This window comes from Streptomyces sp. 11x1, from assembly GCF_032598905.1.
Lineage (GTDB): Bacteria > Actinomycetota > Actinomycetes > Streptomycetales > Streptomycetaceae > Streptomyces.
This window is the reverse complement of the sequence record NZ_CP122458.1, coordinates 8,264,629-8,321,241: the sequence shown is the minus strand read 5'-3', so window position 1 is coordinate 8,321,241 and position 56,613 is coordinate 8,264,629. Positions and strand designations below refer to the sequence as shown.

The 56,613-nt window shown below is 71.4% G+C and carries 54 protein-coding genes (1 of these 54 only partly in view); 27 read left to right on the top strand and 27 right to left on the bottom strand.

What is annotated here, in order from left to right; translation table 11 throughout:
- Positions 1-877: the 5' portion of a hypothetical protein gene (locus P8T65_RS36490; protein ID WP_316729477.1), read on the bottom strand. The gene continues 665 nt to the left of window position 1, outside the view; 877 of the gene's 1,542 nt are visible here — the first part of the coding sequence; it begins with the start codon at positions 875-877; its stop codon lies beyond the left edge, outside the window.
- Positions 878-1,277: 400 nt separating this feature from the next.
- Between P8T65_RS36490 and P8T65_RS36485 the strand changes: the two genes are divergently transcribed.
- On the top strand, positions 1,278-3,101 hold the full coding sequence (locus tag P8T65_RS36485; protein ID WP_316729476.1) for an endonuclease/exonuclease/phosphatase family protein: 1,824 nt from the start codon (positions 1,278-1,280) through the stop codon (positions 3,099-3,101).
- A 30-nt stretch (positions 3,102-3,131) separates the two neighbouring features.
- Here the strand turns inward: P8T65_RS36485 and P8T65_RS36480 are convergent, their stop codons facing one another.
- The 3 genes from P8T65_RS36480 to P8T65_RS36470 all read right to left on the bottom strand — a co-directional run bounded on the left by P8T65_RS36480 (position 3,132) and on the right by P8T65_RS36470 (position 5,381).
- Positions 3,132-3,875 carry an SRPBCC domain-containing protein gene (locus P8T65_RS36480; protein WP_316729474.1) on the bottom strand — a complete coding sequence of 248 codons (744 nt, stop codon included), beginning with the start codon at positions 3,873-3,875 and terminating at the stop codon, positions 3,132-3,134.
- 20 nt (positions 3,876-3,895) lie between these two features.
- The gene (locus P8T65_RS36475) at positions 3,896-4,549 is read right to left on the bottom strand and encodes a winged helix-turn-helix domain-containing protein (RefSeq protein WP_316729473.1); all 654 of its coding nucleotides are present in this window, start codon (positions 4,547-4,549) and stop codon (positions 3,896-3,898) included.
- A 115-nt stretch (positions 4,550-4,664) separates the two neighbouring features.
- Positions 4,665-5,381 (bottom strand): antibiotic biosynthesis monooxygenase, encoded by a 717-nt coding sequence (locus P8T65_RS36470; RefSeq protein ID WP_316729472.1) that lies wholly within the window; start codon positions 5,379-5,381, stop codon positions 4,665-4,667.
- A 113-nt stretch (positions 5,382-5,494) separates the two neighbouring features.
- On the opposite strand from P8T65_RS36470, the gene P8T65_RS36465 reads away from it, so the two are divergent.
- Positions 5,495-6,613 carry a YihY/virulence factor BrkB family protein gene (locus tag P8T65_RS36465; protein ID WP_316729470.1) on the top strand — a complete coding sequence of 373 codons (1,119 nt, stop codon included), beginning with the start codon at positions 5,495-5,497 and terminating at the stop codon, positions 6,611-6,613.
- A gap of 476 nt (positions 6,614-7,089) precedes the next feature.
- Here P8T65_RS36465 and P8T65_RS36460 read toward each other — a convergent pair whose 3' ends face one another.
- From P8T65_RS36460 to P8T65_RS36445, 4 genes are all read right to left on the bottom strand, one after another.
- Positions 7,090-8,352, bottom strand: a complete 1,263-nt coding sequence (locus tag P8T65_RS36460; RefSeq protein WP_316729468.1) for an IS701 family transposase — start codon at positions 8,350-8,352, stop codon at positions 7,090-7,092.
- 171 nt (positions 8,353-8,523) lie between these two features.
- Positions 8,524-9,783 (bottom strand): IS701 family transposase, encoded by a 1,260-nt coding sequence (locus P8T65_RS36455; protein ID WP_316729466.1) that lies wholly within the window; start codon positions 9,781-9,783, stop codon positions 8,524-8,526.
- 169 nt (positions 9,784-9,952) lie between these two features.
- A complete protein-coding gene (locus tag P8T65_RS36450; RefSeq protein WP_268269386.1) occupies positions 9,953-10,219 on the bottom strand; it encodes a DUF3618 domain-containing protein in 267 nt (88 codons plus the stop codon).
- A complete protein-coding gene (locus P8T65_RS36445) occupies positions 10,216-10,677 on the bottom strand; it encodes a phage holin family protein (protein ID WP_399101673.1) in 462 nt (153 codons plus the stop codon). Before P8T65_RS36445 ends, P8T65_RS36450 begins: the two co-directional genes overlap by 4 nt.
- 182 nt (positions 10,678-10,859) lie before the next feature.
- On the opposite strand from P8T65_RS36445, the gene dapA reads away from it, so the two are divergent.
- Positions 10,860-11,795: a 4-hydroxy-tetrahydrodipicolinate synthase gene (gene dapA / locus P8T65_RS36440; RefSeq protein ID WP_316729463.1), complete on the top strand. Its 936-nt coding sequence runs from the start codon at positions 10,860-10,862 to the stop codon at positions 11,793-11,795.
- Positions 11,796-11,812: 17 nt separating this feature from the next.
- Here dapA and P8T65_RS36435 read toward each other — a convergent pair whose 3' ends face one another.
- The 6 genes from P8T65_RS36435 to P8T65_RS36410 form a co-directional block, all read right to left on the bottom strand.
- On the bottom strand, positions 11,813-13,048 hold the full coding sequence (locus P8T65_RS36435) for a WD40 repeat domain-containing protein (protein WP_316729461.1): 1,236 nt from the start codon (positions 13,046-13,048) through the stop codon (positions 11,813-11,815).
- Positions 13,045-13,602, bottom strand: coding sequence for a SigE family RNA polymerase sigma factor (locus tag P8T65_RS36430; RefSeq protein WP_316731840.1), 558 nt, complete (start codon positions 13,600-13,602; stop codon positions 13,045-13,047). Before P8T65_RS36430 ends, P8T65_RS36435 begins: the two co-directional genes overlap by 4 nt.
- A 189-nt stretch (positions 13,603-13,791) precedes the next feature.
- Entirely contained in the window at positions 13,792-14,016 is a 225-nt protein-coding gene (locus P8T65_RS36425; protein WP_184895576.1) for a hypothetical protein, read from the bottom strand.
- A gap of 104 nt (positions 14,017-14,120) precedes the next feature.
- The gene (gene dapD, locus P8T65_RS36420) at positions 14,121-15,110 is read right to left on the bottom strand and encodes a 2,3,4,5-tetrahydropyridine-2,6-dicarboxylate N-succinyltransferase (protein ID WP_184895571.1); all 990 of its coding nucleotides are present in this window, start codon (positions 15,108-15,110) and stop codon (positions 14,121-14,123) included.
- A gap of 596 nt (positions 15,111-15,706) precedes the next feature.
- Positions 15,707-16,243 (bottom strand): TetR family transcriptional regulator, encoded by a 537-nt coding sequence (locus tag P8T65_RS36415; RefSeq protein WP_316729458.1) that lies wholly within the window; start codon positions 16,241-16,243, stop codon positions 15,707-15,709.
- A complete protein-coding gene (locus P8T65_RS36410) occupies positions 16,243-16,563 on the bottom strand; it encodes a multidrug efflux SMR transporter (protein WP_316729457.1) in 321 nt (106 codons plus the stop codon). Before P8T65_RS36410 ends, P8T65_RS36415 begins: the two co-directional genes overlap by 1 nt.
- A 294-nt stretch (positions 16,564-16,857) precedes the next feature.
- On the opposite strand from P8T65_RS36410, the gene P8T65_RS36405 reads away from it, so the two are divergent.
- Positions 16,858-17,778: an AbfB domain-containing protein gene (locus tag P8T65_RS36405; protein ID WP_316729456.1), complete on the top strand. Its 921-nt coding sequence runs from the start codon at positions 16,858-16,860 to the stop codon at positions 17,776-17,778.
- Positions 17,779-17,848: 70 nt separating this feature from the next.
- Here the strand turns inward: P8T65_RS36405 and P8T65_RS36400 are convergent, their stop codons facing one another.
- From P8T65_RS36400 to P8T65_RS36365, 8 genes are all read right to left on the bottom strand, one after another.
- A complete protein-coding gene (locus P8T65_RS36400) occupies positions 17,849-18,181 on the bottom strand; it encodes a metal-sulfur cluster assembly factor (RefSeq protein ID WP_020130530.1) in 333 nt (110 codons plus the stop codon).
- Positions 18,178-18,648 carry a Fe-S cluster assembly sulfur transfer protein SufU gene (gene sufU, locus P8T65_RS36395; protein ID WP_184895563.1) on the bottom strand — a complete coding sequence of 157 codons (471 nt, stop codon included), beginning with the start codon at positions 18,646-18,648 and terminating at the stop codon, positions 18,178-18,180. Before sufU ends, P8T65_RS36400 begins: the two co-directional genes overlap by 4 nt.
- A 16-nt stretch (positions 18,649-18,664) precedes the next feature.
- Positions 18,665-19,921 (bottom strand): cysteine desulfurase, encoded by a 1,257-nt coding sequence (locus tag P8T65_RS36390; protein WP_230214440.1) that lies wholly within the window; start codon positions 19,919-19,921, stop codon positions 18,665-18,667.
- On the bottom strand, positions 19,918-20,682 hold the full coding sequence (gene sufC / locus P8T65_RS36385) for a Fe-S cluster assembly ATPase SufC (RefSeq protein ID WP_033527156.1): 765 nt from the start codon (positions 20,680-20,682) through the stop codon (positions 19,918-19,920). Before sufC ends, P8T65_RS36390 begins: the two co-directional genes overlap by 4 nt.
- A 7-nt stretch (positions 20,683-20,689) precedes the next feature.
- A complete protein-coding gene (locus tag P8T65_RS36380; RefSeq protein WP_048585098.1) occupies positions 20,690-21,007 on the bottom strand; it encodes a non-heme iron oxygenase ferredoxin subunit in 318 nt (105 codons plus the stop codon).
- Complete coding sequence (sufD, locus tag P8T65_RS36375; protein WP_316729449.1) at positions 21,004-22,197, bottom strand: Fe-S cluster assembly protein SufD; 1,194 nt, start codon at positions 22,195-22,197, stop codon at positions 21,004-21,006. The genes P8T65_RS36380 and sufD overlap by 4 nt, the downstream gene beginning before the upstream one ends.
- 88 nt (positions 22,198-22,285) lie before the next feature.
- Positions 22,286-23,710: a Fe-S cluster assembly protein SufB gene (gene sufB / locus P8T65_RS36370; protein ID WP_184895554.1), complete on the bottom strand. Its 1,425-nt coding sequence runs from the start codon at positions 23,708-23,710 to the stop codon at positions 22,286-22,288.
- Positions 23,707-24,438, bottom strand: a complete 732-nt coding sequence (locus tag P8T65_RS36365; protein ID WP_230214443.1) for a metalloregulator ArsR/SmtB family transcription factor — start codon at positions 24,436-24,438, stop codon at positions 23,707-23,709. The genes sufB and P8T65_RS36365 overlap by 4 nt, the downstream gene beginning before the upstream one ends.
- Positions 24,439-24,621: 183 nt before the next feature.
- Between P8T65_RS36365 and P8T65_RS36360 the strand changes: the two genes are divergently transcribed.
- From P8T65_RS36360 to P8T65_RS36345, 4 genes are all read left to right on the top strand, one after another.
- Positions 24,622-25,455, top strand: coding sequence for an AAC(3) family N-acetyltransferase (locus P8T65_RS36360; protein WP_316729448.1), 834 nt, complete (start codon positions 24,622-24,624; stop codon positions 25,453-25,455).
- 10 nt (positions 25,456-25,465) lie between these two features.
- Positions 25,466-26,389 carry an ABC transporter ATP-binding protein gene (locus tag P8T65_RS36355; RefSeq protein ID WP_184895548.1) on the top strand — a complete coding sequence of 308 codons (924 nt, stop codon included), beginning with the start codon at positions 25,466-25,468 and terminating at the stop codon, positions 26,387-26,389.
- Complete coding sequence (locus P8T65_RS36350; RefSeq protein WP_316729447.1) at positions 26,386-27,165, top strand: ABC transporter permease; 780 nt, start codon at positions 26,386-26,388, stop codon at positions 27,163-27,165. The genes P8T65_RS36355 and P8T65_RS36350 overlap by 4 nt, the downstream gene beginning before the upstream one ends.
- A gap of 112 nt (positions 27,166-27,277) precedes the next feature.
- A complete protein-coding gene (locus P8T65_RS36345) occupies positions 27,278-28,279 on the top strand; it encodes a COX15/CtaA family protein (protein ID WP_316729446.1) in 1,002 nt (333 codons plus the stop codon).
- Between the two features lies 1 nt (position 28,280).
- On the opposite strand, the gene P8T65_RS36340 is transcribed toward P8T65_RS36345, so the two are convergent.
- The 4 genes from P8T65_RS36340 to P8T65_RS36325 all read right to left on the bottom strand — a co-directional run bounded on the left by P8T65_RS36340 (position 28,281) and on the right by P8T65_RS36325 (position 31,757).
- A complete protein-coding gene (locus P8T65_RS36340; protein WP_316729445.1) occupies positions 28,281-29,054 on the bottom strand; it encodes a nucleotidyltransferase domain-containing protein in 774 nt (257 codons plus the stop codon).
- 45 nt (positions 29,055-29,099) lie between these two features.
- Positions 29,100-30,206: an amidohydrolase family protein gene (locus P8T65_RS36335; protein ID WP_316729444.1), complete on the bottom strand. Its 1,107-nt coding sequence runs from the start codon at positions 30,204-30,206 to the stop codon at positions 29,100-29,102.
- Positions 30,207-30,263: 57 nt separating this feature from the next.
- Entirely contained in the window at positions 30,264-30,626 is a 363-nt protein-coding gene (locus tag P8T65_RS36330; RefSeq protein WP_316729442.1) for a hypothetical protein, read from the bottom strand.
- A gap of 174 nt (positions 30,627-30,800) precedes the next feature.
- Complete coding sequence (locus tag P8T65_RS36325; protein ID WP_316729440.1) at positions 30,801-31,757, bottom strand: heme o synthase; 957 nt, start codon at positions 31,755-31,757, stop codon at positions 30,801-30,803.
- Between the two features lie 373 nt (positions 31,758-32,130).
- Here P8T65_RS36325 and tkt point away from each other — a divergent pair, with 373 nt between their 5' ends.
- The 5 genes from tkt to pgl are packed head-to-tail and all read left to right on the top strand — an operon-like array spanning position 32,131 to position 39,069.
- The gene (gene tkt / locus P8T65_RS36320; protein ID WP_316729439.1) at positions 32,131-34,218 is read left to right on the top strand and encodes a transketolase; all 2,088 of its coding nucleotides are present in this window, start codon (positions 32,131-32,133) and stop codon (positions 34,216-34,218) included.
- A gap of 33 nt (positions 34,219-34,251) precedes the next feature.
- Positions 34,252-35,370, top strand: coding sequence for a transaldolase (gene tal / locus P8T65_RS36315; RefSeq protein ID WP_316729438.1), 1,119 nt, complete (start codon positions 34,252-34,254; stop codon positions 35,368-35,370).
- Between the two features lie 5 nt (positions 35,371-35,375).
- Entirely contained in the window at positions 35,376-36,914 is a 1,539-nt protein-coding gene (gene zwf / locus P8T65_RS36310; RefSeq protein WP_316729437.1) for a glucose-6-phosphate dehydrogenase, read from the top strand.
- On the top strand, positions 36,911-38,290 hold the full coding sequence (gene opcA / locus P8T65_RS36305; RefSeq protein ID WP_399101653.1) for a glucose-6-phosphate dehydrogenase assembly protein OpcA: 1,380 nt from the start codon (positions 36,911-36,913) through the stop codon (positions 38,288-38,290). The genes zwf and opcA overlap by 4 nt, the downstream gene beginning before the upstream one ends.
- Entirely contained in the window at positions 38,287-39,069 is a 783-nt protein-coding gene (pgl, locus tag P8T65_RS36300; RefSeq protein ID WP_316729436.1) for a 6-phosphogluconolactonase, read from the top strand. The genes opcA and pgl overlap by 4 nt, the downstream gene beginning before the upstream one ends.
- Before the next feature lie 149 nt (positions 39,070-39,218).
- On the opposite strand, the gene P8T65_RS36295 is transcribed toward pgl, so the two are convergent.
- Positions 39,219-40,601, bottom strand: a complete 1,383-nt coding sequence (locus tag P8T65_RS36295) for an MFS transporter (RefSeq protein WP_316729435.1) — start codon at positions 40,599-40,601, stop codon at positions 39,219-39,221.
- Between the two features lie 457 nt (positions 40,602-41,058).
- On the opposite strand from P8T65_RS36295, the gene P8T65_RS36290 reads away from it, so the two are divergent.
- The 14 genes from P8T65_RS36290 (at position 41,059) to fabG (ending at position 56,558) form a co-directional block, all read left to right on the top strand.
- On the top strand, positions 41,059-41,913 hold the full coding sequence (locus P8T65_RS36290) for a class I fructose-bisphosphate aldolase family protein (RefSeq protein WP_316731839.1): 855 nt from the start codon (positions 41,059-41,061) through the stop codon (positions 41,911-41,913).
- A complete protein-coding gene (locus P8T65_RS36285) occupies positions 41,910-43,100 on the top strand; it encodes a 3-dehydroquinate synthase II family protein (protein ID WP_316729433.1) in 1,191 nt (396 codons plus the stop codon). The genes P8T65_RS36290 and P8T65_RS36285 overlap by 4 nt, the downstream gene beginning before the upstream one ends.
- A 6-nt stretch (positions 43,101-43,106) precedes the next feature.
- Positions 43,107-44,525: a class I adenylate-forming enzyme family protein gene (locus P8T65_RS36280; protein ID WP_316729432.1), complete on the top strand. Its 1,419-nt coding sequence runs from the start codon at positions 43,107-43,109 to the stop codon at positions 44,523-44,525.
- A gap of 75 nt (positions 44,526-44,600) precedes the next feature.
- Entirely contained in the window at positions 44,601-44,885 is a 285-nt protein-coding gene (locus tag P8T65_RS36275) for an acyl carrier protein (RefSeq protein WP_316729430.1), read from the top strand.
- Positions 44,882-45,232, top strand: a complete 351-nt coding sequence (locus P8T65_RS36270) for an acyl carrier protein (RefSeq protein ID WP_316729429.1) — start codon at positions 44,882-44,884, stop codon at positions 45,230-45,232. Before P8T65_RS36275 ends, P8T65_RS36270 begins: the two co-directional genes overlap by 4 nt.
- Positions 45,222-46,583, top strand: coding sequence for a beta-ketoacyl-[acyl-carrier-protein] synthase family protein (locus P8T65_RS36265; RefSeq protein WP_316731838.1), 1,362 nt, complete (start codon positions 45,222-45,224; stop codon positions 46,581-46,583). The genes P8T65_RS36270 and P8T65_RS36265 overlap by 11 nt, the downstream gene beginning before the upstream one ends.
- Positions 46,580-47,428 carry a hypothetical protein gene (locus tag P8T65_RS36260; RefSeq protein ID WP_316729428.1) on the top strand — a complete coding sequence of 283 codons (849 nt, stop codon included), beginning with the start codon at positions 46,580-46,582 and terminating at the stop codon, positions 47,426-47,428. The genes P8T65_RS36265 and P8T65_RS36260 overlap by 4 nt, the downstream gene beginning before the upstream one ends.
- Positions 47,415-49,106, top strand: a complete 1,692-nt coding sequence (locus P8T65_RS36255; protein WP_316729426.1) for a class I adenylate-forming enzyme family protein — start codon at positions 47,415-47,417, stop codon at positions 49,104-49,106. Before P8T65_RS36260 ends, P8T65_RS36255 begins: the two co-directional genes overlap by 14 nt.
- Complete coding sequence (locus tag P8T65_RS36250; protein ID WP_316729424.1) at positions 49,103-49,681, top strand: hypothetical protein; 579 nt, start codon at positions 49,103-49,105, stop codon at positions 49,679-49,681. The genes P8T65_RS36255 and P8T65_RS36250 overlap by 4 nt, the downstream gene beginning before the upstream one ends.
- A gap of 3 nt (positions 49,682-49,684) precedes the next feature.
- Positions 49,685-50,611: an NAD(P)-dependent oxidoreductase gene (locus P8T65_RS36245; protein WP_316729423.1), complete on the top strand. Its 927-nt coding sequence runs from the start codon at positions 49,685-49,687 to the stop codon at positions 50,609-50,611.
- The gene (locus P8T65_RS36240; RefSeq protein WP_316729422.1) at positions 50,608-52,689 is read left to right on the top strand and encodes an FAD/NAD(P)-binding protein; all 2,082 of its coding nucleotides are present in this window, start codon (positions 50,608-50,610) and stop codon (positions 52,687-52,689) included. The genes P8T65_RS36245 and P8T65_RS36240 overlap by 4 nt, the downstream gene beginning before the upstream one ends.
- Positions 52,690-52,694: 5 nt before the next feature.
- Positions 52,695-54,164 carry an adenylosuccinate lyase family protein gene (locus tag P8T65_RS36235; protein ID WP_316731837.1) on the top strand — a complete coding sequence of 490 codons (1,470 nt, stop codon included), beginning with the start codon at positions 52,695-52,697 and terminating at the stop codon, positions 54,162-54,164.
- Positions 54,161-55,726: an MFS transporter gene (locus P8T65_RS36230; protein WP_316729421.1), complete on the top strand. Its 1,566-nt coding sequence runs from the start codon at positions 54,161-54,163 to the stop codon at positions 55,724-55,726. The genes P8T65_RS36235 and P8T65_RS36230 overlap by 4 nt, the downstream gene beginning before the upstream one ends.
- A gap of 115 nt (positions 55,727-55,841) precedes the next feature.
- Entirely contained in the window at positions 55,842-56,558 is a 717-nt protein-coding gene (gene fabG, locus P8T65_RS36225; RefSeq protein WP_230214509.1) for a 3-oxoacyl-ACP reductase FabG, read from the top strand.
- The last annotated feature ends 55 nt before the right edge of the window (positions 56,559-56,613 follow it).

The following is a 56,613-nucleotide window of genomic DNA, read 5'->3' as shown; positions in this document are numbered from 1 at the left end:
CGTACCGGGTGACATCGGTGTCGTCGACGGCAGGCGCGCCCGCCCCCTCGGCGGCGGCCACGGCCTCCTCCGCGTCCGTCATCAGCGCCTCGTCCACCGGCTGGTACTCCACCAGCCCGATCGGCTCCAGCACCCTGAACTGGTCGTCGAGCCGCATCATGGCGTCGGAGACCTGTTCCAGGACGTCGTTGGTGGGCTCGCCCATGTCGTCGGGGACGATCATCGAGGCGGCGAGGGCGGGCAGCGGTACCGGCCCTTCGGGGCCGCCCTCGCCGGCGGTGAGGAGGTAGAGGTTGCGGAGCACTCCGTCGAGGAAGTCCGCCTCGGCGCCGGGGTCCCAGTCCAGCCGGGAGAAGTCGATCTCGCCGCCGGAGTCCATGGCCTCGACGAGGCCGTCGAGGTCGGGCACGCTCGCGTCGGCGAGGGCGGTCTCCAGGGCCGTGAGCCAGATGCCGAGCACGTCCTGCGGTCCGCCCGAGGTGAGCAACGCGAGGTCCTCGCCGACGGTGACCGTCCCGGCCTCCTCGTCCACGATCTCGACGAGGCCGGTGTCCATGGCCACCCGCCACGCCTCGCTCGCCAGGGCCGCCGCGTCCTCACCGTCGACACCACCGGCGACGCTCCCGGCGTCCCCGGTGTCCCGGGCGCTCGCGGAGCTCCCCGCGCTCCCCGCCCCCTCACCCGTGAGCCCGAGCACCCCGGCGGCCTCCGGCAACTGCTCGTCGATGAGTTCGCCCCCGGCGCCCACCCGTGTGTCCGGGCCGGCCCAGCGGGCGAGCCGCGCGGCGCGCGCGAGCAGCGGCGTGGCGAGCGCCTCCCGCGCCAGTTCCGCTTCGGAGAGGAGCCGCACCGGCGGGAGTGGCGAGCTGTCTGACATCGGCGGGGATCTCCTCGGAACATCGGAACAAGTGACGAACAGCGGCCGAGCGGTTCGGGGCCGCCGAGAGACGGCGCCCGAGGGCGATACGCGTACGAGTACGCAGCCGCTCAGCCTAGACGGATTTGAACCCATGCCGCCCGGTTCATGTACCTGCCAGGAGTTGGGTGTGGCTGAAACCTTGACAACTGGCGTGACCAGGCAGGAGATTGACGCGCGTAGAAACTCACGGGTAGCTCTGCGAGGATCACAGGGCCACCCACTGGCGCGACCGCCCGGGTTCACCGAACCCCGTCGGCGTCCGTCGGGGTTCTACGCGCGTCGCACCGCCCCACCGGTCGCAGGCCACCCCCCGTCCACTCTCGTCCCGGCGCTCACGTACGTCCCCGGAGGGATCCCCTTGCCGAGCAAGAGAACCGCGCGCATCGGCGCGCTGGCCGTCGCCACCATCTGCTCCACGGTGTCCGCCGTGGTCCTGACCTCGCCCGCCGAGGCGGACTCCATACGCATCCACGACATCCAGGGCACGACCCGGACGTCCCCGCTCGCCGGTCAGCAGGTGACCGGGGTGGAGGGCATCGTCACGGGCGTCCGCACCTACGGTTCGCGCGGCTTCTGGATCCAGGACACCCAGGCGGACTCGAACCCGGCCACGAGTGAGGGCGTCTTCGTCTTCACCAGCTCCCGGCCGACCGTTTCCGTGGGCGACGCGGTGTCGGTCGCGGGCACGGTCTCCGAGTTCGTGCCGGGCGGCACTTCGTCCGGAAACCAGTCCGTGACGCAGATCACCCGCCCGACGATCACGGTGGTCTCCACGGGCAACGCCGTCCCCGCCCCGACCGTCGTCGACGCCAGGTCGGTGCCGAACCGGTACGCCCCGACGGGTGACACCGCCGCCGGCGGTTCGATCAACGGCCTCACCCTCACCCCCGGCACGTACGCCCTGGACCGCTACGAGTCCCTGGAGGGCATGAACGTCCAGGTCGCCGACGCCCGAGTGGTGGGCGCCACCGACCCGTTCACCGAGCTGTGGGTCACCGTCAAGCCCTGGGAGAACGACAACCGCCGCGGCGGCACGGTGTACGGCTCCTACACCTCGCAGAACACCGGCCGGCTCCAGATCCAGTCGCTGGGCGCGGTCGCCGACTTCCCGAAGGCGAACGTCGGCGACACCCTGAAGGGCGCCACGGCCGGCCCCCTGGACTACAACCAGTTCGGCGGCTACACGCTGGTGGCCAACCAGCTCGGCACCCTCAAGCAGGGCGGCCTGGAGCGCGAGACGACCCGTAAGCAGGGGCGTGGCGAGCTGGCGGTGGCGACGTACAACGTCGAGAACCTGGACCCCTCGGACACCTCCTTCGCGGACCACGCGGCGGCGATCGTGCACAACCTGCAGTCGCCCGACATCGTGACCCTGGAGGAGATCCAGGACAACAACGGCGCCACCAACGACGGTACGGTCGCCGCCGACCAGACGGTGAAGAAGCTGATCGACGCGATCTCGGCGGCCGGTGGCCCGACGTACGACTGGCGCTCCATCGACCCGGTGAACCTCGCGGACGGCGGCGCGCCCGGCGGCAACATCCGCCAGGTCTTCCTGTTCAACCCCGAGCGGGTCTCCTTCACCGACCGTGCCGGCGGCGACGCGACGACCGCCGTCGGGGTGACGAAGGCGTACGGCAAGGCACGGCTGACGGTCTCCCCCGGCCGTATCGACCCGGCGAACGCCGCCTGGACGGACAGCCGCAAGCCGCTGGTCGGCGAGTTCTCCTTCCGCGGCAAGTCCGTTTTCGTGATCGCGAACCACTTCGCGTCCAAGGGCGGCGACCAGTCGCTGCACTCGGAGTTCCAGCCGCCGAAGCGGAGTTCGGAGACCCAGCGTCACCTCCAGGCGACCGCCGTGAACACCTTCGTGAAGGAGATCCTGGCGAAGGAGAGGAACGCGGACGTCATCGCCCTCGGCGACATCAACGACTTCGAGTTCTCCGAGACCGCCGAGCTGCTGGAGGACGGCGGCGCCCTGTGGTCGGCGGTCAAGTCGCTGCCGAGGAGCGAGCGTTACTCGTACGTCTTCCAGGGCAACACGCAGGTCCTCGACCAGATCCTGATCAGTCCGTCGATCCGGCGCTCGTGCGACTTCACGTACGACAGCGTGCACACCAACGCGGAGTTCAACGACCAGATCAGCGACCACGACCCGCAGGTGCTGCGCTTCAGGCCGTAGCACCCGCGAGGCCGACGGGGTGTCGTGTTCTCAGGGCTGGCTGAACACTCCGTTCAGCCAGCCCTTCCACGCGCTCTCGTCGGCCTGTGCGTCGGCGCCCGGCGCGAAGTCGTGGACGCTCATGCCGACGCGGTGGCCCCAGTGGTTGCGGCCGAAGAAGCGGATGAGGGCGTCGTCGGTGCGCAGACCGATGAAGTACGGGTCGCGGTAGTCGACGACGGCCTCGAAACGCTGCCCGCCGGGCCCCTCGGCCTGGACGCGGGCGCCCTCGACGGTGTCGTCCGCGAGGCCGAGCGCCCGTCCCACGACGGTGAGCGCGTCCGCGCCACCGGACGCCTCGGGGCCGTCGAAGGTGGCGAACGCGGTGATCTTCCGGCCGGCGAAGCGCGTCAGGTACTGGCGCAGGGTGTGCAGGTAGAAGGCGGTGTGCTTGGCGGCGCCGTCGTACTGGTTGTCCCAGTCGTCGACGAAGACGCCGCTGTGCACGTACCGCACCCAGGCGCGCCGGCCGTCCTCGCGCGGCTCGATCGTGTAGTCGAGCTGGTTGAGGGTCTGCTCGGAGATCCCCTCCACGTCCTCGACGCGGTTGGTGTACCGGTGCGGCGGGTCCCACGCGGTCACCTCGGAGCCGAACGGCCCCTTGCCGCCGACGCGCGGCTCGGGTGCCTCCATCGGCCACAGCCACCCGCCGGTTCCGGCGGTGACGGCCTCCCACACCTCCTCGGGGGTGGCGTCGACCTCGAACTCACGGGCGATCTCGAATTCCTTGGGCATGACGTGCTCCTCAACGGGTCTCACCGGGCGGGCGGTTCGGGCTGGACGGGGAGTGCGAGCACCTCGGGCCGGCCGGTATCGTCGGCGGGCCGCGGCTTGACCGTCGGGTGGACGGCGACCACGATCCGGTGGCCCCGGCCGCCCTGGGCGTCGGGGGCGTCGTACTTGCTGATGAGCGCGCTCACCCCCGCCGTGAGCTCCTGGACGAAGGCGGCACGGTCGGCGGCCGAGGAGAAGGTGACCTCGCCGTCGAGGGCGTAGGTCGCGAGGCGCTTGCGGGCCCTGGCCGCGCCGGTGATCAGCGTGCCGACGTCCCGGACCAGCCGGGCGCCGAGCGCCAGGAGCCAGCGCGCGGAGAGCTGGTCCCGGAAACGGTCCGGATCCGGCTGTACGGCGGCGAGCGCGAGCGGCGAGATCACGTACGACGCGGCCGTGGCCCGCATCAGCCGCTCCGTGACGTTCCCCTTGCGGCGCTCCCCCGCCAGCTCGACCAGACCGTGCTTCTCCAGCGCCTTGAGGTGATAGTTCACCTTCTGCCTGGGCAGCCCTACCTTCCCGGCCAGCATGGCCGCCGACGCGGGACCGGCCGCCAGCTCGGCGAGCAGCCGGGCACGTATGGGGTCCAGCGAGACGGCCGCCGCCTCGGGGTCCTCGATCACGGTGACGTCCAACATGGCTCTACCGTCTCACCGAAAACTTTTTTTGTCCAGACGGTTCCAGTTTTCGGTGAGTGATGGCGCGCGATGGTCCCGGTCGCGCGGTCGCTTCCGGGACGGGGAGCCGTCGGGCTCAGCCGGGGACGAGGCCGAGGGCGTACTCGTACCGCTTGACCGAGCCGGTCTCCAGCAGGCCGGGCCAGGTCTGTACGCGCTGCCAGAGCGGTGAGGGCGAGCCGACGCCTTCGCCGGGCGCGGCCATGGCGTCGATGTGATGCTCGGCGGTCTCCCACTCGGCGTAGTTGAGGACGCGGGTGCCGTCGGTGCCGAGGTGGAAGTGGGCGGAGATACCGCCGGGATGCGCGTCCGGCTCGGCGGCGAGCGCCTCCTCCACGGCGTCCACCCAGGCACGCTGTCGCGCCGGGTCCGGACCGTCGAACGCGACGTCGACGATCACGACACACCCGGGCACGTGTGCGGTACGGTCCTGCCCACCCGTGAGACTGCGGTACCGCCGATAGCGGTGCAGCCCCACCCGCTCGATCCCGGGGACGGCGGTGTCGATGGCGTCGTTGCGCTCCTGCCGCCGCGTCTTGACGAAGGCCTCGTACGCCTGCTCGTCGGCCCACTGCGAATGGTGCAGCAGGCCGGAACCGTCCTCGGCGGTGTAGACGAAGTACCCCAACAGCCCCTCCGTCGGCCACGGCCGCCGCTCCCAGGTGTCGGCGATGGCCTCGACGGTCCGGCGTTGCCGCTCGGGGGTGCCCACCTCCCAGGTGCTGAAGAGGGACGCCCCGACGTCGGGGCGGTCGAGGACGGGGTGGAGGTCCGTACGACGGGTCGTGCTCATGCTGCTCTCCCATGATCGGTACTCGGTGTGCGCGCACCGACCACCCTTCAACCTCAACCAGGATTCAGGTCAAGTCCACGATTCGGGGCCGGGTTTCGGGAGACCCGCCGGTCATGGAGCAGAGGCGGCCGGAGGCCGAGCGGGTGGGAAAGGCGCCGGGGACCGGCGGGGAGGGCGTGGAGGGCGGTCCCACCGGACTGCCGGGGCGCTCGTGGTGGGCGGTGGTGCGGCGCACCGTCAAGGAGTTCCAGGACGACGAACTCGCCGACCGGGCCGCCGCGTTGACGTACTACGGCGTCCTGTCACTCTTCCCCGCGCTGCTGGTGCTGGTGTCGGTGCTGGGGGTCGTCGGACAGCGCGCGACGGACAGGATCCTGGACAACATCGGCGACCTCGCCCCGGGCCCCGCGCGGGACATCCTGCGGGACGCGGTCGTGCAACTGGGAGACAGCGGCGGTACGGGCGGGGTGCTGGCGATCGTCGGCCTGCTGGCGGCGGTGTGGTCGGCGTCGGGATACGTGGCGGCGTTCATCCGTACGTCCAACGCGGTGTACGACCTGCCGGAGGGCCGCCCGGTGTGGAAGCTCACGCCACTGCGGATCGTCCTGACCCTCGTGCTGATGCTGGTGCTGGCGGCGAGCGCGCTGATCGTCGTCTTCACGGGTCCGCTGGCCGAACGCGCCGGCACGACGATCGGGCTCGGCGACGCGGCCATCGCGCTTTGGGACATCGCCAAGTGGCCGGTCCTGCTGATCCTGGTGACGCTGATGATCGCGCTGCTGTACTGGGCCGCGCCCAACGTCCGTGGCCGGGGCTTCCGTTGGGTGAGCCCCGGCGGAGTCCTCGCGACGCTGATCTGGCTCGCCGCGTCTGCGGGCTTCGCCGTCTACGCGGCCAACTTCGGCTCGTACAACAAGACCTACGGCGCGCCGGCCGGAGCCGTCGTCTTCCTCATCTGGCTCTGGCTCACCAACCTGGCGATTCTCCTGGGCCTGGAATTCGACGCGGAGCTCTCCCGAGAGCGCGCCATCGCCGAGGGCCGCTCCCCCACGGAAGAGCCCTACGTGGAGCCACGCGACACCCGCACCTGGCCGCCTCGCCTGCGCGCCTTGCGGGAGGCCCGCGCCCGGACGACGGGCACGCTGGGCACGACGGGTTCGCCGAGCACCACGACGGGCACGACGGGTTCGCCGAGCTCATCGGGTTCGCCGGGCTGGTCGGCAGAGGAGTGAGCCAACAGCCAACGCCCGACGCCCGACGCCCGGCATGCCCACCACCACCGGGGGGAGCCGCGCAGGCGTCAGGCGCTCGCACCGTAGGCACATGCGGCGCAGGCGTCAGTCACCCCCCGCCGGAACAGCCGGCCGGGAGTCGGCCGCCCCTAGGCCCTGGCGTCACATTCCCGCCCGCCCCGCGACGCCATGCACGCGCTCTCGACGCACCGGGCACCGACCCGAGTACGTCCGGTACGCGGGTCAGTGCCCGGCACGCCGAGAGCACGCTCCCCCGGTCTCGGCTGCGCTCGACCGGGAGGTACCCCCACGACGCCGCCAGGCCGCCCTCCGGGCGACGACGGGAATGCGACGACAGGGCCTAGTAGTGCTTGGTCAGGTCGGTATCGGTTCTGGCATGTTGCGGTGACAGGTGGGGCAGGCGCCGGTCCAGACCGCGAGGAGTAGCTGCAGTTCGCGGGCGACCTGGTAGAGGCTCAGGCCGGCGCCGTCTCTTTTGGGGACCGGGTGATGTGCTGAAGGGTGCAAAAGGCGTGTGCGACGGAGACGAGGGTGACGTGGTGGTGCCAGCCTCGCCAGGTGCGGCCTTCGAAGTGGGCCAGGCCCAGGGTCTGCTTCATCTCGCGGTAGTCGTGCTCGATGCGCCAGCGTAGTTTCGCGGTGCGCACGAGGGTGGCCAGCGCCGTGTCGGCGGGAAGGTTGGACAGCCAGAACTGGACGGGTTCGGGCTGGTCGGCGGGCCATTCGGCCAGCAGCCAGCAGACGGGCAGTTCCGGGCCGTCGCAGGCTTTGCGGATCTCGCGTCCGGCGGGCCGCACGCGCAGGGCCACGAAGCGGGAGTACATGCGCTTGACGCCGCTGCGGCCGCTGCCCGGGCGGGAGCCTTCCCGCCACTGCACCGGCCGGGCTGTCTGCTTGCCGGCCTCGATGACCAGCTTCTTCACCGTCCTGGCCGCCTCGGGATAAACCGGCTGGGGCCGAGGGCCGCGACCGCCGTAGGGCGGGGTATGCGGCCGTGCCGTTTCCGGGTGGGCGGTGGTCGTGGTGGAGATGCCGACCGCGTAGCCGAGCCCGCGTTCTTCCAGGCCCAGCCGGAAGGCTGCGGTATCGCCGTAACCGCCGTCGGCGACGACGATCGGGACGTCGATGCCCCACGACCTGGTCTCGTCGATCATGTCCAGGGCCAGCTGCCACTTCTCGACGTGTCCGACGTCGGTGGGGATGCCGCACGTGGTGCGGCGGGCCACCTTGCCCGGATCGGCCTTGGACGAGGCGGGATCCCAGCTCTCGGGCAGGAACAGACGCCAGTCGACAGCAGCCGACGCGTCGTCGGAGGCCAGGTGCAGGGACACCCCGGCCTGACAGTTGGTGACCTTGCCCGCGGTGCCGGTGTACTGCCGGGCCACACACGCCGAGGCGTCCCCGTCCTTGAGGAAGCCTGTGTCATCCACGATCAGCGCGGTCGGCTTGACCACCTGCTGCATCCGCCAGGCCAGGCGGGCGCGGACATGCGCCGCGTCCCACGGGCTGGTGGTGATGAAGTTCGCCAGGGCCTGCCGGTTGCCGTCCTCGCCCAGGCGGGCGGCCATCGGTTCCACCGACTTGCGCCGCCCGTCCAGCAGCAGGCCCCGCAGATAGACCGTTCCCCACCGGCGTTGATCCGCCCGCGCGAACGGCTCGAACATCTCTGCCGCGAAGTCCTCCAGATCACACCGGACCGCGGCAAGCTCCCCACCCATCACAACAGGTCAACGGAACAAGCGATCAAACGGACACGCCACCGGCGAGTGAACCTGACCAAGCACTACTAGTAGGGCTCCGTTAGGTTGCTCTGGCTCTTGGGTTCTGGCTGGTGGTGGATGTTCTGGGCAGGGGGCGGTGGCAGGTGGTGCAGGTGCCGGTCCAGCAGTTCAGCAGGTCCTGGATGGCGTCGAGGATCTGGTAGAGGGTGAGTCCGCTGTATCGGCTTTTGGGGACAGGCGCTGTTCGGTGAGGAAGGCGTGGGCGGCGGTGACCAGGGTGACGTGGTGGTGCCAGCCGTTCCAGGAGCGGCCCTCGAAGTGGTCCAGGCCGAGGCCGTGCTTGAGTTCCCGGTAATCGTGCTCGATGCGCCAGCGGATCTTGGACAGGCGGACCAGTTCGGTGATCGGTGTGTCGGCGGGCAGGTTGGACAGCCAGTAGTCGGTGGGTGCTTCGGCGCCGGCGGGCCATTCGACCAGCAGCGTCACCTCGGGCAGGACACCGTCCCAGTGGCCGTGCTCGGCAGTGGCGGCGGCTTGGGCCAGACGGCGGGCCCTCACCCCGGCCGGCCGCACCCGCAGCGCCAGAAAGCGTGAGTGCATCGGCCCGCGGGAGCCTTCACGCCAGGTCACCTCGGTGAACGCCTGCCGTCCGTGCTCCTGAGCCAGCGCTGCCACCGAGGACGGCTTGTCCCGGTAGCGGGGCTGCGGCCTGCGACCGTTCCCGGACCACGCCGGGGCGGTGGGCCGCACGTCGTGCGGGTGGACCGTCACGACATAGCCGATGCCCCGCTCGCTCAGACCGTCGCGGAAGTCGGCGTTCTGCCCGTAGCCGGCGTCGGCGACCAGCACCGGCGGAACCAGCCCCCACCCGGCCAGCTCGTCGAGGATGTCCAGGGCCAGACGCCACTTCTCCCGGTGCCCGACCTCCGGCGGTATCCCGGTCTTCTGGCGCCGCACCGCATCGTCCGCCCACTCCTCGGGCACGAACATCCGCCACTGCAGCGGACAGGACGCCGTGTCGGAGACCGCGTGCACACTCACCGCGACCTGGCAGTTGGCCCGCTTGCCCAGCGCCCCGCAGTACTGGCGCGCGACCGCCACCGACATCTTCCCGTCCTTGGGGAACGACACGTCATCGACCGCCCACGCCTCCGGGCCGATTCTCGGCACCATCCGCTGGGCGATCCGCCGCCGCACCGGCACCGGATCCCACGTCGACTGGTTCACGAACTGCTGCAGGTTCTGCTCGTTGCCGTCCGGCAGCCGTTCCGCCATCGGCTGGATCGACTTCCGCCGTCCGTCCAGCATCAGTCCCCGCAGGTAGCAGTCGCCCTTCGCCCGCTGATCCTTACGCGGCACCGACGCGAACACGTCAGCCACGAACAACGCCAACGTCGCCCGAGCCCGGTTCACTTCATGTGCGTCCACACCTTCAGCGTTCCCCCAAACAGGACCGACAGACAGACGTAACGGAGCCCTACTAGGAGACCGCTGAAGATCTTGCTCTGGCCGCCCGACTCACCCTGAATCGCCGGTAAATGTCAATCGCCATCAAGTAGGGCAAGCCGGGCGCATTTTCAAGATCTTCAGGACGCTTCTAGTGATAGTGGCGCCAGGCCAGCACCCCTGCGGCGGCCACCGCGACGGTCGCGCCGCCCACCACCACCGCCTCCCGCGGCACCCGCTCCCACGCGGAGTGCACCCTCGCCTTCACATCGGCCTTGGCGGCCAGCTCCTCGACCGTGTCACCGAGCTGCGCCCGGGTCTGCTCGATCTGCCGCCGCAGTTCGTCGGGCCCCTTGGCGCCCACGGAACCATTGGTCGCGCCGCCGGAAGCACCGGCCGTACCGGATGCGTGCGTCATCGCCGGGCCCTCCCCTTGATCTCGTCCACGTCGGCCTTGACGCTGTCGAGCGCCAGCTCCGGCCGGGGAGGTGTGGCCCGCCGCAACTGCGCGCGCCCCATGGCGGCCAGTACACCGGCGATCACGAACAGCACGGCCATGACGATGAGCGCGGCGGCCCACACGTCCAGCACCAGCGACAGCGCCGCGACTCCCGCCGCAGCCAGCGTCATGAACCCCACGTAGGCGACGGCGCCGGCCGCGCCGAGGAGCCCACCGCCGCGCCCCGCGCGCCGTCCCTTCTCGGCCAGCTCCTCCTTCGCGAGGGCGACCTCCTGTCGTACGAGCTGGGAGAGCTGCTCGGTGGCCTGCCCCACCAGCTCGCCCACGGAGTGATGGTCGTGTTCCGCCAGCCCCGGACGCGCGGATCGCACAGAGCGCACGAATCGCGTGGGCCTGGTCTCGGTGGTCCCGGTCACGGTGTCGCCTCCTCACACATCGGGACGCCCCGAGTACCCCCACCGGCTCGCACTACCCCTGCGCTCACCAGCACATCCACCCGTGGCCAGGCAGCAGACGCCCCTCTCCGTAGCAAGGCTTCCGCATATCTCGTAGGAGAATTAAGTGGAGCTTCACAATGTGCCCGCCGAGACTTACCCCCATGGCTCCCTTGACTCTCACAGCTCCTGCGGCTCCTCCGACTCGCGTCCACCGCCCCACCCCCTTCGGCCGCGCCCTCTGCGCGATGGTGACCCCCTTCACGGCGTCCGGCGCGCTCGACCTGGACGGGGCCCAGCGGCTGGCCGACCGGCTGGTGCGGGAGGGGTGCGAGGGGCTGGTGCTGTCCGGTACGACGGGCGAGTCGCCGACGACGACGGACACGGAGAAGGCGGAGCTGATCCGCGCGGTACGCGCTGCGGTCGGCGAGCGGGCCGCGATCGTGGCCGGGGTGGGCACCGCCGACACCCGGCACACGGTGGAGTTGGCACTGGCGGCCGAGAAGGCGGGCGCGGACGGCCTGCTGGCGGTCACGCCGTACTACAGCAGGCCCCCGCAGGACGCCGTGGAGGCCCACTTCCGCGAGCTCGCCGAGGCCACGGGGCTGCCCGTGGCCCTGTACGACATTCCCGGCCGCACCGGTACCCGCATCGCCCCGGAGACCATGATCCGGCTCGCGGACCACCCCCGGATCGTGGCGGTGAAGGACTGCGCGTACGACCTCCTCGGCACCCAGAAGGTGCTGGCCGAGACGGGGCTCGCGTACTACACAGGCTGCGACGAGTACGTCCTCGCGCTCTACGCGATCGGCGGGTCCGGTTACGTGGGGACGGTAGCGAACGCGGTGCCGCGCCACTTCCGCTCGATCCTCGACGCGTTCGACGCCGGAGACACGGTCGAGGCGGCCCGCCTCCAGCGGCTGACCGTCCCGCTCACCGAGCTGATGATGGCCTCCGGCCTGCCCGGCTCCGTCACGGCCAAGGCGCTCCTCGGCCGACTCGGTCTCCCCTCCGGCCCGGTCCGCGCACCGCTGCGGCCCGCCGGTCAGGAGATGACCGACGGGCTGCTGGCGGCGTACGACCGGCTGGTGACCGCCTGAGACTCGACGCCGGTCGGTCAGCGGGTGGCGAAGACCGGGTTCCAGCGCCCGGGAGCCCCGTCGTTGCCCTTGCGGGCGCCGCTGAGCGGGATCGTCCTGTCGCTGCCGATGGTGACCAGGACCAGACCGTTGTGGAACTCGTTGCTGCCGTCGGCCGCGATGTCCCAGGCGATGAGCCGCTCGTTGTCGACCCAGGCGAGCAGCTGCTGACCGCGGACCTTGTGGAGCCGCTTGCCGGTGCGGGGGTCGAGGATCTCGGAGGCGGTGGTCTTGGCGCTGCCCGCGAAACCACCGGCGGCGAGCTTGCCGTTCGGGGAGAGCCGCGCCTCCACCGACCAGGTCAGGTACTTCTCGTCGGCCGGCTTGGCGACCTTGCCACCCTTCAGGTCGTAGTACTGGTCGTGCGGCTCCATGCTGAGCCCGGAGCGGACCAGCTTGCCGTCACCGCTGAAGGAGAAGTCCTGACGGGAGTTGACGAAGAACAGCTCCTCCTCCCTCTCCGGCGGGACCGCGCTCCACTCGCTGCGGCCGGAGTCGACATCGACGATGTAGAAGCCGGTCCGGTACGACTCGGAGTGCAACGGCATGTAGTCGTTCTTCTTGCCGTCGCCGTCGGCGTCGTTGGCCGCCTTGGTCAGCACGTCGGGGTTCTTGCTGTAGGTGGTGGCGACGATCCTGGTGCCGTCGGCCGAGAACTCCACGCTCGCCACGCCCCGGTCCACCGGGATCCAGCGCTCGACCTCGCCGGTGAGCAGGTCGAGCAGCCCGATCCGCTTGGTGGGCAGCTCCATCTCCAGGACGGCGGCGGTTCGCATGCCGGGGGCGACCGCGACCATGGACCAGCGGGAGTCCGCGACGTACTTGCCGGTCTTCTGGTCGAGGATCGAGTAGGAACGCTTCCGGACGGCGGTGTCCTTCTTCTTGTTGATCACGGTGTCCCCGGTCCAGTACGCGGCCAGCGCCACGTCCCCGGCCGCGATCAGGTCGCGCGGTGGCGACTGGTCGGGGTGGGCGATGATGTCGCTCTTGTTCATCTCGGTGGCGAGCCGTACCTGGTCCTTGCCGGAGTCCAGCAGGGGCACGGCCACCGCGACGGCGACCACGGCGGCGGTGGCCGCGGCGACGGTGGCGAGCCTGCGGGTCCGGCGGCGGCGCCGGACGGTCAGCACTCGCTCGGCGAAGTCCACTGCCAGGGGCGGCTGTTCGGCGGCCTGCTCGCGCAGCGAGTCGCGCACCAGTTCATCGACGTTCACGGACGCACCTCCACGGGCGAGAAGTCACGGGACGGCTGCTGCTCGGCCGCGGCGAATCCGAGCGCGGCCAGTTCGGGCGCGAGTTCGCGCAGTCGGGCGAGCGAGCGGTGAGTCGTGGACCGTACGGTCCCCACGGAGCACCCGAGGATCCGGGCCACCTCGCCCTCCGGCAGGTCCTCGAAGTAGCGGAGCACCAGTACGGTCCGCTGCCGGGCGGTCAGCCGGGCCAGCGCCCCGCGCATCACCAGCCGCAGCTCGACACCGGCCACGCCGTCGACACCGCCGCCGCTCTCGGGCGGCTCGGCGACGGTCAGTTCGCGCCGCCGCCATTTCAGCCGCCAGCGGCTGACCTGCTGCCGGTAGAGGATCTGCCGTACGTACGCCTCCGGCTCGTCGATCCGCTGCCAGCGCCCGGCCGCCTTGATCAGCGCGTTCTGCAACAGGTCCTCGGCGGCGTGCCGGTCCCCGCCGCTCAGCAGCACGGCCGTCTTCAGCAGCGCCGACGACCGCCCGGCCACGAACTCCCGGAAACTCTCCTGCCCCGCGGCATCCATCGTCACCTTCTCTTCCCCCGGCGGCCCCTGTGTCCGCCCTGTGCCCCTTGAGACGCGCCGCCCCGCCCACCGCTATGCCGGGCCGACGAAGAAAAGTACCGGGGAACGGCTCGGGGCCCGTACGCGCGTGAACGCGTACGGGCCCCTGGCCCTGTGACGGCAAGCCGTGCCGGCCGTACCGGCGTGCGATCAGCCCCAGCGGTACCCGTCGCCGAACAGCAGGGTGTGCTCCAGCACGTCCTCCATGGGGTCGTCGACCTGCCCGACGTTGACGAGTCCGATCCGGGGACCGTTGTGCGAGGCATGGTTGGTCTCGTCGGCGTGCGCGGCCCCGGCCGACACCCCGCACACCAGCACCGCGGCCAGCCCTGCCATGACCACTCGCGCCACGGTCCTCGCCCGGTCGTTCCTCATCCCTCGGCCCCTCATCTCATCGGTTCGGCGACTCATCGGACACTGCGTCCGACAGTTCATCTGCCTACACCGCACGAAGGTCACGCCGAGCAACCCTTACGGGGTCAGTTGTGGCTGTGCAGGATCTCGTTCAGGCCGCCCCAGACCGCGTTGTTGGGGCGGGCCTCGACCGTGCCGGTGACCGAGTTGCGGCGGAAGAGGATGTTCGAGGCGCCGGAGAGTTCGCGGGCCTTGACGACCTGGCCGTCGGGCATGGTGACGCGGGTGCCGGCGGTGACGTAGAGGCCGGCCTCGACGACGCACTCGTCGCCCAGCGCGATGCCGACGCCCGCCTCGGCGCCGACCAGGCAGCGCTCGCCGATGGAGATGATGACGTTGCCGCCGCCGGAGAGCGTGCCCATCGTGGAGGCACCGCCGCCGATGTCCGAGCCGTCCCCGACGACGACACCGGCGGAGATCCGGCCCTCGACCATCGACGTGCCGAGGGTGCCGGCGTTGAAGTTGACGAAGCCCTCGTGCATGACCGTGGTGCCCTCGGCGAGGTGCGCGCCGAGCCGGACGCGGTCGGCGTCGGCGATCCGGACTCCCTTGGGGGCCACGTAGTCCGTCATCCGCGGGAACTTGTCCACCGACGTGACCTGGAGGTGCAGGCCCTCGGCACGGGCGTTGAGGCGTACCTTCTCCAGCTCGTCCACGGCGACCGGGCCGAGCGAGGTCCAGGCGACGTTGGCGAGGAGGCCGAAGATGCCGTCCAGGCTCTGACCGTGCGGCTTGACCAGGCGGTGGGAGAGCAGGTGGAGGCGCAGGTACGCGTCGTGCGTGTCGATCGGCTTCTCGTCGAGCGAGGAGATGACCGTGCGGACCGCGACGACCTCGACACCGCGGCGCGTGTCCTGCCCGATCGCGGCGGTCGCGCCGCCGCCCAGCAGCTCCGCGGCGCGCTCGGCGGTCAGCCGCTCGGTGCCGGAGGGGCCCGGCTCGGCGGCGAGCTCGGGCGCGGGGAACCAGGTGTCGAGGACGGTGCCGTCGGCGGCGATCGTGGCGAGGCCGGCGGCCACGGCGCCGGTGGTACGAGGAGCAGTCGTGTCGGTCATGAGGGCAACCTAACCGCCCGGGGCACATCCGGGCCAACCCGCGCCGGGGGCGTCTCAGGGGCCGGGCACTTTACGGACATACGGGGTCGGTCGGCCTGCCCACCCCCGTGGAGCGGCCCGCCCACCCCCGTGGGACGGGCTGCCCGGCCCCGGGCGGCGAACGTCAGCCGCGCTCGCCCGCCTCGTCCACGACGGCCGTGGCGACGAGCAGTCTCCGCCGCCCACCTTGCCGCCCTCGATGTGCTGCGCACCGAGAACGTGCTGCGTACCGAGAACGCCGTACGTCTCCGGGTCGTTCAACCAGCGCCGGCCGACGGCCGTGCCCTGGCTCAGTGCTGGCGCGGCGCCCCGCGAGGCCGGCCAGCCCCAGGGGCGGCTGGACGTCGGCGTCGAGGAGGGAGGCGATCTCGGCGGCACCCGCCTCGCCTCACGTCCGCCTCGCCTCACGTCCGCCTCGCCTCGCGCCCACCCGCCGTGCCGCCCACCCGTGGCGGAGGTCCGTTCACCAGGTTCTCCCCCCGCTCGTCACAGCCGCTCTCCTTCGCCGGCTTTCGTGTCACCTCCTGTTCGCCGATGGGCCGGAAGAGGTTCGCGGTTCAGGGAATCACCCGTGCCAGCGCCTCCCGCGCGTACTCCTCGTCGTACGGCGCCCCGGTCAGCAGGACCTGGAGGCAGATGCCGTCGACGAGGGCGACGAGGGTCCGCGCGGTGACCGGGTCGGTGCGCTCGGCGAGGCACTCGGCGAAGCCCCGGCCCCACTCGTCGGCGACGGGCCGGAGGGCGGGGCGGCGCAGGGCGGCGAGGTAGAGCTCGTACTCCACCTCCAGGCCCGTACGGTCGCCGGCGAACCATTCGCCGCCCAGCGCGGCCAGTTCGGCGGCGAGATCGGTGCCGGGGTCCCGCAGGGCCTCACGGGCGACGACGGCCTTCGCGTACCGCTCGTTGGCCTGTCGCAGCGCGGCGACCATGAGGTCGTCGAGGGTCTTGAAGTGGTACGTCGTCGAACCGAGCGGGACGTCCGCCTCGGCGGCCACGGTGCGGTGGCTCAGCCCGGCGATGCCCTTCTCCCCCACGACGCGGATCGCCGCGTCGATGATCCGCTGCCGCCGCTCGGGGTCGTAGCGCCGGGCCATCAGTGGGCGCCTCCCAGGTTCAGCACCACGACCCCCGCGATGATCAGCACGATCCCGGCGACCTTGGCGAAGCTCAACGCCTCCCCGAAGAGCACCAGTCCGAGGGCGGCGACCGTCGCGGTGCCCACGCCGGACCAGATCGCGTAGGCGGTGCCGATCGACATCGACTTCAGCGCCTGGGCGAGCAGGACGAAGGAGATGAGGTACCCCACCCCGGTCACCAGGGAGGGCCACAGCTTGCTGAAGCCCTCGCTGTACTTCATGGCGGTGGTGGCGGCCACTTCGGCGGCTATGGCCGCGGCGAGCAACAGATATCCCATGTGTACGATCGTACACATGATGCGTACGCCTGTACACATCGCGCGGCACAGGCGCGCTTATGGGTGGAATTGACCGCCACGGAAGCCCAAGAGGCCCTGGATTCGGGGCCGTTCCGTTATGGAAGCGCTCTCGGAAAGGGCTCCCCGCACACCCCTTGGTCCACTACTGTTTCAACGGTCAATCTCCCGATTGTGTGACGACCGCCAGGGTTTGCACACACGGGTGACACGTACCACCCTCCCTGATCCGCATGACGATTCGCGTCCGCCTTGGCGACGCCGAAGGAACCGCGCATGCCGCCAAGAAAGCCCGGCACTGATCCGGACCAGACCACGCCCAGCCTTCCGGTGCTCAGATCCGCGAAGGTCTGGGAGACGGGTGTCACCCCGAACGACACCCGAATACCGGGCACGCGCCGCCTCTGGCTGGCCGGCGCCCTGGCCCTCGCCGTCGTGTCGTCGTGTGTCACCGCGATCACCCTCCAGGGCAGCGGACCTGACGACTCGTCGGAGAAGAACGGACGCACCACCGCCGCCGACGACCGGGTGCTCCCCGCCCTCTCGCTGCCGCCCACGTCTCCCCCCGCGACCTCGGCACCGGACGGCAAGAGCGGTCTGTCGGAGCCGCAGGGCTCCGAGGCCGACGCGAAGAACGGCGAGGGCAAGGACAAGGGCGCCGACGGCTCCAAGGGCTCCGACGCGTCCGACGACAAGCAGCAGGGCGGCGCGAAGCCGACCACCGAGCCGTCGAAGGCGCCCGCGCCCACGAAGAAGCCGCCGTCCAGGTCGACCACGCGCAAGTCCGTACGGTCCGTCAACTACCCGGACCGCTACTGGCATCTGCGCGACGGTGTGATCCAGCTGGACCAGGTGAGCTCCCGCAGTGGCAGCGAGACCAAGGAGGACTCCTCCTTCAAGGTCGTCTCCGGCCTCGCGAACTCCTCCTGCTACTCGTTCCGCATGGCCGACGGCCGCTATGTGCGCCACCAGAACTTCGTGCTCCGCGCGTCCGGCAACGACGGCTCCCGCCTCTTCCAGCAGGACGCCACCTTCTGCCCCCGCTCGGGCTACTCGGGTTCGATCCTGCTGGAGTCGGTGAACTACCCCGGCTACTTCGTCCGCCACCGCAGCTTCCAGCTCCGCCTGGAACGCGCCGAAAACAGCGGCTACTTCTACGCGGACGCCACGTTCAGCCTGGTGAAGGGCTTCTCCTGACCGGAGGACACCACCGCGGACATGGGTGTGGCCCCCGGCGATTCGCCGGGGGCCACACCCATGTCATGTCTCAGACGTTGAACCCGAGCGCCCGAAGCTGCTCACGGCCGTCGTCGGTGATCTTGTCGGGGCCCCACGGGGGCATCCAGACCCAGTTGATGCGCAGCTCGTTGACAAGGCCGTCCGTGGCGGACTTGGCCTGGTCCTCGATGACGTCCGTCAGCGGACAGGCCGCCGAGGTCAGGGTCATGTCGATCGTCGCGATGTTCGCGTCGTCGATGTGGATGCCGTAGATCAGGCCGAGGTTGACGACGTCGATGCCGAGTTCGGGGTCGACGACGTCGTACAGGGCCTCGCGGACCTCCTCCTCGGAGGCCGGCTTCATCTCCAGGGTCTCGCTCATGCCGTCTTCCTTTCGACGTCGGCGTCGGCGCCCAGCGCCTGGGCCGTCGCGTCCTTCCACGCCATCCAGCTGAGGAGGGCGCACTTGACCCGGGCGGGGTACTTGGAGACACCGGCGAACGCGACCGCGTCCTCCAGCACCTCCTCCATCGCGTCGTCCGGCTCGATCTTCCCCTTGGACTGCATCAGCTCCAGGAAGGTCTCCTGGATCTTCCGCGCGTCGTCAAGGTCCTTGCCGACGAGGAGGTCGTTCAGCACGGAGGCCGAGGCCTGGCTGATCGAACAGCCCTGGCCCTCGTACGACACGTCCTCGATGGTCGTGCCGTCGTACTTCACTCGCAGGGTGATCTCGTCGCCGCACGTCGGGTTCACGTGGTGTACCTCGGCGTCACCGTCCCGCAAGCCCCGCCCGTGGGGGTGCTTGTAGTGGTCCAGGATGACTTCCTGGTACATCGAGTCCAGCTTCATGCGATCGCTCGTCCCCTCAGCCGAAGAAGTTCCGTACGTGCTCCAGACCGTCGACCAGGGCGTCGATCTCGGCCGGCGTGGAGTACAGATAGAACGACGCTCGGGTGGTCGCGGGAATTCCGTACCGCAGGCAGACCGGGCGGGCGCAGTGATGGCCGACCCGGACCGCGATGCCCTGCTCGTCGAGCACCTGGCCCACGTCGTGCGGGTGGATGTCGCCGAGGGTGAAGGAGATCGCCGCGCCCCGGTCCTCGGCCGTGGCGGGGCCGATGATCCTGAGGTCCGGAACCTCCGTCAGCCGCTTCACCGCGTACTCGGTGATCGCGTGCTCATGGGCGAGGATCTTGTCCATGCCGATGGAGTTCAGATAGTCGATCGCCGCACCGAGGCCGACCGCCTGCGCGATCGGCGGGGTGCCCGCCTCGAACTTGTGCGGGGCGGGGGCGTACGTCGACGAGTGCATCGACACCGTCTCGATCATCTCGCCGCCGCCGAGGAACGGGGGCAGGTCCTCCAGGAGCTCCTGGCGGCCCCAGAGCACGCCGATGCCCGTCGGACCGCACATCTTGTGGCCGGTGAAGGCCACGAAGTCGGCCTGGAGCGCCTGCACGTCCAGCGGCATGTGCGGCGCGGCCTGCGAGGCGTCGATGCAGACCAGGGCACCGACCTCCTGCGCCCGGCGCACTATCGCCTCGACGGGGTTCACGGTGCCGAGGATGTTGGACACCAGCACGAAGGAGACGATCTTCGTCTTCTCGGTGATGATCTCGTCGATGTTGGAGAGGTCGAGCCGGCCGTCGTCGGTCAGCCCGAACCACTTCAGCTTCGCGCCCGTGCGCTGCGAGAGCAGCTGCCACGGCACGATGTTGGAGTGGTGCTCCATCTCCGTGATGACGATCTCGGTCTCGGAGTCCACGCGGTAGGGCTCGTCGGCCCAGCCCAGCATGTTCGCCACGAGGTTCAGCGACTCGGAGGCGTTCTTGGTGAAGATCACCTCGTCGCGGCTGGGCGCGTTGATGAAGGACGCGACCTTGTCCCGCGCGCCCTCGTACAGCGCCGTGGCCTCCTCGGCGAGCACATGCACACCGCGGTGGACGTTGGCGTTGTAGCGCTCGTAGTACTCGCTCAGGGCGTCCAGCACCTGGCGCGGCTTCTGCGAGGTCGCCGCATTGTCCAGGTACACGAGCTTCCGGCCGTCGTGGACCTGACGGTCCAGGATGGGGAAGTCCTTGCGGATCGCCTCGGTGTCGAGGAGGCCCGGCAGCTGTGTCACGCGGATGCGCCACCCTTCGTGTATGCCTCGTAGCCCTCGTTCTCCAGCTTGTCGGCGAGCTCGGGGCCGCCCGACTCCACGATCTTGCCGCCTGCGAAGACATGCACGTGGTCGGGCTTGATGTAGCGCAGGATGCGCGTGTAGTGCGTGATCAGCAGGGTGCCGACCTCGCCGGTCTCGCGGACGCGGTTGACGCCCTCGGAGACGACCCGGAGCGCGTCGACGTCCAGACCGGAGTCCGTCTCGTCGAGGATCGCGACCTTCGGCCGGAGCAGCTCCAGCTGGAGGATCTCGTGGCGCTTCTTCTCACCGCCGGAGAAGCCCTCGTTGACGTTGCGCTCGGCGAAGGCGGGGTCCATGTTGAGGCGCTGCATGGCCTCCTTGACCTCCTTCACCCAGGTGCGCAGCTTGGGGGCCTCGCCGCGGATGGCGGTGGCGGAGGTCCGCAGGAAGTTCGACACGGACACGCCCGGGACCTCGACCGGGTACTGCATCGCCAGGAACAGGCCCGCGCGGGCGCGCTCGTCGACGGACATCTCCAGGACGTCCTCGCCGTCGAGCAGCACGGTGCCGCCGGTGATCGTGTACTTGGGGTGACCCGCGAGGGAGTAGGCGAGGGTCGACTTGCCGGAGCCGTTGGGGCCCATGATGGCGTGCGTCTCGCCCTGCTTCACGGTGAGGTCGACGCCCTTGAGGATCTCCTTCGTGGCGTTGTCGGCCTCGACGGTGACGTGCAGGTCTCGGATTTCAAGCGTTGCCATGGGTGCCTCAGGACTCCTGGGTGAGGGAGACGAGCACGTCGTCCCCTTCGATCTTTACGGGGTATACGGGGACAGGGCGCGTCGCGGGAAGGCCGGACGGCTTGCCGGTGCGGAGGTCGAAGCTGGAGCCGTGCAGCCAGCACTCGATCTGGCAGTCCTCCACCTCGCCCTCGGAGAGCGAGACGTTCGCGTGGGAGCAGATGTCATGGATGGCGAACACCTCCCCCTCGGTCTGTACGACCGAGACCGGCGTGCCGTCGAGTTCCACCCGCTTCGGGGTGTCCTCCTCCAGCTCGCTCAGTCCGCAAGCGCGTACGAAGGTCATCGGCCTGATCCAGACACGGTCTCCAGCTCCTCGTCGATCTTCGCAAGGAGGCGTTCCTGGATGTCGTCGACACCGATCTGCTGGACCAGTTCGGCGAAGAAGCCGCGGACGACGAGACGGCGGGCCTCGTCGGCCGGGATGCCTCGGGCCATCAGGTAGAAGAGCTGCTCGTCGTCGAAGCGGCCGGTCGCCGAGGCGTGGCCGGCGCCGACGATCTCGCCGGTCTCGATCTCCAGGTTGGGCACGGAGTCGACCCGGGCGCCGTCCGTGAGGACCAGGTTCCGGTTCATCTCGTAGGTGTCGGTGCCCTCGGCCTTGGCCTCGATCAGCACGTCGCCGATCCAGACCGCGTGGGCGCCGTCGCCCTGGAGCGCGCCCTTGTAGACCACGTTCGACTTGCAGTGCGGGGTGTTGTGGTCGACCAGGAGGCGGTGCTCCTGGTGCTGCCCCTTGTCGGTGAAGTAGAGCCCGAACAGCTCGGCCTCGCCGCCGGTGCCCGCGTAGGCGACCCGGGGGTGGAGACGGACGACGTCGCCGCCGAAGGTCACCACGACGGACTTGAAGCTCGCGTCCCGGCCGATGAGGGCGTTGTGCTGGGCGACGTGCACGGCCTTGTCGTCCCAGTCCTGCACCGAGACGACGGTCAGCTTGGCGCCGTCGCCCAGGACGTAGTCGACGTTGGCGGCGAGCACCGCGTCACCGGTGTGGTCGATGACGACGACGGCCTCGGCGAAGGCACCCAGCTCGATCACCTGGTGGGCGAAGGCGGTGCCGCCCTCGCCGTGCACGGCGATCCGGATCGGCTCGGCGAGGACCGTCTCCTTGGGGACGGTGATGACGCCGGCCTTCTCGAACGCCGAGTAGGCCTGGGCGGCGACGCGGTCCGCCGGGGTGCCGGCCCTGCCGAGGCGGGCGTCGTCGCGGCCGACGGCCTCGACGGTGACGCCCTCGGGGGCCTGGACGTCGACCTTCAGGCCGTCTCCGGTGGCGACGGCGGTGCCGTCGTGCAGCCCGCGCAGGCGCTCCAGCGGGGTGAACCGCCACTCCTCCTCGCGGCCGTGCGGCACGGGGAAGTCCGTCACGTCGAAGGACGGGGGCGCGCTCATGCGCGTGGCGACGGTCGACTCGGCGGCCACCGCGATCGAGCCGGCGGTGGTGGAGCCCACCGGAATGTTCTGAGCCTCAGCCATGGCTGTCGGTCTGCTCTCTTCCTACGTTTTCGATCTTCGGCCCGCCCCGGAGAGGCGGGCCGCCTGCTGCTGGACCGGAGGGCGGTGCTTAGCCGACCGCGCCTTCCATCTGCAGCTCGATCAGCCGGTTGAGCTCCAGCGCGTACTCCATCGGCAGCTCCTTCGCGATCGGCTCGACGAAGCCGCGCACGATCATGGCCATCGCCTCGAACTCGCTGAGGCCACGGCTCATCAGATAGAAGAGCTGGTCCTCGGAGACCTTGGAGACGGTCGCCTCGTGGCCCATGGACACGTCGTCCTCACGGACGTCGACGTACGGGTACGTGTCCGAGCGGGAGATGGTGTCGACGAGCAGCGCGTCGCACAGCACGTTCGACTTGGATCCGGCGGCGCCCTCACCGATCTCGACGAGACCGCGGTAGGACGTACGGCCGCCGCCGCGCGCCACCGACTTCGAGACGATGTTGGAGGAGGTGTTCGGCGCCATGTGGACCATCTTGGAGCCGGCGTCCTGGTGCTGGCCCTCGCCCGCGAAGGCGATGGAGAGCGTCTCGCCCTTGGCGTGCTCGCCCATCAGGTAGACGGCCGGGTACTTCATGGTGACCTTGGAGCCGATGTTGCCGTCGATCCACTCCATGGTCGCGCCCTCGTACGCCACGGCGCGCTTGGTGACCAGGTTGTAGACGTTGTTCGACCAGTTCTGGATGGTCGTGTAGCGGCAGCGGGCGCCCTTCTTCACGATGATCTCGACGACCGCGGAGTGCAGGGAGTCCGACTTGTAGATCGGGGCCGTGCAACCCTCGACGTAGTGGACGTAGGCGTCCTCGTCGACGATGATCAGCGTCCGCTCGAACTGGCCCATGTTCTCCGTGTTGATACGGAAGTAGGCCTGGAGCGGGATCTCCACGTGCACGCCCTTCGGCACGTAGATGAAGGAGCCGCCGGACCACACCGCGGTGTTCAGCGACGCGAACTTGTTGTCGCCGACCGGGATGACGGTGCCGAAGTACTCCTTGAAGAGCTCGGGGTGCTCCTTCAGGGCGGTGTCGGTGTCGAGGAAGATGACGCCCTGCTCCTCCAGGTCCTCGCGGATCTGGTGGTAGACGACCTCGGACTCGTACTGGGCCGCGACACCGGCGACGAGGCGCTGCTTCTCCGCCTCGGGGATGCCGAGCTTGTCGTACGTGTTCTTGATGTCCTCGGGCAGGTCCTCCCAGGACTCCGCCTGCTTCTCCGTGGAGCGCACGAAGTACTTGATGTTGTCGAAGTCGATGCCCGACAGGTCCGAGCCCCAGTTCGGCATGGGCTTCTTCTCGAACAGGCGCAGGCCCTTGAGGCGGAGCTTGGTCATCCACTCCGGCTCGTTCTTCTTGGCGGAGATGTCCCGGACGACGTCCTCGTTGATGCCACGCTTGGCAGAGGCACCGGCCTCGTCGGAGTCCGCCCAGCCGTATTCGTACTTACCCAGGCCCTCGAGCTCGGGGTGGGCTGTCTCCTCGATGGGGAGAGTCATGCGGGGTTCCTCCCGGCCGTGCTTGCGGATGCGTTGGTGGCTGTCTTGGAAATTCTGGGGATGAACGTCGTGCAGACGCCGTCGCCGTGCGCGATGGTGGCCAGCCGCTGGACGTGTGTACCGAGCAATTCGGCGAAGAGCTCGGTCTCGGCCTCGCAGAGCTGCGGGAACTGCTCGGCCACATGGGCCACCGGGCAGTGGTGCTGGCAGAGCTGCTCACCCTGGTGGGGGTGGGGGGCACTGCGTGCCGTAGCAGCGTACCCGTCGGCGCTCAAGGCCTTGGCCAGGGCTTCGGTCTTCTCATCGGGGTCCGCGGCCTCGACGGCCCTGCGGTAGGCCCCGGCCTGGGCGGCGACCCGGGCGCGGGCGAAAGCGGCGACCGCCTGCTCCCCGCCCTCCTGGTCGGCGATCCAGCGGAGCGCGTCGGCGGCGAGCTTGTCGTACGACTGGTCGAAGGCGTCCCGTCCGCAGTCCGTCAGGGCGAACACCTTGGCCGGGCGCCCGCGCGTACGCGTGCCGTAGACACGCTGTTCGCGGGGCTGCACGACGTCGTCGGAGACCAGGGCGTCGAGGTGTCGGCGGACAGCCGCCTGGGTCAGCCCCAGACGCCCGGCGAGGTCGGCCACGGTGGACGGGCCGTGGGACAGGATGGACCGCGCGACCCGGTTGCGGGTGGACCGCTCACCGGTCGCGAGTTCCTCCTGCGGAGCCTCGCCGACGTTTTTCACAACGCCATTGTTGCGTAATTCCTCAGAGCTGGGCAAGCCGCGTCCGGACGGGCGGGCGGTGCCGTGCATCACTTAGGTACACCTAAGCTGACCTGTAGGTATACCTAAGCTGACCTGGGGAAACGATCACTGATCAATCGAACCGGTGGCGTCGCCGAAGCCGCTCGGGAAGACTGCCACACCATGTCGACAACCCCTCCCACCGGCCCTCTTGTCACCCGCGCCGGCTTGGCGGCGGACCTGCGCGCCGCCGGTGTCGAGGCCGGCGAGACCCTCCTCGTGCACTCCTCGCTCAGCTCGCTCGGGTGGGTCTGCGGAGGCCCCGTGACGGTGGTGCACGCGCTGCTCGACGCCCTCGGACCGAACGGCACCCTGGTCGTCCCCAGCCAGTCCGGCGACCTCTCGGACCCCGCGCTCTGGGCGTGTCCGCCCGTGCCCGAGGAGTGGTGGGAGACCATTCGGGCGACCATGCCCGGCTACGACCCGACGACCACCCCCACCCGCGGGGTCGGGGTGATCCCCGAGACCGTACGGACCTGGCCGGGCGCCCTGCGCAGCGCGCACCCGCAGACATCCTTCGCGGCGATCGGTCCGGGCGCGGCGGCGATCCTCGCGGACCACGCCCCCGACTGCCGCCTGGGCGAGCGCAGCCCCCTGGCCCAGCTGGAGGCGGCGGGCGCCCGGGTGCTGCTGCTCGGCGCGGGCTACGACTCCTGCACCTGCTTCCACCTGGCCGAGTACCGGATCCCCGCGCCCCTGGTCGAAGTCGGCCGGCCGGGACCTGACGGCTGGGAGGTCGTGACCGAGGTGTCCATCGACTCGGACCGCTTCGACGAGCTCGGGTACGACTTCGAACGCGACCGCGGCATCCGCCGGACCAGGGTGGGCGGGGCGGACGTACGTCTGTTCCCGGTGGTGGACGCCGTGGCGTACGCCGAGCGCTGGCTCCCCGTGCACCGTCCCCGGGAGGAGGAGATCTCCGGACCCGCCCGTCTCGGCACCCGGCCGCGTACCTAGACTCGGGCCCATGCGAAGTGACCCCGTGGTCCAGGTCCGGTCCCTGGTGAAGCGGTACGGCGACAAGACCGCGGTGGACGGCCTGGACCTGGTGGCCGGGGCGGGCGTGACCGCCGTGCTCGGCCCGAACGGCGCCGGCAAGACGACCACGATCGAGACCTGCGAGGGCTACCGCGAGCCGGACTCCGGCTCGGTGTCCGTCCTCGGCCTCGACCCGGTCCGCGAGGCCGCCGCGCTGCGCCCCCGGATAGGCGTGATGCTCCAGTCCGGCGGTGTCTACTCCGGCGCCCGCGCCGAGGAGATGCTCCGCCACGTGGCCCGGCTGCACGCCCACCCCCTCGACGTGGACGCTCTCGTCGAGCGCCTGGGCCTCGGCAGCTGCGGCCGTACGACGTACCGACGGCTCTCCGGCGGTCAGCAGCAGCGGCTCGCCCTCGCGATGGCCGTCGTCGGCCGGCCCGAGCTGGTCTTCCTCGACGAGCCGACCGCGGGCCTGGACCCGCAGGCCCGGCGGGCCACCTGGGAGCTGATCCGGGATCTGCGCGCGGACGGCGTCTCGGTCATCCTCACCACGCACTACATGGACGAGGCCGAGCAGCTCGCGGACGACGTCGCGATCATCGACGGCGGCCGGGTCATGGCCCAGGGCTCGCCCGAGGAGCTGTGCCGGGGCGGCGCCGAGAACACCCTGCGCTTCACCGGCCGGCCCGCCCTCGACGTGGGCTCCCTGCTGAAGGCGCTCCCGGCGGACTCCACCGCCGTCGAACTGACCCCCGGCGTGTACCGGGTGACCGGCAAGGTCGATCCGCAGCTCCTGGCGACCGTCACCTCCTGGTGCGCCCAGCACGGGGTGATGCCGGACCGGATCTCGGTGGAGCGGCACACCCTCGAAGACGTCTTCCTGGAGCTCACAGGCAAGGAGCTGCGTTCATGACCGCGCGTACGGGCACGGGCTCCTACACACCGAAGCCGGGTGCCGCCCCGCTCCCCCGCATGATCGCGGCGCAGGCGGCGCTGGAGACGAGGATGCTGCTGCGCAACGGCGAGCAGCTGCTCCTGACGGTCGTCATCCCGACGCTGCTGCTGGTGCTGTTCGGCTCGGTGGACATCGTCGACACCGGTGAGGGCGAGGCGATCGACTTCCTCGCGCCCGGCGTCCTCGCGCTCGCCGTGATGTCGACGGCGTTCACCGGGCAGGCCATCGCCACCGGCTTCGAGCGCCGCTACGGCGTGCTGAAGCGGCTGGCGGTCTCCCCGCTCCCCCGCTGGGGCCTGATGGCGGCGAAGACCCTGTCCGTGCTGGTCACGGAGGTCCTCCAGGTCGTCCTGGTCACGGTGATCGCCTTCGCGATGGGCTGGGACCCGCACGGCAACCCCTTCGCCGTGCTGCTCCTGCTGGTCCTCGGCACGGCCGCCTTCTCGGGCCTCGGTCTGCTGATGGCAGGCACGCTGAAGGCGGAGGCGACGCTGGCGGCGGCGAACCTCGTCTTCCTGCTCCTGCTGGTGGGCGGCGGCGTCGTGGTCCCGCTGGAGAAGTTCCCGGACGCGGCGCAGAGCGTGCTCGGGCTGCTGCCGATCGCGGCCCTGTCGAACGGGCTGCGGGACGTCCTCCAGCACGGCGCCGGGATGCCGTGGGGCGACCTCGGGATCCTCGCCGTGTGGGCGGTGCTCGGGCTGGGCGCGGCGGCCCGCTTCTTCCGCTGGGAATAGCGGCAGGTCACCTCGCGTGTGGAGTGTGAAGAGCGGCAGGTCACGCCTGCCGCACCTCAGGGCCACACCCCCTCGTGAATGCGTGCACAAGCGGCGGGCCTACGATGGGGGCGTGCCGAAAGTGACCCGCGACGACCTCGTCTCCGCTGCGCGCAACCCGCTCGCCTTCATCGCCGAACGCTGGACCCCGGACCCCAGAACGGTCCGGCGCGCGGCTCTCGCCGCCCTCGTCATGGCGGTGGTCATCGTGGTGACCGGCGGTGCCGTACGGCTCACCGGGTCGGGCCTCGGCTGCCCGACCTGGCCCAAGTGCACCGACGACTCGCTCACCGCGACCCGTGAGATGGGCGTCCACGGCTACATCGAGTTCGGCAACCGCATGCTGACGTACGTGCTGTGCGCGGCGGTCGGCTGGGCCATCGTCGCGGCGCGCTCCCAGAAGCCGTACCGGCGGAGTCTGACCCTGCTGGGCTGGGCGCAGTTCTGGGTCGTCATGGGCAACGCGGTGCTCGGCGGCATCGTCGTGCTGGTCGGCCTCAACCCCTACACGGTGGCCGCGCACTTCATGCTGTCGACCGCGCTGATCGGCGTCGCCGCCGTGATGTGGCACCGCACCGGCGAGGGCGACACGGCCCCGCGTCCGCTGGTCGGCCAGGCGGTGCGGCAGCTGGTGTGGATCCTGGTCGGTGTGACGCTGCTGCTGATCGCGGTGGGCACGGTCGTCACCGGCGCGGGCCCGCACGCGGGTGACTCCAGCGAGGTCGAGCGGATCCCGCTGAACTGGGAGAACGTCACCAAGCTGCACGCCGTGCTGGCCTGGATCGTGGTGACGCTGACCTTCGCCCTGTGGTTCGTCCTCAAGGCCGTGGACGCCCCCGCCGAACCGCTGCGCCGCACCCGCGACCTGTTCCTGATCCTCCTCGCGCAGGGCCTCCTCGGCTATGTGCAGTACTTCACCGACCTCCCCGAGGTTCTGGTCGGCGCCCACATGTTCGGCTCCTGCCTGGTGTGGATCGCGACCCTGCGGGTGCTGCTGTCGCTGCGGGAGCGGCCGGTGGACGAGGTCGACGTGCCCGCCGCGGCGGCCGAGGCGCCGGTCGCGGCGCGCGGCTGAGTCAGCCGTACGCCGCCACGAGGTCGTCGATCGCGGGTCCGAGGAACAGCCGGGTCAGCTCGGCCCGGTGGGGCACCTGCTCACCCGGTCCACCGTAGCGGCGCCGCCGGACGTCCTCGACCACCTCGGCGGGCGCGCCCAGCGTGGGCAGCAGGTCCAGGGCCTCCCGCTTGGAGATCAGCCGGCCCTCGCGCAGGGTGGCCGTGGCGCGGGCGAAGGTGAGCAGGCCGAGGTCGACCCAGACGTCCCGCTCCCACAGCGGGGCCCGGTCCACGGCCGGGCGCCAGAACTCCTTCTGGTCACGGACGACGAAGGCGTCCAGCTCGATGTCGGAGACGGGCGGCAGCAGGGCCTTGGGCGCCTCGCCGTGCAGGACGAGGCCGAAGGTGTGCAGTTCACGCCGGGCAACCGGGGTGACCGTCCGCCGGAACAGCCTCTCGTGCGCCCAGGTGAGGTGTCTGCGTGCGGCGTCGGCCGCCGTGGCGGGCGTCAGATAGGTGCAGTGCAGCAGGGCGGCGAGGCGGTCGTGGCGCAGCCGGGCGTGCAGCCGGCCGACCTGCCAGGCGGTGCGGGCGGTGACCGGGCCGTCCAGGACGGCGATCAGGTCGAGGTCGCTGCGGCCCTCCCGGTAGTCGCCGCCGCCGAGGGAGCCGTGGGCCCAGACGGCGAGCGGGGTGAGCGCGCGGAGTTCGTCGAGGAAGTGCCGGAGCAGGGCCGCCGTGTCGGTGTCGGTGGCCGGTCCGGGTAAGCCGGTGGTCGCGTCGCTGCGTGTCATGTGCCCAGTCTGTACAGCCGCCGCGGGCGCCGTACACCCGGCGGCTCACTCGAGCCCGTAGACCCGTCGCGCGTTGTCGGCGGCGATCAGTCCCGCCACGCGCTGGGCGTCCGTGAGCGCCCAGGCGCCCTCCGCGACCCACGTCCCCAGCACCCGTGCCAGCGCCTCGCGGAACAGTCGGGCCCCGACCACGTGCAGTTCGGGCAGCCCGTGGGCGCCGCTGGAGAAGAGGAGCTTGCCGAAGGGGGCGAGTTCCAGGACCTCGGCGAGCACGGCGGTGGCCCGTGCGCCGGTGCGGACCAGTTCGGCGCCCAGGTCGGCGTAGACGTGCGGGAAGACAGCGGCGAGGTGGGCGGCGTGGCGGTGGTACGGGTAGCCGTGCAGCAGAATCAGGTCGGTGCCGAGGCCCGCCGTGGCACGGGCGAAGTCGGTGAGCAGGACGGGGTCGGTGGCGTCGATCCGCAGGCCCGGTTCGCCGAGGCCCGCGTGGAGCTGGAGGGGGCGGCCCGAGGCGACGGCGATCCACAGCAGGTGGCGCAGGAGGACGGGGTCGGTGAGCGATCCGCCGACCGGCCGGTGGGCGAGCCAGCGTCCGACCGCGCCGCGCACCTCGCCGGGCCCGGGCGGCTCGGGCGCGAACGCCAGGCCGTGCCGCACGCCCGCGACCGACGCGAAGGCGACGGCGTTCGCGGCGGCCGCGTGCACGGACTCGGCGAGATTGGCCAGGAACGACTCGACGGTGCCGGAGGTGTCGGCGACCTGTTCGGCGAGGAGTTCGAGTCGGATGATCTCGTGTGCGTCCGCGTCCGCGGTGGAGGCCATCTCGCGGGGGCCGGTGAGGTCGCCCGGCAGGCCCGTGTCGACGAGGTAGGTGGTGACCCCGCTGCCGCGCAGGAGTCTGCGGCCGGCTTCCAGGACGCCCAGCTCGCGGCGGCGGGCGAGATAGCGGGCCGGTGGGCAGTGCGGTTCGAGGCCCAGCAGGGGTGGGCACCAACGGCGGACGGCGAAGCCCGTCTGGGTGTCGAAGAAGGTGGTGCCGGGGGCCGGTGGGCCCTCGCTGCGGGCGAGGTGGGCCTCGAAGGTGCCGAGGCCCAGCTCCGTGCGCAGTACGCCGTGGCAGTACTGGTCCACGAGGGACGGCGTGTAGATCATCGGGCTCCCCGAGGCTGGACCTGTGAACTCCCATAGGTCCTAACGGGTGAGCCGGGCTCAGGTGTTGCTGTTGCTGGGGCCGCCGACCTGGATTCCGGCCATGCGCGACCACTCGTACGGGCCGGTGCGCACCTTGGCGGCGAACTCGCCGTCGAAGTCCTCGTGGACGGTGACGCCGGCCTTCTGTACGGCCAGTTCGGCGATGGCGTGGGTGGGGGCGACGAGGTCGCCCCAGCCGCCGTCCTCGCCGACCAGGACGATCCGTGCGCCGAGCCGGCCGATGTGGGCGACCTGGGCCTCGGCGCCGCCGTGCGCTGCCGCGAAGGAGCCGATCTGCTTGGCCAACTTGGCCGCCTTGCGGTCGGCCTTCGCGGCGGCCTTGGCTGTCTTGGCCTCGTCTGCCTGCTTGGTGTCTGACATGGGCTGGATGCTACCGGCGGGTAGAGCGGGCGGCGACGGTGGGGCAAGTGGGGTTGGCCACTCGCCGTTCTGCGTCGCGGTGGGTGGGTGCGTGCGGGTCGTACGTGGTTGCTCGCGCCCACGCGGCGGAGCCGCACATCGATACAGCCCCGCGCCTTTTACGGGGCGCGCGCCTCAGCGTAGGAAGGGGTCCACCGCCACCGCGACGAACAGCAGCGACACGTACGTGATCGACCAGTGGAAGAGGCGCATTTCCTTCAGCTTGGCGCCGGTCGCGCCGTTCTTCGCGCGGGTCTGGAGGGCGTGCGCCTCCCAGAGCCACCAGCCGCCGGTGACCAGGGCGACCGCGGTGTAGAACCAGCCGGTGTAGCCGAGGGGGGTGAGGAGGAGCGAGACCGCGACCATCACCCAGCTGTAGAGGACGATCTGGCGGGCCACGACCTTGTTGGAGGCGATGACCGGGAGCATGGGCACGCCGACGCGGGCGTAGTCGTCCTTCACCTTCATGGAGAGGGGCCAGTAGTGCGGCGGGGTCCAGAAGAAGATGACGAGGAAGAGGATGACCGCGGCCCACGACATCGAGTTCGTCACAGCGGACCAGCCGATGAGGACCGGCATGCAGCCGGCGATGCCGCCCCAGACGATGTTCTGCGACGTACGCCGTTTGAGGATCATCGTGTAGACGACGACGTAGAAGAGGAGCGCCCCGAGCGACAGCCACGCGGACAGCCAGTTGACGAGGACGCCGAACCAGATCGTGGAGACGACCGCTAGGGTGATGCCGAAGACCAGGCCCTCACGCGGGGTGACGAGACCGGTGACCAGCGGACGCTGGGAGGTGCGCTCCATGAGGGCGTCGATGTCGCGGTCGATGTACATGTTGAGCGTGTTGGCGCCGCCCGCCGAGAGGTAGCCGCCGACGCAGGTGGCGAGCACCAGCCACAGGTCCGGGACGCCCTGCTCCGCCAGGAACATCACCGGAACGGTGGTGATCAGCAGCAGTTCGATGATCCGCGGCTTCGTCAGCGCCACGAACGCCTTGACTCGGGCCCCGATCGGCCGCTGACCCCGGCTGCTGCTCGTGTTGCTCGCGCCCAGCACTCCCGGTGGACGGGATTCGACGGCCGTCACGCACACCCCTGACAGAGACTCCCAGCAAGCCTTGGGATGTGAACTCCCCGTGACGGCTCGCGCGTACCACGCCACTGTAGACGTTGCCCAGAGCCAGCCTTTCAAGGGGGTGGGGTCGTGTTGGGAGGCGGCCTCCGGCGAGCCGAACACACTTCGGTTGAGCAGTCGGATGAGCGGCTCCGTATTCAGATGTCGAACAGCGGAACCCCCAGGTCTCACCATGCGGAACACGGGTCGGGAGGCGGACCGGACCCAGTCCCGTCAGTCTGGAATGACTCGAAAAAATGCGCGTTCCCACGGGGGTAGGCTCGACAACGGCCGGTGCCGTGAAGAACACCGGCACGAGACATGTGGAGAGGAGCCCTGACCCAGGGTGAGCACCAAGCCGACCACTACAGACCTCGCGTGGACCGAATTGGACCAGCGGGCCGTCGACACCGCCCGGATCCTGGCCGCCGACGCCGTCCAGAAGGTCGGCAACGGCCATCCGGGCACGGCGATGAGCCTCGCGCCCGCCGCGTACACCCTCTTCCAGAAGGTGATGCGCCACGACCCCGCCGACCCCGACTGGGTGGGCCGTGACCGGTTCGTCCTGTCCGCCGGCCACTCCTCCCTGACCCTCTACATCCAGCTGTACCTGGGCGGCTTCGGCCTGGAGCTGGCTGATCTGGAGGCCTTCCGCACCTGGGGCTCGAAGACCCCGGGCCACCCCGAGTACGGACACACCAAGGGCGTCGAGACGACGACCGGGCCGCTCGGCCAGGGTGTCGCCAACGCCGTGGGCATGGCGATGGCCGCCCGCTACGAGCGCGGTCTGTTCGACCCGGAGGCCGCCGTCGGCGAGTCGCCGTTCGACCACCATGTCTTCGTGATCGCCGGTGACGGCTGCCTCCAGGAGGGCATCTCCGCCGAGGCCTCCTCGCTCGCGGGTCACCAGAAGCTCGGCAACCTCGTGCTGCTGTGGGACGACAACCACATCTCCATCGAGGGCGACACCGAGACGGCCGTGTCCGAGGACACGGTCAAGCGGTACGAGGCGTACGGCTGGCACGTGCAGCGCGTCGAGCCGCAGGCCAACGGCGACCTCGACCCGGCCGCGCTGTACGCGGCGATCGAGGCCGCGAAGGCCGTCACCGACAAGCCGTCGTTCATCGCGATGCGTTCGATCATCGCGTGGCCCGCCCCGAACGCGCAGAACACCGAGGCCGCGCACGGCTCGGCGCTCGGCGCGGACGAGGTCGCCGCCACCAAGCGGGTCCTCGGCTTCGACCCGGAGAAGGACTTCGAGGTCGCCGACGAGGTCATCGCGCACACGCGTGCCCTGGGCGAGCGCGGCCGTGAGGCCCGTGCCGTCTGGGAGAAGCAGCTGCAGGAGTGGCGGGACGGCAACGCCGAGCGCGCCGCGGAGTTCGACCGGATCAGCGCGGGCGAGCTGCCCGAGGGCTGGGAGTCGCACCTGCCGGAGTTCGAGACCGGCAAGGGCGTCGCGACGCGTGCCGCGTCCGGCAAGGTCCTCCAGGCGCTCGGCGCGGTGATCCCCGAGCTGTGGGGCGGCTCCGCCGACCTCGCCGGGTCGAACAACACCACGATCGACAAGACGAGTTCGTTCCTGCCGGCGGACAACCCGCTGCCGGAGGCGCAGCCGTACGGCCGGACGATCCACTTCGGTATCCGTGAGCACGCCATGGCCGCGGAGATGAACGGCATCGCGCTGCACGGCAACACCCGTATCTTCGGCGGCACGTTCCTCGTGTTCTCCGACTACATGCGCAACGCGGTGCGGCTGTCGGCGCTGATGCACCTGCCGGTGACGTACGTGTGGACGCACGACTCCATCGGTCTGGGCGAGGACGGTCCGACGCACCAGCCGGTCGAGCACCTGGCCGCGCTGCGGGCGATCCCGGGCCTGAACGTGGTCCGCCCGGCCGACGCCAACGAGACCGCGATCGCCTGGCGCGAGATCCTCAAGCGGTACACCAAGGAGTTCGGCAAGGGCGCCCCGCACGGTCTGGCGCTGACCCGTCAGGGCGTGCCGACGTACGAGGCCAACGAGGGCGCCGCCAAGGGTGGTTACGTGCTCTTCGAGGCGTCGAACGGTGCGCCGGAGGTGCTGCTCGTCGCCACCGGTTCCGAGGTGCACGTGGCCGTCGAGGCCCGCGAGCGGCTGGAGGCCGACGGGGTGCCCACCCGCGTCGTGTCCATGCCGTCCGTGGAGTGGTTCGAGGAGCAGGACCAGGGGTACCGGGACAGCGTTCTGCCGCCGTCCGTCAAGGCGCGTGTCGCGGTCGAGGCCGGGATCGGGCTGACCTGGCACAAGTACGTCGGTGACGTCGGCCGCATCGTTTCGCTGGAGCACTTCGGCGCTTCGGCCGACGGCAAGGTCCTCTTCCGCGAGTTCGGCTTCACCGCCGAGAACGTGGCAGCGGTCGCGCAGGAATCCCTCGCCGCCGCTCAGCGCTGACGCTTACACACGACACGTAGGAGATGTAATTCCATGACAGACGCACTCAAGCGCCTCTCCGAGGAAGGCGTGGCGATCTGGCTGGACGACCTGTCGCGCAAGCGCATCACGTCCGGCAACCTCGCCGAGCTGATCGACCAGCAGCACGTCGTGGGCGTCACCACCAACCCGTCGATCTTCCAGAAGGCGATCAGCAGCGGTGACGGCTACGAGCAGCAGGTCTCCGACCTCGCCGCCCGTAGGGTCACCGTCGAAGAGGCCATCCGCATGATCACGACAGCGGACGTCCGTGACGCCGCCGACATCCTGCGCCCGGTCTTCGACGCGACCGGCGGCCAGGACGGCCGGGTCTCCATCGAGGTCGACCCGCGCCTGGCGCACAACACCAAGGCGACGGTCGCCGAGGCCAAGCAGCTGGCGTGGCTGGTGGACCGCCCGAACACCCTGATCAAGATCCCGGCGACGATGGGCGGCCTGCCGGCCATCACCGAGGTCATCGGCCTCGGCATCAGCGTCAACGTGACACTGATCTTCTCGCTGGAGCGCTACCGCCAGGTGATGGACGCCTACCTGGCCGGTCTGGAGAAGGCCAAGGAGCGCGGCCTGGACCTGTCGAAGATCCACTCGGTGGCGTCCTTCTTCGTGTCCCGGGTGGACACCGAGATCGACAAGCGCCTCGACGCGCTCGGCACCGACGAGGCCAAGGCCGCGCGCGGCAAGGCCGGTGTCGCCAACGCCCGGCTCGCCTACCAGGCGTACGAGGAGGTCTTCTCGGACGGCCGCTGGGCCGCCCTGGAGAGCGCGGGTGCCAACAAGCAGCGTCCGCTGTGGGCCTCGACCGGCGTCAAGGACCCGGCGTACAAGAGCACGCTGTACGTCGACGAGCTGGTCGCGCCCAACACGGTGAACACCATGCCGGAGGCCACGCTGGAGGCCACCGCGGCGAGCGGTGAGATCCGCGGCAACGCGATCGCGGGCACCTACGAGCAGTCGCGTGCCGAGCTGGACGCGGTCGAGAAGCTCGGGATCTCGTACGACGAGGTCGTGCAGCTGCTGGAGGACGAGGGCGTCGAGAAGTTCGAGGCTTCCTGGAACGACCTGCTCAAGTCGACCGAGGCGGAGCTGCAGCGCCTCGCACCCTCGGAGGGCTGAACACCTTGGCACCTCTTTCCGTCACCGGAGCGAATCCGCTTCGTGACGCCGCGGACCGACGGCTCCCGCGTATCGCGGGGCCGTCGGGCCTGGTCATCTTCGGCGTCACAGGCGATTTGTCACGTAAAAAGCTGATGCCTGCCGTGTACGACCTCGCCAACCGCGGACTGCTGCCGCCGGGCTTCTCGCTCGTCGGCTTCGCGCGCCGGGAATGGGCCAACGAGGACTTCGCGCAGGAGGTGCACGACGCGGTCAAGGAGCACGCGCGGACGCCCTTCCGCGAGGAGGTCTGGCAGCAGCTCATCCAGGGCATGAGGTTCGTCCAGGGCACCTTCGACGACGACGAGTCCTTCGAGCGGCTGCGCGACACCATCGAGGAGCTGGACAAGGCCCAGGGCACCGGGGGCAACTTCGCCTTCTACCTCTCCGTGCCGCCGTCCGCGTTCCCGGTCGTCATCCAGCAGCTGAAGAAGCACGGGCTGGCGGACCAGTCGGGCGGGTCCTGGCGGCGCGCGGTCATCGAGAAGCCGTTCGGCCACGACCTGGCGTCCGCCGAGGACCTCAACGCGACCGTGGAGGAGGTCTTCGCCCCGGACCAGGTCTTCCGCATCGACCACTACCTGGGCAAGGAGACCGTCCAGAACATCCTGGCGCTGCGCTTCGCCAACACGATGTTCGAGCCGATCTGGAACCGGTCCTTCGTCGACCACGTACAGATCACGATGGCCGAGGACATCGGCATCGGCGGCCGGGCGGGCTACTACGACGGTATCGGCGCGGCCCGTGACGTCATCCAGAACCACCTGCTGCAGCTGATGGCGCTGACCGCGATGGAGGAGCCCGCCTCCTTCGACGCGGACGCGCTCGCCGCCGAGAAGACCAAGGTGCTCGGCGCGGTGCGGCTACCGAAGGACCTGGGCCGGGACACCGTGTTCGCGCAGTACGCGGCCGGCTGGCAGGGCGGCGAGAAGGTCATCGGCTACCTCGAAGAGGACGGCATCGACCGCAAGTCGAAGACCGACACCTACGCGGCGATCAAGGTCGAGGTCGACAACCGCCGCTGGGCGGGCGTCCCCTTCTACCTGCGGACCGGCAAGCGGCTGGGCCGTCGGGTCACCGAGATCGCGGTGGTCTTCCAGCGCGCCCCGCACTCCCCCTTCGACTCCACCGCCACCGAGGAGCTGGGCCAGAACGCGATCGTCATCCGCGTCCAGCCGGACGAGGGTGTCACGGTCCGCTTCGGTTCGAAGGTGCCGGGCACCTCGATGGAGATCCGGGACGTGTCGATGGACTTCGCCTACGGCGAGTCCTTCACGGAGTCCTCGCCCGAGGCGTACGAGCGTCTGATCCTCGACGTCCTCCTGGGCGACTCGAACCTCTTCCCGCGCACCGAGGAGGTCGAGCTGTCCTGGAAGATCCTCGACCCGATCGAGGAGTACTGGGACAAGCACGGCAGGCCCGCGCAGTACCAGGCGGGCACCTGGGGTCCCGTCGAGGCGGACGAGATGCTCGAGCGAGACGGACGGAGCTGGCGCCGGCCATGAAGACAGACCTCACGGACACCACGGCCAGCAAGATCAACAAGGCGCTGGTGAAAGCCCGCCGGGCGATAGGCACCCCGGCGGTCGGCATGGTGCTGACGCTGGTCATCGTGACGGACGAGGAGAACGCGTACGACGCGCTCAAGTCCGCCAACGACGCCTCCCGCGAGCACCCTTCGCGCACGATCGTGGTGATCAAGCGCGTCTCCCGCTCGCCGCGCGACCGTACGAAGTCCCGCCTCGACGCCGAGGTACGGGTGGGCGCGGACGCGGGCACCGGTGACACGGTCGTGCTGCGGCTGTACGGCGAGGTCGCGGACCACGCCCAGTCGGTCGTGCTCCCGCTGCTGCTGCCGGACGCGCCGGTGGTCGTCTGGTGGCCGGTGAACGCGCCGCTCGACCCGGCCCGCGATCCGCTGGGCGCGCTCGGACAGCGCCGGGTCACCGACAGCTACGCCGCAGAGAAGCCGATCGACGAGCTGCGGGCCCGCGCGGAGAACTACGAGCCCGGCGACACGGACCTGGCCTGGACCCGGATCACCCCTTGGCGCTCCATGCTGGCCGCCGCGCTCGACCAGGTGGACTGCGAGGTCATCTCCGCGGAGGTGCAGGGCGAGCAGTACAACCCGAGCGTGGAACTGCTGGCCATGTGGCTGGCGGACCGGCTCCATGTGCACGTACGGCGTGGGGTGTCGGCCGGGCCCGGCCTGAACGAGGTGCGGATGCTGACCAGCACCGGCCCCATCCGGCTCTACCGGCCGAACGGCGGGCTGGCGCTGCTCACGCTGGAGGACCAGCCGGACCGGGCCGTGGCGCTGAAGCGCCGCGAGACCTCCGAGCTGCTGGCGGAGGAGCTGCGCAGGCTCGACCCCGACGACACGTACGCGTCGGCCCTGCGGTTCGGGGTGGACCGGCTGGGCGGCGGGCTGAGCGCTGCGCCGGGCAGCGCGCCGGCGGCGGCGACAGCGGCGGGTTCCGGGAGCTCCGCGACCGCGGGTGCCAGGGCTACGGCTGGGGGTGCTGCCTCTGGTGGTGCGGCGCCTGGTGCCGCTGGTGGGACTTCCGGCGTCACGGCTTCCGGGGGTGCCGGGGCACTGGGCTCCGGGTCGGTGGCCTCGGCCGGTGGGCCCGGTCATGCCTCGGTGTCCGTTCCGGGTGCCGTCTCCGGCTCGGGTCCGGGGCTGGGTGCGGCCGTCGCGTCGGCCGCTTCCGCGGCGCGGGCTGCCGCGGCGCTGCCGCCGGCCGCCTCTTCGGCCACCCCTTCGGGGGCGGAGGGGTCGACCGGGTCGGCCGGTGACGGTGCCGGTGCCGGTGCCGGTGACTCCGAACGGCCCACTCCGGCGCAGATGCCGCCCGTGAAGAAGGCGACCACGTCATGAGCACCCCGCAGTTGGTCGTGCACCGCGACAAGGAGCTGATGGCGCAGGCCGCGGCGGCCCGGCTGATCACCAAGGTCGTCGACGCGCAGGCCTCGCGCGGCTACGCCTCGGTCGTCCTCACGGGTGGCCGCAACGGCAACGGGCTGCTCGCCGCGCTGGCGGCGGCGCCCGCCCGGGACGCGGTCGACTGGGGCCGGCTGGACCTGTGGTGGGGCGACGAGCGGTTCCTGCCCGAGGGCGACGCCGAGCGCAATGTCACCCAGGCCCGTCAGGCGCTGCTGGACTCGGTGCCGCTGGACCCCAAGCGGGTGCACGCCATGCCGGCTTCGGACGGGCCGTGGGGTGCCGATGTGGACGCGGCGGCCGCGGCGTACGCCGAGGAGCTGGCGCGGGCGGCGGGGCCGGAGAACCACGGGTCGGTGCCGACGTTCGACGTGCTGATGCTGGGGGTCGGGCCGGACACCCATGTGGCCTCGCTCTTCCCCGAGCTGCCCGCCGTGCGGGAGACCGAGCGGACGGTGGTGGGGGTGCGCGGAGCGCCGAAGCCGCCGCCGACGCGGGTCACTCTGACGTTGCCGGCGATCCGGGCGGCGCGTGAGGTGTGGTTGCTCGCGGCCGGGGAGGACAAGGCGGGGGCGGCGGCGATCGCGTTGTCCGGAGCCGGGGAGATCCAGGCGCCGGCTGCGGGGGCGAGCGGGAGGGCGCGGACGCTGTGGCTGCTGGACGCGGCGGCGGCGTCACGCCTGCCGCGCTCGCTGTATCCGCCGGCCTCGCCATAACGGGTTGGCTCTCGCCCCCCGCCGCCCCTACCCGTTCCCATCCCCAGGGGCTGCGCCCCTTCGACCCCCATGCGCGGGCCGGTGGGGCTTCTCGCGCAGTTCCCCGCGCCCCTTTCAGGGGCGCGGGGAACTGCGTGGGGCGAGGAATCTCAGACGGCGAAGTCGTCCTCACGGGTTTCCGGCAGCGCCCACACGCACACCAGACTGACCAGGCACAACCCACCCGAGTAGAACCCCAGCACCAACGGCGACGACCACTGACTGTTCAACCACGTCGCCACGAGCGGAGCGAACCCGCCCCCGAACGTGTTGGCCAGGATGAACGCCGCCGACGCCCCGGTGTAGCGCAGCCACGCCGGGAACAGCTCCGCCAGGAACGCCGCCATTGGCGAGAACATCAGGGCGAGCAGCCCGAGACCCACCGTGTACGCGCCGGTGATCAAGAACGCGTTGCCCGTGCTGAGCGACCCGTACATCGGCACGGCCCACACGACGGACCCGGCCGCCCCCGCCAGCATCAGCGGACGGCGCCCGACCCGGTCGGCCAGCCGGGCGACGGGCAGGGTGATCGCGATCCCCGCCGCCGCCCCCACACTCGCCGCCGTGAGCATCGTGTTCTGCGGGATGCCGAGCGACTTCGGCCCGTAGGACAGGCTGTAGACGATCGTCAGGTAGTAGACGGCGGACCCGCCGATCGCCGCGCCGGTGCCGAGCAGCAGCCGCCCGGGGTGGCGTGTGACGAGCGTGCCGAGCGGGAAGCGCGACACCGGTGCCGCCGGGGACCCCGACGTGCCCGCGGACGTGCCCGCCGAGGACCGTTCCCGGAAGAGTGGTGACTCCGACACCGTCGACCGCACCCACAGCCCGACCACCACGAGCACCGCGCTGAGCAGGAACGGCACCCGCCAGGCCCAGTCGGCGAAGCCGTCGCGGCCCACGATGTTCAGGGTCGGGAGGATGACGGCGCTGGAGAGCAGGAACCCGAGGGAGGGGCCGACGTTCGGGACGGCGGCGTACAGGGCCCGTCGGCCGGGCGGGGCGTGCTCGGCAGCCAGCAGGACCGCGCCGCCCCACTCGCCGCCCATGCTGACGCCCTGCAGCAGACGGAGGGTCACCAGGAGGACGGGGGCGAGGAGTCCGGCGGTCTCGTAGGTCGGGAGCAGGCCGACGCCGACCGTCGCGAGGCCCATGAGCAGGAGGGAGGCGACCAGGGCGCGCCGTCTGCCCAGTCGGTCGCCGATCGTGCCGAAGAGCACGACGCCGAGGGGGCGGGACAGGAAGGCCGCGGCGAAGGTGAGGAACGCGGCGAGGGTGGAGACGGTCGGGTTGCCGGAGGGGAAGAACGCGGGGCCGAGGACGAGCGCGGAGGCCGTGCCGTAGACGGCGAAGTCGTAGTACTCGATGGTCGTGCCGATGAGACTCGCGGCGGCGACCCGGGACGGCTTGCTCGACGCGGCCGACGGGGAGGCAGGTAAGGCGGCGGGGCTGGGGGCCGCGGCCTCGGCGACGGCCCTGGACGGGGATTCGGGCATGGGGGGGCTCACTTCCGGTACGCCCGGAGACGAATGGTCCGGGCCCAGAGGGGGGGGGACGGCCACGCATGAAACACGAACCGGAGTGTGGCTGTCACCCTAGGCCGGGAAATTCGAATCCCACAAGGAACCTCGAGAAAGAACGCCCGCCCACTTCGTCGAATTCTTTCGAAGGCGGAATACGCGTCGATTACACGGGACAACGCCCATATCAAACATGTGGTCCCGCTATGTGTGCGGACAGGTCGTCAAAATACGGCAAGAAAGCCATCCTTGGAGCCCGTCAACCCCGGGACTCCTGTCGAGTCGCTGTCAATATTCATGCGACGGTCCGCATAAAAATTTGCCGCCGGTCACGCCTTGCCAACCGCCGATCACCCACGGAATGCTGACGCCCGGCTGAACTTGAAAGTTCTACGACCATCGTTTTTCGGACATGGAGCGGAAGGCTTTTCCCATGCTGAAAAGTGGCAAGCCATTACGTTGGAGAAGGCTTTCCCTGGCCGGTGACGACCGGCATTTGCTGATACCGCTCGACCACAGTGTCTCGGACGGTCCGGTCGCTCCTCCGGGTCAGTGGGAAGAGTTGTTGAAGGCTCTGGTGGCCGGCGGCGCCGACGGGATCGTCGTCCACAAAGGGCGGGCCCGCACCCTCGACCCCGCCCTCCTCAGGAACTGCGCGCTGGTGGTGCATCTGAGCGCCAGCACGACCTGCTCCGCCGACGTCGACGCCAAGGTGCTGGTCGGCGACGTGGAGGAGGCGGTGGCCCTCGGCGCCGACGCGGTCAGCGTCCATGTGAACATCGGCTCGGACACCGAGGGGCGTCAGCTCGCCGACCTGGGCGCGGTGGCCCGATCCTGCGACACCTGGGGCATGCCGCTGATCGCGATGGTCTACCCCCGGGGCCCCCGGATCGAGAATCCGCACGATCCCGCGCTCCTCGCGCACATCGTGAACGTCGCCGCCGACCTGGGCGCCGACATGGTGAAGACCTCGGTGGCCCTGCCGCTCGACCGGATGGCCGAGGTGGTGGCCCACAGCCCCATCCCCGTCCTCGCCGCCGGCGGCCCGCCCGACGGCTCCGACCTCATCGAGTACGGCACCGCCGTGATGGCCGCCGGCTGTCGCGGTCTGGCCGTCGGCCGCCGCGTCTTCTCCTCCGCCTCCCCCGCCTCCCTGGTGTCCCGGCTCGCCGCCGTGGTGCACGGGAAGGGGAACGGCGATGCGGGCCAAACTCTGGATGGCATGAACATGGCGCATACAGGCACGACCCATTCCCCCTACTCGACGATCGTGGCAGGTGTCGCATGAGGTTCGCGTGGATCGATCTCCGTGAAGTCCCCCGTCCGCAGCTCCAGGCGGTGGTGGACGCGGCCGTCCACGCCCGGATGGCGGGGGTGGTCTCCGCCGACGCCGAGCTGCTGGGGACGCTGCCGCCGACGGTGACCCGGGTGCTGGCGGGCGGAGCGCCGGCCGCCGTGCCCGCGAAGAAGCCCGCCGACAAGGGTGACAAGGAGGCCAGGGCCGCGGCCGACGCCAAGCCCGCGGACAAGATCCCCACCGGCGCCGGAGTCGACCTGCTGCTGCGGAAGTTCACCGCCCAGGACGAGCTGGACGCCCTCGCCGCCGAGAACCGGGCCGCGAGCGGCACCCCGGTCGCCGGCTTCGTCGACGTACGGGACGACCGGACCCTCCAGCTGTCGTGCGTGGGCGCGATGGCACTGCCGTACACGGTGATCCACTTCGCCGACCCGACGAAGATCCCGCTGGAGATCGTGCTCGCGGCGGCCGAGTCGGCCGAGGGGAAGCTGGTGACCGTCGTCGGGGACCTGGAGGAGGCGGCCATCGTCTTCGACGTCCTCGAACGCGGTTCGGACGGCATCCTGTTCACCCCCCGGAGCGCGGACGACGTGTTCGCGCTGGCCCGGCTGCTGGAGGCGACCACCCCGCAGCTGGAGCTGTCCACGCTCACCGTCGAGAGCATCCGGCACGTCGGGCTCGGCGACCGGGTCTGCGTGGACACCTGCTCGCACTTCGAGGAGGACGAGGGCATCCTCGTCGGCTCGTACTCCTCCGGGTTCGTGCTCTGCTGCAGCGAGACCCACCCGCTGCCGTACATGCCGACCCGGCCCTTCCGGGTCAACGCCGGTGCCCTGCACTCGTACACGCTGGGCCCCGACAACCGCACCAACTACCTCAGCGAGGTCGGCTCCGGCAGCGCCCTGCTGGCGGTCGGCGCCGACGGCCGCACCCGGCGCGTGGTGGTCGGGCGGGCCAAGCTGGAGTCCCGGCCGCTGCTGGAGATCCGCACCCACGCGGAGGACGGGCGGCTGGTGAGCCTGACCGTGCAGGACGACTGGCATGTGCGGGTCCTCGGGCCGGGCGGCAAGGTCCTCAACGTCACCGAGCTGCGGACCGGCGACGAGCTGCTCGGGTATCTGGCCCAGGACAAGCGCCATGTGGGCCTGCCCATCGGCGAGTTCTGCAAGGAGGTCTGAGACCCCATGGGCGAGCTCGTGGCGGCCGCGGCCGACGAGGACGGGATGGGTGCCCTGGTCCAGCGGCTGTTCGACGCGCGGGACGACGGTCTGCCCTATCTGACGCACCAGCGGGAGACTGTCACCCGCGGGGAGTTACGGGAGCGGGTGGCCAAGCAGGCCGCCGTCTTCGCCGGTTACGACATCGGCCCCGGCAGCACGGTGGGGCTGCGGACCCCGCCCAGTTTCACCCAGGTCGAGGTCCTGCTCGCGCTGTGGCGGCTGGGCGCGCAGGTGATGCTGTTCGACTTCCGGCTGAAGCCCGCCGAGGTCGACGCGCTGTGCGCCGTCTGCCGGCCGCAGTTCATGGTCCGGGCCGGCGCCAACGTCCGGGCGGCGTTCGGCTTCCGGTCCGAGTACGAGGTCGCCACCGAGTGCCGCAGGGCGGGGCGGGCGGCCGACGGCGGGCACCGGCTGGTCCAGTTCAGCTCGGGGTCGACCGGGCGGCCGAAGGTGATCGGCCGGAGTGCCGGGTCGATCGCCGCCGAGCTGGAGTCGTTCGCGGCGGTTGCCGGGATGCCGGTCGAGGGCGACCGGCTGCTGCTGCTCAGCTCCACCGCGCACAGCTTCGGGCTGGTCGGCGGACTGCTGCACGCGCTGGCGGCCGGGGTGTCCGTCGTCTTCGCGCCCCGGGTCTCGGCCCGCGACATCCTGCGGACCTCCCTCGACCACCGGATCACCGCCCTGTTCGGGGTGCCGATGCACTACGAACTGCTCGCGTCCGCCCTCGATCCGCCCGCGCTGCCCACGCTGCGGACCGCCGTCTCCGGCGGCGAGCTGATGCCTCCCGAGGTCGCCGCGCGGTTCGCCGAACGGTACGGCGTCATGGTCGGTGAGGCCTACGGCACCACCGAGACCGGCATCGTCGCCATCGACGTCGGCGGCACGCTGCGCCCCTCCGTGGGCCGGCCCGCGCCGGGAGTGGTGGTCCGCGCGCACAAGGGCGAACTGGACGTCGCGCTCGCCGAGTCGCCGTACCTCTTCGACTCCGGCGGCACCCAGTACACCGACGGCTGGCTGCACACCCGTGACCGGGCGGCGGTCGGCGCCGACGGGACGGTCACCGTGGGCGGACGCGCCGACTCCCTCGTCGTCATCGGCGGCCTCAAGGTCGACCTCACCGAGGTCGAGCACGTGCTGCGCGCGCACCCGGCCGTCGAGCAGGCGGTCCTGGTCCACGAGGACGTCACCGAGGCGTACGTGGCCCTCGCCGCCGGGGCCGGGAGTCCGTCGGTGGAGGAGCTGCTGCGCTGGTGCCGGGAGCGGCTGGCCGACTACAAGCTGCCCCGGGTGATCCGGCTGCTGGAGGACCTGCCCCGCACGTCGAACGGGAAGCTGGTCCGCCGGGCTGCGACGCTCCAGGCGGCGGCGAGCGGCGGCGCGTGACGGCTCGGCAGACAGCCCCGGGCGAACGGCCCCGATGAGTTTTCGCACGACCTTCTCACGACATTCCCCCTGGAGATGGCGATCATGAGCACGTCCACCCTGGACAACGAGATCCGCGAGTTCGTCCTGACCACGGTCATCGACGAGATGAACATCCTGCTGAGCCGGGACGGCATCACCGACGAGAGCCCGGTGACCGTCGGCGGTCTTGAGCTGGACTCCCTGAGTCTCATCGAGCTGACGTTGCGGCTGGAATCGCGGTTCGGCGTGGAGATCCCGGACGCCGACATCGAGCCGCTGGCCTCGCTGACCCTCGGCGGGCTCGTCGCCGAGGTCGTCGGGCGCGGGGCGAAGGCATGAACGCGGAGACCTCGACGTCGTCCGTCACGGAAGCGGCCGCGCGGGGCGCGTCCCCGTCGGCCGCCGGCGCCCCGGCCGTCCTCACCACCGGTCTCGTCCGGGAGCTGCTGTCCGACCGCAAGATCTTCCCCGGCGTCCCGGACGATCTCGACGAGGACGCCGAACTGGTCCTGGACTCGCTGGGGTTGGTGTGGCTGCTGCATGTGGTGGAGGAGCGGTACGGCCTGGTCGTGGAGCCCGGCGACGAGGACATCTCCGACCTGACCTCGCTCCGGCGGCTCACGGAGTTCCTGGGCGCGGCGGGAACGCATGAGGCGGCGGACGGGGGTGAGCGCGTTGGCCGGTGAGGTGACGGTGACCGGGTTCGGCGTGCGCACCGCCTTCGGCGCGGGGCCGGACGCCTTGCGGCGCGGTGTCTTCGCGGGTGTCCCCTCCTTCGCCCCCACCACCCGGTTCGACACCGGCCCCTATCGCACCTCGATGGCCGGCGCCGCCCCCGACGGTCATGACGGGACGGAGCACTGGGCGCTGCGTCCCGCCCTCGCCCGATGCGGCGCGGAGGCCCTCGACATGGCGGGCCTCCCGAGGGGCACCGAGGCGGCGGTCCTGCTGGGCATCGCGGGCGACTGCACGAGCATCACGCGGTACTGGCGGGAGACGGCGGCAGCGGGGGCTGCGGCAGCGGGGGCCGACGAGAACGACGGCACCGAGTCGGCCCGAGACGCGATCCGGGCCCCCGGGTTCACCGGTACGGGCCGGGACTCGACCCGAGCCCCCGGGTTCACCGGCACCGAGGCGGGGCACGGCCACCCCGGAGCCGGAGCCGTCGGGGCGGCGGGGCTCGCCGTGGCGTCGGCCGATGCGGCGGCGGCCCGGCTCGCGGACGCCGTGCCCGCGCATCTCGCCGAGTCCCTGGCCGGAGGCCTCGGGCTGACCGGGCCCCGGCTCACTTTCACCAACGCCTGTGTGGCCTCCGCCGCCGCGATCATCCACGCCTGCCGGCTGATCGTCGGCGGGCGGGTCGACGTGGCGGTGTGCGCCGGGGGCTATCTGGTGGAGGAGGAGACGTTCGGGAAGTTCGACTCGGGGCGGGCGTTGTCGCGCGACGGCACGGTGCGGCCGTTCAGCGCCGACCGCACGGGACTGCTGCTCGGCGACGGGGTCGCGGCGGTCGTGCTGGAGTCCGCCGAGCACGCGCGGCGGCGCGGGGCACGGCCGCTCGCGAGCGTGGCCGGCTGGGGCGCGGCGACCGACGCCCACCACATCGCCCAGCCGCACCCGGACGGCGTCGGCCTGGCCCTCGCGACCCGCCAGGCCCTGCGGCTGGCCGGGGACCCCGACGGGGCGAGCCTCGGCTATGTCAACGCCCACGGCACCGGGACCAAGTACAACGACGGCGCCGAGACCCGGGGGCTGCGCGCCGCCCTCGGGAAGCGGGCCGAGTCGATCCCGGTCAGCTCCACCAAGAGCACCACGGGCCATCTCCTGGAGGCCGCCGGAGTCGTGGAGTTCGTGATCACGATGCTGGCCCTGACGGAGGGCGTACTGCCGCCGACCGCCAACTTCACGCGGCCGGACCCGGAGTGCGATCTGGACTACGTCCCGAACAGCCCCCGCCCGGCCGACCTCCGCCGCGCCCTCACCATCAACGCCGCCTTCGGGGGCGCCAACACCGCACTCGTCCTGGAGCGACCGTGACGGAGACGGACCTGGAAAGGAAAGCCGAGACCCGGGCTGCCGACCGGACCGAGACCCCGGCGACCGGCGTGACGGCGTCGCGTCCGGCGCTCGGGGTCCTGGCCGCCGCCACCGCGACCCATGGGACCGGGCGGGACGGCGACATCCCGCTGCCGCGCCTGCCCGGGTTCGTGGAGTCGGCGTTCAGCCCGCTGGTGTACGAGGTCGCCGCGCGGTGCCTGACCGCACGTCCCCGTGGGGGCACCTCCCGCTCGGGCGAGGCCGAGAGCGGGGAGGGCTCCCGTACGGCCGTCGCGCTGGCGAGCCTGATGGGCGACACCACCACGGCCGATCTGGCGAGCCGACGAGTGGTCTCGGGCCGGGTGCACAACCCGCTGCTGTTCATGCAGGCCACCGCCAACTCCGTGCTGGGGCACCTCAGCCGGGAGTTCGGGATCACCGGGCAGATGTTCAGCCTGTCCACGCTCGACGACCCGGTGACCGAGCTGCTGGCGATGGCCGACCTCCTCCTGGAGGACCCGGAGCTGGACCGGGTCCTGGTGGTGGGCGTGGAACTGGGCGGCGGCGAGCGATGGGCCGCCGTGCACCGGGAGCTGTCCGCGGACCACGGCCGCCCGGTCCCGGACCTGCCCGCCTCTGCGGCCGTGGCCGCGGCCGTCCTGCTCGGCCGCCCCGGTTCCGGCACCCCCATCACCACCGTGCCGACGGAGACGTACGCCGGGGAGAGCTCGGCGGCGGCTCCGCACACCGGCAGCGTGCAAGGCCTGTTCGACCTGGCCGACGCCCACCGTCATCTCCTGCGGGACGGCGATCGAGACGAGACGGAGACCCATGCTCATCAGTAGGCAGGAGCGGGCGCGGATCTGCTCCGACACGGAACTCGGCGCCGGCAACGTCCTGCACCGGCTGCGGGCGTACGAACGCCCGCTCGACGAGCCGGTGTTGCGCACCGACGGCACCTGGCGCGCACCGGACGGCAGCCGGCCCGAGGTGCTGACACTCGGGCAGTTGTACGAGGTGGTGGAGACCTACGCGGGCTGGTACGCGGCCCACGGTGTACGCCCCCGCGACCCGGTGGCCGTCCATTCCTTCTCGGCCGCCGAGTTCGCGGTGAACTTCCTGGCGCTGACCTCGCTCGGCGCGATCCCGTCGTTCGTCAACGGCAACCTGTCGCCGGAGATCGCCCGGGAGTACATCCGGCGCCAGGGAGCGGTGGGCGCCTTCACGGACGAGGCGCACCGGGAGGTGCCGGCCGGGGACGAGTCGGCCCTCGGCTTCCGAGTGACCGCCGACGACATCCGGCCGGAGCACCGCGCATCGCTGCCGCAGGCGTACCCGTACCGGCACGACCCCACCGACCCCGTGCTGATCTCCCACTCCTCCGGCACGACCGGTCTGCCGAAGGGGGTGCCGCACACCCACCGGACATTGATGTACGCGCAGTTGCACCGGCTGCGGTTCTCGACCGGCGCCGACATGGAACGCACGCTGGTGGGGCTGCCGGGCGCGCACAACGCGATGGTGGCAACGCTGTTGTACTGCCTGCTGCTGCGCACGGACATCAGGCTGCTCTCCAGCCAGCGGGGAACGGACGTCCTCGACGCGATCGAGGAGTTCCGGCCGACGACCGTGCTGGCCTTCGCCGGGACCTTCGGCGAGATGGCGGCGGAGGATCTGACGGCACGTGATCTTTCCAGCGTGCAGGTGTGGTTCAACACCGGGGACGCGGCGCACGAGGCGCACATCCGGGCGCTCGTCCGGCACGGGAGCCGGATCGAGATCCGTCGCGACCTGAGCCGTGCCCGGGTCGAGGGCTCGGTCTTCGTGGACGGGCTCGGTTCGTCGGAGGCCGGCTACTCCGTCTTCCACAACCGGCACACCAAGGACACCTCCGCCTACTCCCGCTGCGTCGGCAAGCCGATCAGCTTCGCCGAGGCCGCGGTCCTGGCCGAGGACGGCACCCCGCTGCCACCCGGGCAGATCGGCCGCCTGGGCCTCAAGTCGCCCACCCTCACACCCGGTTACTGGAACGATTCGCTCACCTGGAACCGGATGCGGCTCGGCGGCTACTGGCTCACCGGCGACCTCGCCCGCCAGGACGAGGCGGGCAACTTCTACCACCTCGACCGGGCCCCGGACGCCATCCGCACCCGCGCGGGGATCGTCTTCAGCACCCGCACCGAGGAACTCCTCCTGGCCGAGCTGCCGGGCCTCGCCGACTGCACGGTGGTCGCGGTGGCCCCGGACGGCGTCCGCGCGGACTGGGACGGCGACGGGGAGGCCGAGGCATACGTGCTGCTCCAGCCGGCCGAGGAGAAGGGCGAGACCGGTGACGAGGAGTGGACCGGGCGCGTCAACTCCGTGCTGACGGAGGCCGGTTTCCCGCCCGTGTCCCGGGCCCTGCGCATGAAGCCCGACGACGTGGCCAAGGGGGCCACCGGCAAGGTTCTCAAACGAGTGATGCGCGACCGGTTCGCCGCCGACATGGCCGACACCGTCGCCACCGAGGAGCAGCACGCATGAGCACGACGACGACAGCGACCCAGGGCGCGGCCGGTGGCGACGGAGTCAACCACCGCGCCCGCGCGAGCGAGGCGTACCGGCTGTGGTGGCAGCACGACGCCAACTGGTACCAGGGCGTGGCCGCGCGGTTCGGGCAGGAGGCCGCGAACGAGATCAACGCGGAGGCGATGGGGAAGGTCGCCCTGCACGTCGGGCAACGGGTCGCCCGGCTGTACGGGCCGCTCCCCGAGACCGGTGACGTCCGCAAGGACCTGGAGGAGCTGCGCCGTCGCTACGACGACTGCGGCGACCGGATGTTCCCGCCGGAGCTGCGCAACGCCGCCACCGAGGTCGAGGACGACGACCTGATCGTGCTGACGCTGAAGCGGAACTTCGCGATCACCATGGTCCGGATGGCCGGTTCCCTGGAGGGCTACCGCTGCCCGTGCACCGCCGTCCACGCCGGCTGGTCCGAGGGGCTCGGCGTGACCCTCACGGAGAACAGGGCCGAGAGCTGTCTGCGGAACGGCGACCCGGCGTGCCGTCTGCTGATGCGCGTCCCCGCCGCTCCCGTCGCACCGGGTTCGGAGGGCTGAGGCATGCACGTACTTGTCGCCGGGGCCACCGGAGTGGTCGGCCGTCCGCTGGTGGGCGCGTTGCGGGCGCGGGGCCACCGGGTGAGCGCACTGGTGCGGCAGAGGTCGAGGGACCGGGTCCCGGAGGCGGACGAGGTGGTGGTCGCCGACGCCCTGGACCGTGAGGCCGTGCTGGCGGCGGTGTCGGCCGCCCGGCCCGAGGTGGTCGTCCACCAGATGTCGGCGCTGCGGCTGCTGCGCGACGACCCGCCGGGGGCCTTCGCCCTCACCGCCCGGCTGCGCACCGAGGGCACCGCCCATCTGGTCGAGGCGGCCCGCGCGGTCGGCGCACGCCGCTTCGTCGCCCAGTCCATCGCGTTCGCCGCCGCCCCGGCCGGGGACCCGGTCCTCGACGAGGACGCGCCCCTGTACGTGGACGCCCCCGACCCCGGCTGGGCCTCGACCGTGCGGGCCGTCGCCGAGCTGGAACGGCAGGTGACGGACCCAGGCAGCGGCCTGGAGGGTGTGGTGCTGCGCTACGGCACGCTGTACGGCCCCCGCACCGCGTACGCCCGTACCGGCGCGACCGCGGAATCCGTGCGGGCCGGGCGACTGCCGCTGCCGGGCACCGGGGCGGGGATCATGTCGTTCCTGCACGTCGAGGACGCCGTGGGGGCAGCGGTGACGGCCGTCGAGGCCGACGTGAGCGGGGTGTTCCATGTGACGGACGACGATCCGGCCCAGGCCGCGCAGTGGCTGCCCCACCTCGCCCGGATGCTCGCCGCGCCCTCCCCGCGCACGGTCCCCGCGGCCCTCGCGCCCCGTCTCCTCGGCTGGTTCATGGCCCACCAGCTCACCTCGGCGCACGGCGCCGCCAACGACCGGGCCCGTACGGCGCTCGGCTGGAAGCCGGCCAGACCGAGCTGGCGCGACGGACTGGGCCAGGAATGACCGGCCCCGACGACACCACCGCACCCGACACGCCCCGGACCGGCTGGACCGTCACGGCCGCCGCCCTGCCCGTCGCCCCCGGGCCCGCAGGCCCCCTCACCGTCTGTGTGGTCGGTGCCGGCCCCCGGGGGCTGTCCGTGCTGGAGCGGATCTGTGCCAACGCCGGGGGGATCGTCCGGCCGGTCGAGGTGCACCTCGTGGACCCGTACCCGCCGGGCGCGGGCGCGGTCTGGCGGACGGACCAGCCGGGCGAGCTGCTGATGAACACGGTCGCCTCCCAGGTGACCCTGTTCACCGACGCGAGCGTGGACTGCGCGGGACCGACGGTGCCGGGCCCCAGCCTGTACGAGTGGGCGTGCGCGGTCCGGGACGGGGTCGTCGACCACGGCCTCCCGGCCCGCGCCCTGATCGAGGCCCGACGGCTCGGTCCCGACACCTATCCGACCCGCGCGTTCCACGGCCACTACCTGGAGTGGGTCTTCCGCCACCTGTTACGCACCGCCCCCGCCCATGTCACCGTCCACACGCACCGGACCACCGCGACCGGTTTGCGCGAGGACACCGCGGGCGGGCCGCAGAGGGTGACCCTGGCGAACGGCGAAACGCTGACCGGGCTGGCCGCCGTGGTGCTGGCCCTCGGCCACGGCACCCTGACCCCGTCGCCGGAGGAACGCGCGCTGCGCTCCTTCGCCGACCGCCACGGCCTCACCTACGTGGCCCCCGCCAATCCGGCCGACACCGATCTGAGCGGCATCGCCCCGGGCACCCCGGTCGCCCTGCGCGGCCTGGGCCTGAACTTCTTCGACTGCCTGGCCCTGCTCACCGAGGGCCGCGGCGGCACGTTCAAGGAGGGCGAGTCCGGTCTCGTCTACCTGCCGAGCGGCAACGAGCCCGTCCTGTACGCCGGTTCGCGGCGCGGCGTCCCGTACCACGCCCGGGGCGAGAACCAGAAGGGCGCCCTCGGCCGCCACGAGCCGCGCTTCCTGACGGCGGACGTCATCGCGGAGCTACGGCACCGCGTGACCGCCGGCCACCCGCTCGGCTTCCGCGACGCCCTCTGGCCCCTCGTCGACCGCGAGGTACGAACCGTCCACCACGAGGCCCGCATCCGATCCGCCCGGGGGCCGGAGTCGGCCGCGGCGTTCGTACGGTCGTACCTCGCTGCCTCGGGCGACGAGGGCGCGGAGGCGGCCCTGCTCGACGAGCACGGCGTCCCCACCCACGAGCGATGGGACTGGACACGGATCGAACAACCCTACGGCGAGCGGATGTTCAGCGACCGTGCCGACTTCCGGCACTGGCTGCTGGACCATCTGCGCCGGGATGTCGCCGAGGCCCGCCTCGGCAATGTCGACGGCCCGCTGAAGGCCGCGCTGGACGCCCTGCGGGACCTGCGCAACGAGATCCGGCTGGTCGTCGACCACGGCGGGGTCTCCGGCGACTCGTACCGCGCCGAACTCGACGACTGGTACACCCCGTTGAACGCCTTCACGTCGATCGGCCCGCCCGCCTTCCGGATCGAGCAGCTGATCGCGCTGATCGAGGCGGACGTGCTGCACGTGCTGGGCCCGGGCATCCGCGTCCGGGCCTGGTCACCCGACGGCGGCCTCGAAGAGCCCGGCCCAGACGGACCCGGCCCCGACGAAGGCGGCCCCGGCCCGGGCTGCTTCCTCGTGGACGCGGAGCTGGTGGACGAACCCCCGGTCCGGGTCGGCGCGTTGATCGAGGCGCGGCTGCCGTCCGTCGATCTACGGCGCAGCGCCGACCCACTGCTGCGGGCGCTGTTCCGGGCCGGTGCGTGCGTGCCGTACCGGCTCGGCGGCGACGCGGGGTACGAGCCCGGCGGGCTGGCGGTGACCGACGGCCCGCCCCGGCTCGTGGACGCCGAGGGCCGACCGCATCCGCGCCGGTACGCCTTCGGGGTGCCGGTGGAGGGCGTGCGCTGGGTGACGGCGGTCGGCATCAGGCCCGGCGTGGGCTCGGTGACGCTGGAGGACGCGGACGCGATCGCCCGGGCGGCGCTCGGGCTCGCCCCGGCGACGGCCCCGGCATCGGGTGGAGGGAGTCGAGGAGCGTGAACGCGATGTCCGTGGGCACCGACGCGGGCCTGCTCGCCCCCACCTGGGCCGGTACGCCCGCCGCGGCGGAGGTGACCGACGAGGCGTGGCTGCAGGCCATGCTGGACGCCGAGGTGGCGCTGGCCCGCGCCCAGCACGCGGTCGGGCTGACACCGGCGGCCGTGGTGGAGACGATCGCCTCGGCGGCCCGGGTGGAACGGCTCGACCTGCCCGCCCTGGCCCGTGCCGCCCGGGCCGCCGCCAATCCGGTGGTCGCGCTGGTGACCGCGTTCACCGAGGTCGTCGCCGCGCAGGATCCGGGCGCCGCGGAGTATGTGCACCGGGGGTCCACGAGTCAGGACATCCTGGACTCGGCGGCGATGGTGGTCGCCCGCCGGGTCCTCGGGCTGATCGGCGGGGATCTGTCACGTGTCGCCGCGGCCTTCGCCGCACTGGCCGACACCCATCGGCACACCGTCCTCGCCGGGCGCACCCTGGCCCAGCACGCCGTGCCGACGACCTTCGGGCTGAAGGCCGCGGGGTGGCTGGAGCTGGTGGTCGACGCGACGGTGCGGGTGCGGGCGGTGGCGTCCGGGCTTCCGGCGCAACTGGGCGGAGCGGGTGGGACGTTGGCCGCGTACCGGGAGTATGCGGCGGTGGACCGCGCGGTCCGCCGGGAGACGGACGGCCGCGGGGGGACCGCGAGGGCTGATCGCACCCCCGACGCGGGCGGTCTGGAGCTGCTGGGCCCCTTCTCCTCGGCTCTGGGCCTCGCCGAACCCACCCTCCCCTGGCACACCGTCCGCACCCCCGTCGCCGAACTCGGGGCCGTGCTGCAGCTCGTCACCGGAGCGCTCGGGAAGTTCGCGCTGGACGTGCAGACGCTGTCCCGTACCGAGATCGGTGAGCTGTCCGAGCCGGCGGCGGCCGGGCGCGGGGCCTCCTCGGCCATGCCGCAGAAGCGGAATCCCGCGCTGGCCACGCTGATCGTGTCGGCCGCCCGGCAGGTACCCGCGCACGCGCTCGTGCTGGCGCAGTGTCTGCTCGCCGAGGACGAACGGCCCGCCGGGGCGTGGCACGCCGAATGGCAGCCGCTGCGGGAGGCGTTGCGGCTGGCGGGCGGGGCCGCGCACACCGCCGTCGAGCTGGCGGAGGGCCTGGTCGTCCACCCGGAGCGCATGCGGGCCAACCTCGATCTGACCGGAGGTGCCATCGTCGCCGAACGGCTGGCCGTGGCCCTGGCCCCGGCGCTCGGCAAGGCCCGCGCGAAGAAGCTGCTGACCGCCGCGTCGGCCGAGGCCGCCGACACCGGCCGACCCCTGAGCGAGCTGCTGATCGCCGACCCCGAGCTGTCCGCCCGGTTGCCCTCCGCCCAGCTGGCGGAACTGCTCGACCCGGCCCGCTACACCGGCGCGGCCGACGCCCTGATCGACCGCGCCCTGCGCAGATACGACGGCGTGCGCGACCACGAGACGACCGGCGGAGGAACCCTGTGAGCACCGTGAGCCGGACGACCGGGACCCCGGAAGTCGCCCCACCCACCCGCTCCTGGCCGGTCCTGGTGGTCGTGGTCTGCGCGCAGATGCTGATCTGGCTGGACACCTCGATCCTCAACGTCGCCGTCACCACGCTCGCCGACCCGGTGGCGGGCCTGGGCGCCACCCCCGGCGAGCTGGAGTGGGTGGCGAGTGCCTACACCCTGGTCGTGGCCTGCACCCTGTTCGCGGGCGGCGCGCTCGCGGACCGTTTCGGCCCCCGGAACACCCTGCTCGCCGGGCTCGGGCTGATCGGTGTGGCATCCGGCGCGGGCGCGTTCGTGGACAGCCCGGCGTGGCTGATCGTGGCCCGCGCCTTCATGGGCGCGGGCAGCGGCCTGTTGATGCCCGCGACGCTGACGGTCATCGTGCAGAGCACCCCGGAGGAGAAGCGCACCCGGGCGATCGCGATCTGGAGCTCGTCGAGCGGTCTCGGCGTGGCCGTCGGCCCGGTCGCGGGCGGGGCGCTGCTCAGCCACTTCTGGTGGGGCTCGGTGTTCCTGGTCAACGTGCCGATCGTCGCCCTGTGCCTGCCGGCGGTCCTGGCCGTCGTCCCCGACCTGGGCGGCTCCCGACGCCGTGTGCTCGACCTGCCCGGTCTCGTCCTGTCGGTGCTCGGCCTGGGCGGGGTGGTCTACGGCATCATCGAACTCGGCGGCGGCAGCGCCTGGTACGGCCCGCACGTGCTGCTGCCCCTGGTGCTGGGCGGTGTGGTGCTGACCGTCTTCGTCGCCGGTCAGCGCAGGTCCGCGACGCCCAGCCTGGATCTGCGGCTGTTCCGGCAGCCCGGCTTCACGGCCGGCAGCGTGGTCCTGCTGATCGCCTTCATGGCGCTGGCCGGTCATCTGTTCTACGCGGCCTTCTATCTCCAGGGCCCCCGGGGCCTCTCCCCCGCCGACGCCGGGACGGTCATGATCGCCGCCGCGATCGGCATCGTCCTGGGCAGCCAGGCCTCGCCGACGCTGAGCCGTCTGCTGTCGGCCCGCTGGACCGTCGCCATCGGGGTCCTGGCCACCGCCGTCACCTATGTCGCGTACGCCTGGCTCGACGGGCGGACCCCGCTCTGGTGCGTCGCCGCGCTGCTGTGGATCCAGGGCTTCGGCATGGGCCTGGTCGGCACCCCGGTCACGGCCGTGATGATGCGCGGGGTGCCGCCCCAGCTCGCCGGCGCCGGTTCCGCCGTCAACAGCGTCACCCGGCAGGTGGGCGGCACCCTCGGCGTGGCCATGGCCGGCTCGATCCTCTCGGCGGTCTACCGGCACCGGATGGCCGACGCCGAACTGCCCTCCCCCGCACAGGGCCTGTCACCGGCCGCCGAGGAACAGGCCCGCACCTCCGCCGAGGCCGCCCGCTCCCTGGCCGACTCCCTGAACCTGCCCTCCCTGGCGACCACGGCCGACCGCGCCTTCCTCGACGCCATGTACGCGGCAACGCTCTCCGTCGCCGCCCTCGCCCTCGTCGGCTGCGCGGTGGCGGTGGCGGGCCTGCGCTCCCCGCCGGGCCACCCCCGACAACGCACCTGAGCTCCGCACGTACACGGACGAACCCGGGCCACGTACACGGACGAACCCGAACCACGCACATCGACCCAGGCACATCGACGACCTGAGCCCCCGCACGTACAGAAGGGAGCACCTCATGGCACGGCCCACCCCCCGCTCGGTCTTCGTCACCGGTGGCAACAGAGGAATCGGACTCGCCATAGCCCGCCGCTTCGCCGGGGCCGGAGACCGGGTGACGGTGACCTACCGCAACGAGGCGCCGCCCGCCTCCGAGGGCTTCCTCTCCGTACGGTGCGACGTGACCGACGGCGGCCTGATCGACCAGGCCTTCAAGGAGGCCGAGACGGCCCACGGCCCGGTCACCGTTCTGGTCGCGAACGCCGGCGCCGCCCGGGACCGGCTGCTGCTGCGGATGTCCGAGGAGGACTTCACCTCCGTCGTCGACACCGACCTCACCGGGGCCTTCCGGGTCGCGCAGCGCGCGGTGCGCGGCATGCTGCGCGTGGGCCACGGCCGGATCGTGCTGATCTCGTCCACGGCCGCCCTGAACGGCTCGCCGGGCCAGACCAACTACGCGGCGGCGAAGGCCGGCCTGGTCGGCTTCGCCCGCTCCCTCACGCGGGAGCTCGGTCCCCGGGACATCACCTGCAACGTCGTCGCCCCGGGGCTCACCGACACGGACATGAGCCGCGCCCTCACCCCGGAACAGCGCCGCGCACTGCTGAGCACCACCCCCGCCGGGCGCCTGGGCACCCCGGAGGAGGTCGCCGAGGCGGTGGCCTTCCTGGCCGGCGCGGGTTACGTACGCGGTGCCGTGATCCCGGTCGACGGGGGCGCCGGCATGGGCCACTGAGGCCCACCGGAACCGGGTGGGGAAGCGGGCGACGCGCGGCCGCCCGTTTCCCCAC

Coding starts and splice junctions, on each gene's coding strand:
- P8T65_RS36340 (WP_316729445.1), bottom strand. CDS start 29,054: ATGACACGCAGCGACGCGACCACCGGCTTACCCGGACCGGCCACCGAC.
- P8T65_RS36335 (WP_316729444.1), bottom strand. CDS start 30,206: ATGATCTACACGCCGTCCCTCGTGGACCAGTACTGCCACGGCGTACTG.
- dapD (WP_184895571.1), bottom strand. CDS start 15,110: ATGACCGACACGACTGCTCCTCGTACCACCGGCGCCGTGGCCGCCGGC.
- P8T65_RS36280 (WP_316729432.1), top strand. CDS start 43,107: ATGGGCGAGCTCGTGGCGGCCGCGGCCGACGAGGACGGGATGGGTGCC.
- sufD (WP_316729449.1), bottom strand. CDS start 22,197: ATGGCTGAGGCTCAGAACATTCCGGTGGGCTCCACCACCGCCGGCTCG.
- P8T65_RS36410 (WP_316729457.1), bottom strand. CDS start 16,563: ATGGGATATCTGTTGCTCGCCGCGGCCATAGCCGCCGAAGTGGCCGCC.
- P8T65_RS36270 (WP_316729429.1), top strand. CDS start 44,882: ATGAACGCGGAGACCTCGACGTCGTCCGTCACGGAAGCGGCCGCGCGG.
- P8T65_RS36355 (WP_184895548.1), top strand. CDS start 25,466: ATGCGAAGTGACCCCGTGGTCCAGGTCCGGTCCCTGGTGAAGCGGTAC.
- P8T65_RS36290 (WP_316731839.1), top strand. CDS start 41,059: ATGCTGAAAAGTGGCAAGCCATTACGTTGGAGAAGGCTTTCCCTGGCC.
- P8T65_RS36450 (WP_268269386.1), bottom strand. CDS start 10,219: ATGACGCACGCATCCGGTACGGCCGGTGCTTCCGGCGGCGCGACCAAT.
- fabG (WP_230214509.1), top strand. CDS start 55,842: ATGGCACGGCCCACCCCCCGCTCGGTCTTCGTCACCGGTGGCAACAGA.
- P8T65_RS36255 (WP_316729426.1), top strand. CDS start 47,415: ATGCTCATCAGTAGGCAGGAGCGGGCGCGGATCTGCTCCGACACGGAA.
- opcA (WP_399101653.1), top strand. CDS start 36,911: ATGAAGACAGACCTCACGGACACCACGGCCAGCAAGATCAACAAGGCG.
- P8T65_RS36405 (WP_316729456.1), top strand. CDS start 16,858: ATGCCGCCAAGAAAGCCCGGCACTGATCCGGACCAGACCACGCCCAGC.
- sufC (WP_033527156.1), bottom strand. CDS start 20,682: ATGGCAACGCTTGAAATCCGAGACCTGCACGTCACCGTCGAGGCCGAC.
- P8T65_RS36470 (WP_316729472.1), bottom strand. CDS start 5,381: ATGAGCACGACCCGTCGTACGGACCTCCACCCCGTCCTCGACCGCCCC.
- pgl (WP_316729436.1), top strand. CDS start 38,287: ATGAGCACCCCGCAGTTGGTCGTGCACCGCGACAAGGAGCTGATGGCG.
- P8T65_RS36250 (WP_316729424.1), top strand. CDS start 49,103: ATGAGCACGACGACGACAGCGACCCAGGGCGCGGCCGGTGGCGACGGA.
- P8T65_RS36350 (WP_316729447.1), top strand. CDS start 26,386: ATGACCGCGCGTACGGGCACGGGCTCCTACACACCGAAGCCGGGTGCC.
- P8T65_RS36295 (WP_316729435.1), bottom strand. CDS start 40,601: ATGCCCGAATCCCCGTCCAGGGCCGTCGCCGAGGCCGCGGCCCCCAGC.
- P8T65_RS36360 (WP_316729448.1), top strand. CDS start 24,622: ATGTCGACAACCCCTCCCACCGGCCCTCTTGTCACCCGCGCCGGCTTG.
- P8T65_RS36460 (WP_316729468.1), bottom strand. CDS start 8,352: ATGGGTGGGGAGCTTGCCGCGGTCCGGTGTGATCTGGAGGACTTCGCG.
- P8T65_RS36245 (WP_316729423.1), top strand. CDS start 49,685: ATGCACGTACTTGTCGCCGGGGCCACCGGAGTGGTCGGCCGTCCGCTG.
- P8T65_RS36380 (WP_048585098.1), bottom strand. CDS start 21,007: ATGACCTTCGTACGCGCTTGCGGACTGAGCGAGCTGGAGGAGGACACC.
- P8T65_RS36330 (WP_316729442.1), bottom strand. CDS start 30,626: ATGTCAGACACCAAGCAGGCAGACGAGGCCAAGACAGCCAAGGCCGCC.
- P8T65_RS36415 (WP_316729458.1), bottom strand. CDS start 16,243: ATGGCCCGGCGCTACGACCCCGAGCGGCGGCAGCGGATCATCGACGCG.
- P8T65_RS36240 (WP_316729422.1), top strand. CDS start 50,608: ATGACCGGCCCCGACGACACCACCGCACCCGACACGCCCCGGACCGGC.
- P8T65_RS36475 (WP_316729473.1), bottom strand. CDS start 4,549: ATGTTGGACGTCACCGTGATCGAGGACCCCGAGGCGGCGGCCGTCTCG.
- sufB (WP_184895554.1), bottom strand. CDS start 23,710: ATGACTCTCCCCATCGAGGAGACAGCCCACCCCGAGCTCGAGGGCCTG.
- P8T65_RS36465 (WP_316729470.1), top strand. CDS start 5,495: ATGGAGCAGAGGCGGCCGGAGGCCGAGCGGGTGGGAAAGGCGCCGGGG.
- P8T65_RS36480 (WP_316729474.1), bottom strand. CDS start 3,875: ATGCCCAAGGAATTCGAGATCGCCCGTGAGTTCGAGGTCGACGCCACC.
- P8T65_RS36275 (WP_316729430.1), top strand. CDS start 44,601: ATGGCGATCATGAGCACGTCCACCCTGGACAACGAGATCCGCGAGTTC.
- dapA (WP_316729463.1), top strand. CDS start 10,860: ATGGCTCCCTTGACTCTCACAGCTCCTGCGGCTCCTCCGACTCGCGTC.
- P8T65_RS36430 (WP_316731840.1), bottom strand. CDS start 13,602: ATGGATGCCGCGGGGCAGGAGAGTTTCCGGGAGTTCGTGGCCGGGCGG.
- tal (WP_316729438.1), top strand. CDS start 34,252: ATGACAGACGCACTCAAGCGCCTCTCCGAGGAAGGCGTGGCGATCTGG.
- sufU (WP_184895563.1), bottom strand. CDS start 18,648: ATGAAGCTGGACTCGATGTACCAGGAAGTCATCCTGGACCACTACAAG.
- P8T65_RS36400 (WP_020130530.1), bottom strand. CDS start 18,181: ATGAGCGAGACCCTGGAGATGAAGCCGGCCTCCGAGGAGGAGGTCCGC.
- P8T65_RS36235 (WP_316731837.1), top strand. CDS start 52,695: ATGTCCGTGGGCACCGACGCGGGCCTGCTCGCCCCCACCTGGGCCGGT.
- P8T65_RS36285 (WP_316729433.1), top strand. CDS start 41,910: ATGAGGTTCGCGTGGATCGATCTCCGTGAAGTCCCCCGTCCGCAGCTC.
- P8T65_RS36425 (WP_184895576.1), bottom strand. CDS start 14,016: ATGAGGAACGACCGGGCGAGGACCGTGGCGCGAGTGGTCATGGCAGGG.